The 56,406-nt window shown below is 61.3% G+C and carries 50 protein-coding genes and 2 pseudogenes (1 of these 52 only partly in view); 31 read left to right on the forward strand and 21 right to left on the reverse strand.

What is annotated here, in order from left to right:
- The first annotated feature begins 91 nt into the window (after positions 1-91).
- Both IEW17_RS12665 and IEW17_RS12670 read left to right on the forward strand, forming a co-directional pair.
- Positions 92-610: a DUF6630 family protein gene (locus IEW17_RS12665; protein ID WP_188562416.1), complete on the forward strand. Its 519-nt coding sequence runs from the start codon at positions 92-94 to the stop codon at positions 608-610.
- A gap of 90 nt (positions 611-700) precedes the next feature.
- Positions 701-2,491 (forward strand): hypothetical protein, encoded by a 1,791-nt coding sequence (locus tag IEW17_RS12670; RefSeq protein WP_188562417.1) that lies wholly within the window; start codon positions 701-703, stop codon positions 2,489-2,491.
- Positions 2,492-2,525: 34 nt separating this feature from the next.
- Here the strand turns inward: IEW17_RS12670 and IEW17_RS12675 are convergent, their stop codons facing one another.
- The gene (locus IEW17_RS12675; RefSeq protein WP_188562418.1) at positions 2,526-3,347 is read right to left on the reverse strand and encodes a TrmH family RNA methyltransferase; all 822 of its coding nucleotides are present in this window, start codon (positions 3,345-3,347) and stop codon (positions 2,526-2,528) included.
- Positions 3,348-3,429: 82 nt separating this feature from the next.
- Here IEW17_RS12675 and IEW17_RS12680 point away from each other — a divergent pair, with 82 nt between their 5' ends.
- The 6 genes from IEW17_RS12680 (at position 3,430) to IEW17_RS12705 (ending at position 8,959) form a co-directional block, all read left to right on the forward strand.
- The gene (locus tag IEW17_RS12680) at positions 3,430-4,920 is read left to right on the forward strand and encodes a sensor histidine kinase (RefSeq protein WP_188562419.1); all 1,491 of its coding nucleotides are present in this window, start codon (positions 3,430-3,432) and stop codon (positions 4,918-4,920) included.
- Positions 4,921-5,025: 105 nt separating this feature from the next.
- Positions 5,026-5,433: a response regulator gene (locus IEW17_RS12685; RefSeq protein WP_188562420.1), complete on the forward strand. Its 408-nt coding sequence runs from the start codon at positions 5,026-5,028 to the stop codon at positions 5,431-5,433.
- A 211-nt stretch (positions 5,434-5,644) separates the two neighbouring features.
- Entirely contained in the window at positions 5,645-6,625 is a 981-nt protein-coding gene (locus IEW17_RS12690; RefSeq protein WP_188562421.1) for a hypothetical protein, read from the forward strand.
- Positions 6,626-6,773: 148 nt separating this feature from the next.
- Positions 6,774-7,520 carry an endonuclease III domain-containing protein gene (locus IEW17_RS12695; RefSeq protein ID WP_188562422.1) on the forward strand — a complete coding sequence of 249 codons (747 nt, stop codon included), beginning with the start codon at positions 6,774-6,776 and terminating at the stop codon, positions 7,518-7,520.
- Between the two features lie 16 nt (positions 7,521-7,536).
- Entirely contained in the window at positions 7,537-7,809 is a 273-nt protein-coding gene (locus IEW17_RS12700) for a DUF167 domain-containing protein (RefSeq protein ID WP_188562423.1), read from the forward strand.
- 100 nt (positions 7,810-7,909) lie between these two features.
- Positions 7,910-8,959, forward strand: coding sequence for an alkane 1-monooxygenase (locus IEW17_RS12705; RefSeq protein WP_188562424.1), 1,050 nt, complete (start codon positions 7,910-7,912; stop codon positions 8,957-8,959).
- A 15-nt stretch (positions 8,960-8,974) separates the two neighbouring features.
- On the opposite strand, the gene IEW17_RS12710 is transcribed toward IEW17_RS12705, so the two are convergent.
- From IEW17_RS12710 to IEW17_RS12720, 3 genes are all read right to left on the reverse strand, one after another.
- A complete protein-coding gene (locus IEW17_RS12710) occupies positions 8,975-10,822 on the reverse strand; it encodes a polysaccharide deacetylase family protein (RefSeq protein WP_188562425.1) in 1,848 nt (615 codons plus the stop codon).
- Positions 10,823-10,957: 135 nt separating this feature from the next.
- A complete protein-coding gene (locus IEW17_RS12715) occupies positions 10,958-12,160 on the reverse strand; it encodes a threonine synthase (RefSeq protein ID WP_188562426.1) in 1,203 nt (400 codons plus the stop codon).
- A 63-nt stretch (positions 12,161-12,223) separates the two neighbouring features.
- Positions 12,224-13,129, reverse strand: coding sequence for a LysR family transcriptional regulator (locus tag IEW17_RS12720; protein WP_188562427.1), 906 nt, complete (start codon positions 13,127-13,129; stop codon positions 12,224-12,226).
- On the opposite strand from IEW17_RS12720, the gene IEW17_RS20945 reads away from it, so the two are divergent.
- On the forward strand, positions 13,128-13,274 hold the full coding sequence (locus IEW17_RS20945) for a hypothetical protein (RefSeq protein ID WP_229748983.1): 147 nt from the start codon (positions 13,128-13,130) through the stop codon (positions 13,272-13,274). The genes IEW17_RS12720 and IEW17_RS20945 overlap by 2 nt on opposite strands.
- A 40-nt stretch (positions 13,275-13,314) precedes the next feature.
- Here IEW17_RS20945 and IEW17_RS12725 read toward each other — a convergent pair whose 3' ends face one another.
- Positions 13,315-14,448: a sensor histidine kinase gene (locus IEW17_RS12725; RefSeq protein WP_188562428.1), complete on the reverse strand. Its 1,134-nt coding sequence runs from the start codon at positions 14,446-14,448 to the stop codon at positions 13,315-13,317.
- Positions 14,449-14,822: 374 nt separating this feature from the next.
- Between IEW17_RS12725 and IEW17_RS12730 the strand changes: the two genes are divergently transcribed.
- On the forward strand, positions 14,823-20,501 hold the full coding sequence (locus tag IEW17_RS12730; RefSeq protein ID WP_188562429.1) for an alpha-2-macroglobulin family protein: 5,679 nt from the start codon (positions 14,823-14,825) through the stop codon (positions 20,499-20,501).
- Positions 20,502-20,578: 77 nt separating this feature from the next.
- Here IEW17_RS12730 and IEW17_RS12735 read toward each other — a convergent pair whose 3' ends face one another.
- Positions 20,579-23,314, reverse strand: coding sequence for a S8/S53 family peptidase (locus IEW17_RS12735; protein WP_188562430.1), 2,736 nt, complete (start codon positions 23,312-23,314; stop codon positions 20,579-20,581).
- Between the two features lie 526 nt (positions 23,315-23,840).
- Here IEW17_RS12735 and pbpC point away from each other — a divergent pair.
- Both pbpC and IEW17_RS12745 read left to right on the forward strand, forming a co-directional pair.
- Complete coding sequence (gene pbpC, locus IEW17_RS12740) at positions 23,841-26,153, forward strand: penicillin-binding protein 1C (RefSeq protein ID WP_229748984.1); 2,313 nt, start codon at positions 23,841-23,843, stop codon at positions 26,151-26,153.
- Positions 26,154-26,221: 68 nt separating this feature from the next.
- Positions 26,222-26,614: a DUF4259 domain-containing protein gene (locus IEW17_RS12745; RefSeq protein ID WP_188562432.1), complete on the forward strand. Its 393-nt coding sequence runs from the start codon at positions 26,222-26,224 to the stop codon at positions 26,612-26,614.
- A gap of 16 nt (positions 26,615-26,630) precedes the next feature.
- On the opposite strand, the gene IEW17_RS12750 is transcribed toward IEW17_RS12745, so the two are convergent.
- From IEW17_RS12750 to IEW17_RS12765, 4 genes are all read right to left on the reverse strand, one after another.
- Entirely contained in the window at positions 26,631-27,512 is an 882-nt protein-coding gene (locus tag IEW17_RS12750; RefSeq protein WP_188562433.1) for an SMP-30/gluconolactonase/LRE family protein, read from the reverse strand.
- Positions 27,513-28,505, reverse strand: coding sequence for a 2-dehydro-3-deoxygalactonokinase (locus IEW17_RS12755; RefSeq protein WP_188562434.1), 993 nt, complete (start codon positions 28,503-28,505; stop codon positions 27,513-27,515).
- A 188-nt stretch (positions 28,506-28,693) separates the two neighbouring features.
- Positions 28,694-29,842 (reverse strand): galactonate dehydratase, encoded by a 1,149-nt coding sequence (dgoD, locus tag IEW17_RS12760; RefSeq protein ID WP_188562435.1) that lies wholly within the window; start codon positions 29,840-29,842, stop codon positions 28,694-28,696.
- A gap of 160 nt (positions 29,843-30,002) precedes the next feature.
- Positions 30,003-30,629, reverse strand: coding sequence for a bifunctional 4-hydroxy-2-oxoglutarate aldolase/2-dehydro-3-deoxy-phosphogluconate aldolase (locus IEW17_RS12765; RefSeq protein ID WP_188562436.1), 627 nt, complete (start codon positions 30,627-30,629; stop codon positions 30,003-30,005).
- A gap of 104 nt (positions 30,630-30,733) precedes the next feature.
- Between IEW17_RS12765 and IEW17_RS12770 the strand changes: the two genes are divergently transcribed.
- The 4 genes and pseudogenes from IEW17_RS12770 to IEW17_RS12785 all read left to right on the forward strand — a co-directional run bounded on the left by IEW17_RS12770 (position 30,734) and on the right by IEW17_RS12785 (position 33,624).
- Complete coding sequence (locus IEW17_RS12770; protein WP_188562437.1) at positions 30,734-31,339, forward strand: 2,3-bisphosphoglycerate-dependent phosphoglycerate mutase; 606 nt, start codon at positions 30,734-30,736, stop codon at positions 31,337-31,339.
- A 107-nt stretch (positions 31,340-31,446) separates the two neighbouring features.
- The gene (locus IEW17_RS12775) at positions 31,447-32,766 is read left to right on the forward strand and encodes a family 1 glycosylhydrolase (RefSeq protein ID WP_188562438.1); all 1,320 of its coding nucleotides are present in this window, start codon (positions 31,447-31,449) and stop codon (positions 32,764-32,766) included.
- Positions 32,676-33,079 (forward strand): annotated as a pseudogene (locus tag IEW17_RS12780) (DUF4197 domain-containing protein). The gene IEW17_RS12775 and the pseudogene IEW17_RS12780 overlap by 91 nt, the downstream one beginning before the upstream one ends.
- A 71-nt stretch (positions 33,080-33,150) precedes the next feature.
- Positions 33,151-33,624 (forward strand): MaoC family dehydratase, encoded by a 474-nt coding sequence (locus IEW17_RS12785; protein ID WP_188562439.1) that lies wholly within the window; start codon positions 33,151-33,153, stop codon positions 33,622-33,624.
- 118 nt (positions 33,625-33,742) lie between these two features.
- Here the strand turns inward: IEW17_RS12785 and IEW17_RS12790 are convergent, their stop codons facing one another.
- Entirely contained in the window at positions 33,743-34,138 is a 396-nt protein-coding gene (locus IEW17_RS12790) for a DUF779 domain-containing protein (RefSeq protein ID WP_188562440.1), read from the reverse strand.
- Positions 34,139-34,325: 187 nt separating this feature from the next.
- Complete coding sequence (locus IEW17_RS12795; RefSeq protein WP_188562441.1) at positions 34,326-35,858, reverse strand: aldehyde dehydrogenase family protein; 1,533 nt, start codon at positions 35,856-35,858, stop codon at positions 34,326-34,328.
- A gap of 146 nt (positions 35,859-36,004) precedes the next feature.
- Here IEW17_RS12795 and IEW17_RS12800 point away from each other — a divergent pair, with 146 nt between their 5' ends.
- Positions 36,005-36,934 carry a helix-turn-helix transcriptional regulator gene (locus tag IEW17_RS12800; protein ID WP_188562442.1) on the forward strand — a complete coding sequence of 310 codons (930 nt, stop codon included), beginning with the start codon at positions 36,005-36,007 and terminating at the stop codon, positions 36,932-36,934.
- A 76-nt stretch (positions 36,935-37,010) separates the two neighbouring features.
- On the opposite strand, the gene IEW17_RS12805 is transcribed toward IEW17_RS12800, so the two are convergent.
- Both IEW17_RS12805 and IEW17_RS12810 read right to left on the reverse strand, forming a co-directional pair.
- Positions 37,011-37,937: a bestrophin family protein gene (locus tag IEW17_RS12805; RefSeq protein ID WP_188562473.1), complete on the reverse strand. Its 927-nt coding sequence runs from the start codon at positions 37,935-37,937 to the stop codon at positions 37,011-37,013.
- A gap of 44 nt (positions 37,938-37,981) precedes the next feature.
- Positions 37,982-38,506, reverse strand: a complete 525-nt coding sequence (locus tag IEW17_RS12810) for a GreA/GreB family elongation factor (protein WP_188562443.1) — start codon at positions 38,504-38,506, stop codon at positions 37,982-37,984.
- Between the two features lie 118 nt (positions 38,507-38,624).
- Between IEW17_RS12810 and IEW17_RS12815 the strand changes: the two genes are divergently transcribed.
- Entirely contained in the window at positions 38,625-39,827 is a 1,203-nt protein-coding gene (locus tag IEW17_RS12815) for an MFS transporter (protein WP_188562444.1), read from the forward strand.
- Positions 39,828-39,883: 56 nt separating this feature from the next.
- Here the strand turns inward: IEW17_RS12815 and rfbD are convergent, their stop codons facing one another.
- The 4 genes from rfbD to IEW17_RS12835 all read right to left on the reverse strand — a co-directional run bounded on the left by rfbD (position 39,884) and on the right by IEW17_RS12835 (position 43,368).
- Positions 39,884-40,738, reverse strand: a complete 855-nt coding sequence (gene rfbD / locus IEW17_RS12820) for a dTDP-4-dehydrorhamnose reductase (RefSeq protein ID WP_188562445.1) — start codon at positions 40,736-40,738, stop codon at positions 39,884-39,886.
- Positions 40,739-40,765: 27 nt separating this feature from the next.
- Positions 40,766-41,680, reverse strand: a complete 915-nt coding sequence (locus tag IEW17_RS12825; RefSeq protein ID WP_188562446.1) for a TIGR03915 family putative DNA repair protein — start codon at positions 41,678-41,680, stop codon at positions 40,766-40,768.
- Between the two features lie 144 nt (positions 41,681-41,824).
- Positions 41,825-42,004 (reverse strand): hypothetical protein, encoded by a 180-nt coding sequence (locus IEW17_RS12830; RefSeq protein ID WP_188562447.1) that lies wholly within the window; start codon positions 42,002-42,004, stop codon positions 41,825-41,827.
- 95 nt (positions 42,005-42,099) lie between these two features.
- Entirely contained in the window at positions 42,100-43,368 is a 1,269-nt protein-coding gene (locus IEW17_RS12835) for a putative DNA modification/repair radical SAM protein (protein ID WP_188562448.1), read from the reverse strand.
- Positions 43,369-43,567: 199 nt separating this feature from the next.
- Here IEW17_RS12835 and IEW17_RS12840 point away from each other — a divergent pair, with 199 nt between their 5' ends.
- A complete protein-coding gene (locus IEW17_RS12840) occupies positions 43,568-45,502 on the forward strand; it encodes a BamA/TamA family outer membrane protein (RefSeq protein ID WP_188562449.1) in 1,935 nt (644 codons plus the stop codon).
- Positions 45,503-45,598: 96 nt separating this feature from the next.
- Here the strand turns inward: IEW17_RS12840 and IEW17_RS12845 are convergent, their stop codons facing one another.
- Entirely contained in the window at positions 45,599-46,054 is a 456-nt protein-coding gene (locus IEW17_RS12845; RefSeq protein WP_188562450.1) for an energy transducer TonB, read from the reverse strand.
- 394 nt (positions 46,055-46,448) lie between these two features.
- On the opposite strand from IEW17_RS12845, the gene IEW17_RS12850 reads away from it, so the two are divergent.
- From IEW17_RS12850 to IEW17_RS12875, 7 genes and pseudogenes are all read left to right on the forward strand, one after another.
- Positions 46,449-46,790 (forward strand): ArsR/SmtB family transcription factor, encoded by a 342-nt coding sequence (locus IEW17_RS12850; protein ID WP_188562451.1) that lies wholly within the window; start codon positions 46,449-46,451, stop codon positions 46,788-46,790.
- A gap of 32 nt (positions 46,791-46,822) precedes the next feature.
- Positions 46,823-47,281, forward strand: a complete 459-nt coding sequence (locus IEW17_RS12855) for a DUF6428 family protein (protein ID WP_188562452.1) — start codon at positions 46,823-46,825, stop codon at positions 47,279-47,281.
- Between the two features lie 58 nt (positions 47,282-47,339).
- Positions 47,340-47,891 (forward strand): GNAT family N-acetyltransferase, encoded by a 552-nt coding sequence (locus IEW17_RS12860; RefSeq protein ID WP_188562453.1) that lies wholly within the window; start codon positions 47,340-47,342, stop codon positions 47,889-47,891.
- Complete coding sequence (gene arsB / locus IEW17_RS12865) at positions 47,888-48,988, forward strand: ACR3 family arsenite efflux transporter (RefSeq protein WP_188562454.1); 1,101 nt, start codon at positions 47,888-47,890, stop codon at positions 48,986-48,988. Before IEW17_RS12860 ends, arsB begins: the two co-directional genes overlap by 4 nt.
- Before the next feature lie 10 nt (positions 48,989-48,998).
- A pseudogene (locus IEW17_RS21485) lies at positions 48,999-49,328 on the forward strand (MerC family mercury resistance protein); the annotation flags it as partial.
- A gap of 27 nt (positions 49,329-49,355) precedes the next feature.
- On the forward strand, positions 49,356-49,568 hold the full coding sequence (locus IEW17_RS12870; protein WP_188562474.1) for a GDCCVxC domain-containing (seleno)protein: 213 nt from the start codon (positions 49,356-49,358) through the stop codon (positions 49,566-49,568).
- A 28-nt stretch (positions 49,569-49,596) separates the two neighbouring features.
- On the forward strand, positions 49,597-50,028 hold the full coding sequence (locus tag IEW17_RS12875) for an arsenate reductase ArsC (RefSeq protein WP_188562455.1): 432 nt from the start codon (positions 49,597-49,599) through the stop codon (positions 50,026-50,028).
- A gap of 517 nt (positions 50,029-50,545) precedes the next feature.
- On the opposite strand, the gene IEW17_RS12880 is transcribed toward IEW17_RS12875, so the two are convergent.
- Positions 50,546-51,082 (reverse strand): hypothetical protein, encoded by a 537-nt coding sequence (locus tag IEW17_RS12880; RefSeq protein WP_188562456.1) that lies wholly within the window; start codon positions 51,080-51,082, stop codon positions 50,546-50,548.
- Positions 51,083-51,187: 105 nt separating this feature from the next.
- Between IEW17_RS12880 and IEW17_RS12885 the strand changes: the two genes are divergently transcribed.
- From IEW17_RS12885 to IEW17_RS12905, 5 genes are all read left to right on the forward strand, one after another.
- Complete coding sequence (locus IEW17_RS12885) at positions 51,188-52,024, forward strand: CvfB family protein (RefSeq protein WP_188562457.1); 837 nt, start codon at positions 51,188-51,190, stop codon at positions 52,022-52,024.
- 223 nt (positions 52,025-52,247) lie between these two features.
- Positions 52,248-52,910: an NAD-dependent epimerase/dehydratase family protein gene (locus IEW17_RS12890; RefSeq protein ID WP_188562458.1), complete on the forward strand. Its 663-nt coding sequence runs from the start codon at positions 52,248-52,250 to the stop codon at positions 52,908-52,910.
- 358 nt (positions 52,911-53,268) lie between these two features.
- A complete protein-coding gene (locus IEW17_RS12895) occupies positions 53,269-54,606 on the forward strand; it encodes a T9SS type A sorting domain-containing protein (protein ID WP_188562459.1) in 1,338 nt (445 codons plus the stop codon).
- A 226-nt stretch (positions 54,607-54,832) separates the two neighbouring features.
- Positions 54,833-55,432, forward strand: coding sequence for a hypothetical protein (locus tag IEW17_RS12900; RefSeq protein WP_188562460.1), 600 nt, complete (start codon positions 54,833-54,835; stop codon positions 55,430-55,432).
- Between the two features lie 85 nt (positions 55,433-55,517).
- On the forward strand, positions 55,518-55,697 hold the full coding sequence (locus IEW17_RS12905) for a hypothetical protein (RefSeq protein ID WP_188562461.1): 180 nt from the start codon (positions 55,518-55,520) through the stop codon (positions 55,695-55,697).
- Here the strand turns inward: IEW17_RS12905 and IEW17_RS12910 are convergent.
- On the reverse strand, positions 55,684-56,406 hold the 3' portion of the coding sequence (locus IEW17_RS12910; protein WP_188562462.1) for a KUP/HAK/KT family potassium transporter. The gene runs 108 nt beyond the window's last position; the window shows 723 of its 831 coding nt (coding positions 109-831); the start codon falls outside the window, past its right edge — the gene reads right to left on this strand; it ends in the stop codon at positions 55,684-55,686. The two genes, IEW17_RS12905 and IEW17_RS12910, sit on opposite strands and share 14 nt — an antisense overlap.

Raw genomic sequence — 56,406 nt, forward strand, 5'->3', positions numbered from 1 at the left:
TCCGACTTTTTTGGGAGTCTTTTTGCTGCCCACTCTGCCCGCCGCCAAAAACCCTAAACAGGCTCGGTGTCTGAGATTTACTTTTATTCCGATGAATCAAGATACTCTGAGCAGCTTCGTGCAGCTATTTACCCTAACTGATGCTGATGCCACCCAGCGCGTGAGCGAGCGGCTTACGCTGGCCCTGCGCGACCCAATCGCTTATCAGGAGCAAGACCTTTATGCTGATGAGCTGGAACAGCGTGATATCGTGACAGAACTGCCCGCGCAGGAATTGCGCGATATTGCCCTCATCGACGCACTATCGAGCGAAGGTTTAGCCTGGGAAAGCAGCATGCGGGAGCCATCCGAAATGCTGGTGGAAGGTCTTAACGAGGTATTGACTATTCAGAAGCGCACAGGGGTAAATGAGTCGGCATTCATCGGCCGCCGCAATACGGGGCCCGAAGTCCTCGATTATTTACAGGATGCGCTGGAAGCCCAAGGCCTGGCTTTGGTACTCTTCACGCTGGATAGCGACTCTTACCCGCTGAGCGTGGTGGCCGATGCACAAGCCGAGCAGGCCCGCCAACTGGCGAAGGAGCTGGGCTTCGGGGTGACGGTGTACTGAGGAACCACCACGCAATGCTGTTGGTAACGACCACTGGTGACTTTCACTCTTTGCGCGTTATCGTTTACCGAGCTCATTTGGGTCCATTCCATGCGCTATCTGCTGCTGCTTTTCACCGCTACCGTTCTGCTGGCAGCACTTTACCTGGCAGGGCTCTATGCGTTTACGCCGTACGCGACCATGCGGGCCGAGTTGGAGGCCGCTAATCAGCAGGGTTGGGCAGCCATTGCTCCGCTCGCCTTGCCCCGATTGGCGCATACGGCGACACGCTACGCGGTATTGCGGGGCACTATCGGTTTGGCGCTGGTCGGGGCGATAGGGGGCCTGGTGGCGCTGGGCAGACAGCGTATCCGACGGGAGGCTCGGTACCTCGGACGGGACATTAGGCTGGTGGCCTTAGCGTTGAATTGTTTTTGGCACCGCCTGGGCCGGGGTGAGCAATGGACTGCCGGGATAGTCCTGCTGCTCATACTGGGGGTACGCTGCTGGTTTCAGACGCACAGCGCGTTCAACCCCGATGAGGCCGTGAGCTGCGACTATTTCGTGTGGCCGGGTGCACGCGTGACGGCCAGTTTTTACACGCTGCCAAACAATCACATTCTGTATAACCTGATTGGCGGCACCCTACTACGGCTGGCCCCAGCCAATGCCAATCCGGAATTGCTGCTGCGGCTGCCTTCGCTGCTGCTCGGCTTCGTGGGCATGGGGATAGCCTATGCGATGCTGGCACGCCTCATCTCGTTTCGGGTCGCTACTTTTTCACTGGGCTTTATGGAGCTGGCTCCGGAGACGATAGTGTACAGCATTGGCGCCCGCGGCTACGGTCTGCAGATGGCCTGCGTATACGCCCTGTTTCTGGCGGTGCTGGTGCTGCGGCGGGGTCCGGCCCTGCACCGGCTGGCCTGGACGGTGGCAGTAGCCGCGAGCGTAGCGGGATTTTACCTCATTCCCACCTTCATTTACCCCTTTCTTGGGCTGGGTTTCGGCCTGCTGGCGGGGGTGGTCGGCCAGCCCCACGGGAAGCGGCGGGCGGCGCATGGGCTGGTGGGCGGCGGCGCAATCCTGCTCGTGACCGGACTTTTATACCTGCCCGTCGGCTTGCTTTCGGGCTGGTCGGCCCTGCTCGCGAACCCCTACGTGGAGCGGCTGACGGCCACTCACTTCTGGACGTATTTCGGGCCGTATTACCTCTGGGGCACGGTGGGAGTGCTACTCGGCAGCCAACTGGTGATGGTACCAGCCTTGTTATTGCTCATCAGCGGCGGCTTGTGGCTGATTCGCCGCTGGGCCCCGGCCGCCTGGTGGCCCGTAGCCGCCCTGGCCTGGACGACGACCCTAACCCCGTTGCCCCTGATGATACTCCAACAGGTGTTTGCCCCACCGCGCACGCTGCACTACGTCGTCTTTTTTGTGCTGCTGCTGGCCATACTGCTTTTTGAAGCAGCAGTGCGCCATGTGCGCCTCACCGGGCGGCTGGCCTGGCTAGGGCTGGGACTGTTACTGACAGCCTACGCCGGCTACCGCGTGCCCCGCCAAGCCGATACGCTGGTGGTTGACCGGGCGTTCCGAAATCAAGCCCTGCACGTTGACCACTGGTTGCGGGCGCAGCGCCCCCGCCGGATACTTACCGGGTTAAACGGCTACAATCTGTACCTCCGGCATCTGGCCATTGTTCGTCGGCAACCGCTACTGCCGGTGCGGCTAGTGGGTGAAAACCCGGCCACCTTCCCTTCCGACTACTTCATGCTGATGCGTGGCCGCACCCTCCCGGCCTGGGTGCGCCCCTCTGCCGTCCTGGCTTACGAATACGACCAACTACTTATCTACAGCCCGGCTACTTTCGCTGACAAACAAGGCCTAAAGACGGCACCTGGGCAGTAGATGAGCAGGGGTAAAAGCACGGACTTGAAACCCTCTATTGCCTTTGGCGCACGGCTTCGAAGGTGAGCACGGCCGTGGCCACGCTCACGTTGAGCGAGTCGATGCGGCCCATCATGGGGATGATGACGGTTTCGTCGCAGGCTTCGCGCATTTGGGGACTCAGGCCATCGGCCTCGGTGCCCATTACCAGGGCGGTGGGGCCGCGGAAGTCATATTCGGTGTAGGGCCGAGCTTCGGGGGCAAGAGCGGCGGCGTAGGTACGAATACCTTTTTCCTTCAGAAAATCCAGGATATCGGCCACCGGCGCGGCTACCGTGGGCACCGTGAATACGCAGCCGATGCTGGCCCGAATAACATTGGGGTTGAACAAATCAGTGCGCGGGTCGCCGATGAGCACGGCATCGACGGGGGCGGCGTCGGCGGTGCGGAGGATGGCCCCGAGGTTGCCGGGCTTCTCCACGGCTTCGAGCACGATGATGAGCGGGTTCAGTGGCAGGCGCAGGTCAGCCAGGGTGCGGGCGGGGGTACGCAGCACGGCCAGCAGGCCATCGGAGCCTTCGCGGTAAGCCGCTTTTTCGAAGACGGGGCGGGTGACCTCGAACCACTCCGGCGCATTGGGGCGGCCGGCAAAGAGGGCAGTTAAATCGGCCAGACCCGTTTCGCCGGCCAGCTCGGGGCAGGTGTAGAGAGTGGCCACGGCCACGCCGGCTTCCACGGCGATGGTGAGCTCGCGCAGGCCCTCGACCAAGGTGAGGCCTAGGGCACGGCGCTCGGCGGACTTTTGCTGGAGGCGCAGCAGCTGCTTGATGCGCGGATTTTGGGGGCTACTGAGACGGTCGGAGGGGGCAAATAGCATGGCTGCGAAGATACGGGCGGCAGGCTGGGCCCCAACCCTGGCCCGGCCGCGGGCGTAGGGCGGGCCATTACCTTCGCAACCAATGACCTTAAAAACCGACACTAAAATTATTCTGGGCTTCGCGCTGGCTGTGGGCATCCTGCTGCTCACCGCGGCAGCCTCGTTCTGGAGCATTCGCGGCCTGAGCGTGCAAACCGCCAAAGTGGAGCACACCTACCAGGTGCTGCAGGAAGTAGAATCGGTGACGGCCGTGCTAAAGGATGCCCAGGCCGGCACCCGCGGCTACCTGCTCACGGGCGACACCGTGTACCTGCGGCCCTACAGCATGGCCACGAACCAACTGCCCGCTAGCTTGGCCCGCCTCCAGGCCCTGACCAGCGACAACTCCAGCCAACAGGCCCGGCTCGACTCGTTGCGCATGCTGGTGGAGCAGGAGTTTCGCATTCTGCGCCCCCTCACGGAAATCCAGAAGTCCATGAGCCAGTCGGCCATGCAAACCCTGCTCGATACTGACCGCCAAACGCTGCGGCAGGTACGCATCCTCTACAACCGCACCAAGGAAAGCGAAATGGCCCTGCTGGCCCAGCGCAGTGCCCTGCAGGACGTATTTGAGAAGGCTACGCCCATCGTGGTGCTGGTATCGGCCGTGCTGGCCGTGCTGATTACGGTGTGGCTGGTTATGAAAATCATGCAGGAGCTGGCCGACAACCGCCGCCTGCAAAACGAGCTGGCCGATATCAACGCCGAGGTTAGCCGACGCATTACCCAAATTCGGGACCTAGCCGAGCAGGTGGTGCAGGGCGACTACACCGTGAAAATCGCAGACGCGGCCCAGGATAACCTGGGAGGCCTGGCCATCTCGCTCAACCGCATGACCCAGACCCTAGACGCCAGCTTCAGCGCCCTCGAAAAGCGCAACAAAGAGCTTGACCAGTTTGCCTACGTGGCCTCGCACGACCTCAAAGCGCCCCTGCGCGGCGTGACCACCATTGTGAAATGGATTGAGGACGAGCTGGCGGCCGAGCTATCGCCCCAGATGCACACCTACCTCGACCAGATGAAAGGCCGCCTGAGCCGCCTCGAAGACCTCATCAACGGCTTGCTGGCCTATGCCCGGGTGGGCCGCACCGCCCAATCGTCTGAAAACGTAAATATTAATCAGTTGGTGGAGGAGATAGCCGACCTAGTGGTGCCGCCCGATTTTACGCTACGCGTGGGCCCAGGCATGCCCACCTTCGTTACCGACCGGCTGGGCTTGCAGCAGGTGTTCACCAACCTGCTCAGCAATGCTGTGAAGTACCACCACCGGGGCGCGGGCCAGTTGGAGATAACCTGCCAGGAAGTAGGCCAGCACTACGAGTTTCGGGTGCAGGACGACGGCCCCGGCATTGCCCCGGAATACCACCAGAAAATTTTTCTGCTGTTCCAAACCCTGCGTGACCGGAACACGGCCGAAAGCACCGGCATTGGCCTGAGCATCGTGCAAAAAATCATTAACGAGCACCATGGCACAATTCGTGTTGACTCGGCCCAGGGCCAAGGCGCGGGCTTTATATTTACTTGGCCAAAATAAATCCATCCGTTGGCAACCAATCTGACGGATGGCAGCTCTTTCCCCGGACAGTTTTTCACCTACGTGGCGGGCCCTCACCGGCCCCGCTCCTATTCCACTTATTCTATGCGTTCTGTTTTACTGGTCGAAGACGATATTTTTGATACGATGACGACGGAGAAATCCTTTGCCAAATTCAGTATCCCCCATCAGCTGCACACGGCCTTCAACGGCGAAGAAGCCCTCGACTTGCTGCTGGGCCGCAACGGCGCCGATGCCCTGCGCCCCCTGCCCGAGGTTATCCTGCTCGACCTGAACATGCCCCGCATGAACGGCATTGAATTCCTGACCGAGCTGCGCGCCAGTGCGGAGTTTGCGGATATTCCGGTGTTTATCACCACCACGTCTAGCATGGATGTGGACCGGCTGGCTACCGATAGCCTGGGCGTGAGCGGCTACATTCTCAAGCCGCTGGATTTCGAAACCGGCGACCTTTCCGACAGCCTGAGCCTGCTCGAAAAGCTGTTGCGCTAACAAGGGCCGCCACCGGCAGGCCACTGGCCAGGGTTCCGGGGTCGGTTCACGCAAAGCTCACCCGGTGATGACGGAATTTACACCCGCTGATTTTCGTTTTTCCGTTGTGCTTCCTCCGGCCCGCCTGAATAGGTCGACCCAACAACGGGTTGGTGCATTTGCCGGAGCTTGGGTACCTTGCTCCGCACAGGTCTTTCCTACCATCGCTATCATGAAACATACCGTCCTTTTACCAACGATTTTTGCCGTGCTGCTCGGCGGACAAGCCGCGTGGGCGCAGGACGATGGCCCCCGCCAACTCGGCGCGCCGCCTACCCTGCCGCCCCCGCCGCGCCCCCGCGCCGCCCCCGCGCCGCGCCAGCTGGATACCGTGCCTGTAGCCCCGCGCGACAGCACCCGCCGCGCCGCCGTGACTGCGCCGCAGCCAGGCCCCATGACTTCCCCAGCCCCGGTTTACGCGCCTACCCCAGCCGGCCAGTTGCCCGGCAATAATTCGCGCCCCACCCGCTTTCAGGTGGGCCTGAAAAACGGGTTGCTCTACAACGCGTCCGATGTGGAGATGAAAACGCCGCTCTTTGGCCGCTCCTACCTGCTGCTTGATGGGCAGCGCAAGTTTGAGATGGCCGAGGTCGGGTTTTACGAGGACGAATCGGGCCACTACGTGCGCACCACGCTACCCGGGTCCAGCCGCGAGAGCACCCTGCGGCGCGACAAAACCGGGCGCATCAGCCTGTATTCCATCACCAGTTCGCAATACAACTCTACGCCGGGCGGCATGGGCATGGGCATGGGCGGGTTTGGCTACGGCGGCATGGGCGGATTTGGCGGCATGGGCGGCTATCCATACGGGGGCTACCGCACCATTAAAACCGAATATTTTTCCAAAAATAACGGCCCCATTCAAAATCTCAGTACCCAGAACCTGATGCTGGCTACCAGCGACAATGCCGGTGCCCAACAGCTGCTGTTGGAGTCGCGGCGCTACCAGCAGGCCACCGTGGCCAGCTACGTGGTGGGTGGCGGCCTGATGGTGGCGGGCCTGCTGCAATCGTTGCGCCCCAATGAAAACGGCGCCAGAATATCGCCGCTGATGTACGCAGCTATTCCGGTGCTCATCGTGCCCATTGTGCTGCAAGGCAAACAGGCCAATAATCAGCGCCAAGCCATTTCGCTGTACAACGCGGCCCGGTAGACCCGGCGTTTCTTTCCGATTAATTGCGCGTCCACTGGCTGTCATCCTGCATCATTGCGGAATGGCAGCCAGTGTTTTTTTGCTGCTACTGACGACCAATGCACTTGCTGGCGGCAACCTCGGGTCCGGATTTGCGCGTAGGCAGCGGATGAAACCTGCCAGCCCCGTACCCACTGCTTCGGATATCGATTTCGCCACCCGGCAGGCCAAAGCATTATTGGTACACGAGCGGCTATGTACCGAGTACGGTGCCCCATTTCCTTTTTTCAGCACCAAAGACCCGTTGAGCGAGCTGGTGAGTGCCCTGCTTTCGCACCGCACCAAAAACGCCGACTCGCACCGCGCCTACCAGGAGCTGCGTGCCACGCTGCCCACCTGGGAGGCCGTGCGCGATGCGCCCACCGAGGCGGTGCAGCACGCCATCCGGGCCTGCACCTGGCCCGAGCAGAAAGCCCCGCGCATTCAGGCCGTGCTGCGCGAAATAAGTGAGCGTTGCGGCACCGATGCGCCCTGCGCCCTCGATTTCCTGGCCGAAATGCCCGTGCCTGAGGCCCGCGCCTGGCTGGAAAGCATCAGCGGTGTGGGACCCAAAACCAGCGCGGCTACGCTCCTGTTCAGCACGCTGCGCATCCCGGCCATGCCCGTGGACAGCCACCACCACCGCGTGGCCCAGCGCCTGGCCCTTATAGGCCCGAAGGTGGGTGAAGGACCGGCGCACAAGCTGCTGGAAGCTTTGCTGCCGCCCGGTTGGGACGCTCAGCAGGTGTACGACCACCACGAGGCTTTCATGTTTCATGGCCAGAAGTGCTGCTATTTCAGCTCGCCGGCCTGTGGCCGCTGCATAGTGCTCCACCAGTGTCCCTTCGGCCAGGCGCGGCTGGAGCGTAGCGCCTGACGTATTTTGCCCCGGCATGGCCATTCTACACCTCAAAGCCAAACCCGGCAGCCGTGCCAATCAGCTGCTCGTGAGTCCCGACGGTACCGTGACCGTGCGCCTGCACGCCCCCGCTCAGGACGGCAAAGCCAACGCCGCACTCCGCGCCTACCTGGCCGAAGTATTTGGCACCAGCAAAAGCCGCGTGGAGCTGCTAAGCGGCCAAACGGCCCCGTTCAAAAAACTCGCCCTGCTGGATATCAACGACGATGAGCTTGCGGCGGTGCTGGCCCGGCATCGGCTGGCCTGAGCCCGCATCGGGCCAGCCGATGGACCATAGCATTATTTTGCTATATTTATCGTAGTAAAACGCCACTACAACGTGGCTCCGCCCTTAGTACGTACTGGTTATGCTCCCCTCTTTCCGCGATTTGCGCTACCTGCTGGCTTATTCGCTACCGCTCACGGCGGCGGTGGGGTTGTGGTTGGGCGGACCCTGGACCTGGCTCACACTGCTCTACGCCTTCGGGCTGGTACCGCTTTTAGAATGGCTGCGCCCCCTCGCACCAACCGTGCCGGGCGTGGCCGCCGCCACCGAAACCAAGCGCCACGCCTTCTTCGATGGCTTGCTCTACGCCAACGTACCACTACAATACGGGCTCCTGATTTTCTTTCTTTTCTCGCTGAAAAACCGCGATTTCTCACCCGCCGAAACCATTGGGGCAGTGTTGAGCGTGGGCATCTGCTGCGGGGCGCTGGGCATTAATGTGGCGCACGAGCTGGGCCACCGCACCCGCGGCTGGGAGCAGCGCCTGGCCCAGGCGCTGCTGATAAGCACTTGGTATTCGCACTTTTTCATCGAGCACAATCGGGGCCACCACCGGCACGTAGCTACGCCCCTCGACCCCGTCACGGCCCGCTTGCACGAAAGCTTCTGGCACTTTCTGCCCCGCGCCGTACTGGGCGAGTACCGCTCGGCCTGGCGGCTGGAAGCCGAACGCCTGCGCCGCCAGGGCCAGTCGTGGGCTATGCCCGGCAACCAGATGCTGCAGTTTCAGGTGGTGCAGGGGCTGCTGGCGGGTGCGGTGGGAGCCGTATTTGGGGTGGCGGGCCTGCTGGCCTGGCTGGGCGCGGCAATGGTGGGTTACGTCCTGTTTCAATTGGTGAACTACGTGGAGCACTACGGCCTGCTGCGCCGCCAAACCAGCCCCGGCCACTACGAGCGGGTGCAGCCCCACCACTCCTGGAACTCGGAACACCCGCTGGGCCGCATTCTGCTCTACGAGCTCACGCGTCACTCCGACCACCATTACCAGACCGCCCGCCCCTACCATACCCTGCGCCACCAGCCCGCCAGCCCCCAAATGCCCACCGGCTACCCCGGCATGATGCTGCTGGCCACGGTGCCTCCCCTCTGGTTCCGGGTGATGAATGCGCGAGTGCCAGCGGCGGTCAATTAGCAGTTATCAACTGGCTCATTTCCCACGCTTCCAGCGGTAGTATTTCCGGTACCAAGTTGAGGTTTTCTTGAATAGGCTGCTCGCCGACTCATTCGGAAACATGTTCACTCGGAATACCTGCATGCGGTCGTCTTCCAGGTGCATGCCGCCGCTGTCGGTGGCCACGCCGAACGTGAAACCGGCGTTGCGCACAGCGGTTTTCACCGCGTTGTTGAGGTCGCCATACGGGTAGGCGAAGCTGACCAGCTCGGTTTGCAGGGCAGTTTCCAGCTCGGCTTTGCTGCGCTGAATTTCGGCGGCGGCTTCGGGCAGCGGCAGCGTGGTGAGCCTGGGATGACTCATGGTGTGCGCGCCGATTTCCCAGCCTGCGGCTACGAATGCGTGCTTTTGGGCCAGGTCCATGATGTCGGACCGCGGCTCGGCGGGGTCGAAATCAGCGTCCCATTTGTTGTAGCAAATACCCGCATCGCCGAGCAAATACAGCACGCCCCGGTAGCCGAACTGCTGCATCAGCGGCAGCAGATTGGTGTAATTGTCGGTGTAGCCGTCGTCGAAGGTGAGGATAATCGGGCGGCGCGGAAAATCAGCTAGTGGCAGTTTACCGCTGGCAAAATTCAGGTAATCGGCGAACGTAATGGGCGTCAATTTCTGCTTTTGAAAATACGCGAGGTGTCTGGCGAAATTTTCTTTCGTGACGTAAATCTGATGTTTGGTGGCCAGCGTCGCATCCGGGATTTTATGGTACATCAGCACCGGGATGAAGTTTGGCGAGGCTTTACGCATGCGCGCGGCCTGGTAGGTTTCCAGCACCCGCGCTGCCACCGTCTGCAGCGCGTAGTGAGCCCGCACCTGCTGCCGCAGGGCCGCCGTGACGGGCTGGGGAGCCTGTAGAAAAGCCCGGGCATCGGCCAGCAAAGTCGTAAAATCAACTTCCGACGGAGCCAGCACAGCCGAAATATCCCCGAAATTAGAAGCGGCGGCGGCTGCAAAAGTTGCTTCCGAAACCAGCCCGGCGTAGTTGGCTTCGCCCAGCGCCAGCACCGGCCGGCCGGCGCCCAGCGCTTCGATAGCCACGCGCCCCGCGCCGATGACCAAGCTGGTACGCACCAGCCAGGCGGGCACGTCAGTGGTAAAGCCCACGACTTCGACACGCGCGCCAAAGTCAGCTTGCAGCTGTGCCAAGGCCGTTTTGCCCGCAGCGGGCAAAGCTTCCAGCTCCCCGCCGACGAGTGCCAGCCGCAGCGGCGGAAACTCCTTCAGCAACACCGGAAACACGTGCTGCAGCAGCGCGGCTGCCCGTTCGCCTTTGCCCCCATTAAACCGCCCGATGAAGGAGATGCGCAGGTGTGAAGCTTCGCTCAGGTCCTGCTTGCTGGCGGCCGCATCCGGCAGAAAATTCACGCCGTTGGGAATCACCTCGATTCTGGCGGCGACCATTTTCACTTCGCCCACGAGGTGCTCGTGCAGGTTGGCACAAATGGTAATGACTTTTTCGCCGTAAACATCAAACAACGCAGTTGAGGTGTGCAGGTGCTGGCGGCCGTGTACGGTGCTGACCAAGGCCACGGGCAGGCCGCGCAACGCAAAGTAGCTCACCCAACTGGCCGCCCGCGAATGAGCGTGCACCACATCAATGTTCTCGCGCTGAACTACCTGGCGAATGAGCCGGCCATTGCGCAGCCGCTGCCGGTAGCTGCGGTCGCTGATGGGCGCTTTTATCTGGGTGGCCCTGGTGGGCAGCTGGTCGGAGTCGGACAGCAGCCAGACACTGTGGCCCTGGGCACGGTGCGCCTCAGCCAAGTGCACGGCATAGGCCACGGAGCCCGCAAAGAATTCAGCCGATAAAACGTGGAGAATGCGCATGCGGCAAAGGTATTGCCGGGCATGGGGTCGTCTGTCATCCTGAGCGCAGCGAAGGACCTTATCGCATCAGAATGTAATCATTTAGATGCGATAAGGTACTTCGCTGCGCTCAGGATGACACATGAAACACCGCTTCTACTTCCAGGCGCGGCCGGCCACGTTGTCCATGTACTTCTGCCCGTTGCCGGTATTCAGGAGCAGAATCTTCTCATCGGCGTGCAGCCAACCGGTGGCCAGGAGCTGGCGGGCGGCCGTCCACACGGCGCCGCCTTCGGGGGCCACGAACAGGCCTTCCTGATGGCCGAGGTCGCGCATGCCGTCCAGCATGCCTTCTTCGCTCACGCTCACCACCGTGCCGTTGGACTCGCGTAGCACGCGCAGCATCAGGGCCTCGCCCAGCGGGTGGGGCACGGCCAAGCCGTTGGCCAGGGTGGCGCGGCCCTGGTAGGCGTGGCAGTTGGGCTGGTGGCCGAGGTAGGTTTCGAGGAGGGGGCAGCAATTTTCGGCCTGCACGGCCACCATGCGCGGCAATTTCACATTGGGCGCGAGCCAGCCCAGGGCTTTCATTTCCTGAAAGGCTTTCCAGATGCCGATGAGGCCCGTGCCGCCGCCGGCGGGGTACAGCAGCACATCAGGCAGCTGCCAGTTCAGCTGTTCGGCAATTTCGTAGCCCATGGTTTTCTTGCCTTCGAGGCGGTAGGGCTCCTTGAGGGTCGAAATGTCGAGCAGGGCCCCGTCGGCGTTGCGCTGGCGAACGCGGGCCCCGCAGTCGCTGATAAGGCCGTCGACGAGCTCGACTTCGGCCCCGTACCATTGGCATTCTTCCTGAAAAGCCTGCGGCGTGTGCCGAGGCATCACCACCACGGCTTTGAGGCCGGCGCGGGCACAGTAGGCGGCCATGGCCACGCCCGCATTGCCAGCCGTGGGAATGATGCAGCCATCGACGCCCAGCTCTTTGGCTTTGGAAACGGCCATGCTAAGACCGCGCGCTTTAAACGAACCGGTGGGATTTTGGCCTTCGTCCTTCAGCAGAAGGGAGGACAGTTCATGGCGCGCGGCCAGGCGCGGCAAGCGCAGCAGCGGGGTCAGGCCTTCGCCCAGGGTTACCTTGTTTTCGTCGTGCAGCAGCGGCAGCAGCGCGCCGTAGCGCCACATCGACGTATCGGCCTGGTCGATAACCGCGCGGCTGAGCGGCTCGCGCAGGTCGTAATCGGCTACCAGCGGCAGGCTGCAGCAGGCCGAAACGCGCTGCAAGTCGTAGGCGGAGTATTCGGTGCCGCAGGACGAGCAATGCAGGGCGGCCAGTCGGGAAAGGGAATCGGAGGCGACTAGTTTCATGGGGCAAAGTACGGAATGTACCGACCCAAGGCATGCCCATTTGGGATGGGTATTTGGAATAGACTATGCCTTTGCGGAATAATAGCGGCGTGTAAATTGCAGGAAATCCTTGTAGGGCGCGTTATTCTCGGTGCCCTTGCGCTGGATAAAGTTAAATTCGCGCTGGAGCGGAAAGTTGTTGATTTTCACTTCGACCAACTCGCCTGAAGCCAGCTCTTTTACCACCGCCTGCCGAGGCAAAAAGGCCAGGCAAGTATCAACCCGCACGAAGTTTTTCAGGGCCTCGGTGCCGCCCAGCCGCACCCGCACGGGCAGGGCGGCCAGCTTGATGCGGTGCTGCGCCAACGCTTCTTCGAGCACGGCCAGGGTGCCGGAGCCGTCTTCGCGCAGGGCCAGCGGCGTGGTGAGCAGGTCGTGGACTTCGAGGGTACGGTGCTCAAGTGGGTTATGGGCGGCGCACACGGCCACCACATCATCGGTGAGCAGGGGCGTGTAGGTCACGTTGCTCACTTTGTGGATGCCTTCGATGATGCCCAGCTCGATTTCGTGGTCGAGCAGGGCGCGTAGGATGTTGTCGGAGTTGCGGTTTTTGAGGCTGAGCTGGCGGTTGGGGTGCAGGCGCAGATAGGCCGATACCACCGGTGGCAGCACGTAGAGCGAAATAGTGGTGCTGGCCCCAATCACGAGGTGCATGATGGGCGTGAACTCCGGGCTCAACTCGCTCATCTCCTGGTGCAACTCCTGCTGCAGCTGCTTGGCCTGCAATATCTTATGATAAAGCTTCAGGCCCGCCGGCGTGAGCTGAATGCTGCTCCCGAGGCGCTCAAATAACCCGGTCTTGTAACGTTCTTCCAAGGCTTTCACCTGCTTGCTCACCGCCGACTGGCTGATGAACAGCGCCTGGCTGGCCTTGGTGAAACTCAGGCGCTGAGCCACTTCCAGAAAGACTTCGTGCGGATGAGAAAGCATGCGTAAAGATGCACCCGGCAAGCCCATGGTACCGCTACGGCCCCGCGACGCGGCCTTTGGCAACCGCTGCTTTCCCGGCGGGGGCAAAGCCGGGACTGCGCCCAGACCGACGTCCGGGCGCTTCGACCGGCGCGGGGCCGAATAGCTGCTGGTGCAGCACCTTTTGCGCTTTCACCCAACTCGGTTTACTGCCCTTCGACCTCGACTAACTCCACCGGGACGCGGCTGCTCACGGCTTCGGAACGCGGAATTTCTACCGTGAAAGTGCTGCCTTCGTCCTCGACGCTGTTAACGGAAATAGTGCCGTGATGCCACTCCACAATGGTTTTACACAGCGCCAGGCCCAAGCCAGTGGTGGCTTCGCCGCGCAGCCCCGGCCGCCGGGCCTTGGTGAAACGCTCGAACAGATGCGGCTGCATGGCCAGCGGAATGCCCACGCCATCGTCGACGACGTGAATGCGCACGCAGCCCGGACCCGGCTCGATGTGCACGGCTACTTTGCCTTCGTCGGGCGTAAATTTGAAGGCATTACTGACCAGGTTGATAAGGACTTGGGTGAATTTATTGACGTCGAGGTTGGCGTATATCGGCTCGGCGGGCAGCGAGTAGGTGAAGCGATTACCCAGTAGCCGCTGCCCGGTCTGGAGCTGGTCGAGCGGCACGCGCAGGATGGCCCCGACATCGACCCGGTTCACCTTGAGGTCGGTATTGGCCGAAGTGAGAAATTCGAGGTTAATCAGCTCCCGAATCATCTTCACGCTATCGCGGCTCGTCGTTTCGAGCACAGTCAGCAACTCGGGAATGCGGCTTTCGGCCGGGGCCACCACCTCTTCGTGCAGGAACTCGGCGATTTGCTGCACCATGATGAAGGAGCTGCTGAGGTCGTGCGAGAGAATTTCCAGCGTGGCGTTTTTGCGGCTGTTGAACAGGTCGGCGTTTCCCTGGTACCGCTTCATCACGCTGATATCGCGCAGGGTGCCGCCCAGCAAAACGCGGCCTTCGGCGTCCTGCTGGTAATAGGGAGAAAAGCAGAACCATTGGTTGGGCTGGCCGGGGTGTTGCAGGCGCACTTCCACTTCGTTGGTCATCAGGCCCTGCACCCACTTCTCCCAATAGTGCGCGAGGTACACCAAGTCGTCGGGATGAAGCCGCTGAAGCAGGGCGGGCAAGTCCTCATTCACCTGGCTCCGGGTACCGTACAGCACCCGCTCGTAGGCGGCGTTCACGAACACGACGCGGCGGACCGTGGGGTCATACACGAACTGGACGTGGGGGTCGGCTTTCGCCTGGTTCAAGAAGAAATCGGCAAAATCAGCCATTGAAGATTTTTGACTTACAGATTGTTGACTTACAGAACGGTGCGGACAATTATAACCGTTGGTTTACGTCATACGGCTGCAGCGGAATTGTGGGCATTTGGCTCGGGGTCCTATCTCTCAACTGAGGGCCAAGACCAGATGTACTCATAACGAAGTGGAATGCGAGAATCGGTGGGTGATGTAAAGACGCGACCCTTGGCGTCTCGACACCGGTCTCGCGTGCCACTTCGTGACGAGTCTAATCAAACCAATACCGCCTCGGCGCGGCTCACGCAAGTAGGGGTGCGGCCCTGCTTGCGTGGGCAAAAAGGCGAGCGCGGTCCTATGGGCGGTATTTATTATTACCTTCCTGACGCATTTCCCCTCCCCTTCCCATGCTGGTTCGTTTCCGCTTCCTGCCACTGCTCTTTCTGTTGCTGGCCGCTTCATCGTGCTCCAAAAAAACCGCCCGGGAGCAAGCTGCTGAAACGGCTGCCACTACCGATGGCGACGAAATCGACCCCTACTCCAATCTGGTCTTCACCTTCGATGAAAAGGTGGTGGATGAGGGCCAGCAAAACCGCTGGGACACCACGCGCTACGTAACCTTTTCGCCGGCTATTCGGGGCAAGTTCAAGTGGACGGGCGACCGGGAACTGACGTTCTCACCGCTCGAACCGTTCCGGCCCAGCACGGTTTTTTCAGCCAATCTGCAGCCCGAAACCTTACCCAGCGGCAAGCAGAAGCTGGCGCTGAACCGCGCCAAATTCCACACGCCGTACCTGGACATGAGCGCGCCGCAGGTGTTCTACGGCAGCTCGAAGCGGGCGGCGGGCACGGCCGAACTGCGGGCCAACCTGGTGTTCAACTACCCCGTGCGGCCTGCCGATGTGAAAGCCCGCCTGCGCGTGACCCAGGATGGCAAGCCCGTAGCCGTGGAAATCAACTCCGCCGAACCGGACCAAATGGTCGCCTTCACCTTCATGCAGGACGTGCGGCCGGGCTCCCCGATACAAATTGATATTGCCCCCGGCCTGCGCCCGACCACCGGCACCAGGGCCACCGAAAAACCCCTCACCGCCCAGGCCCAGGTGCCCGACCAAAGCATTCTGGAAGTGCGCGAGCTCACCGGCTCCCTGCTCAACGGCCAGCCCGTGGTGACGGTGCTGCTCAACCAGCCCATCAGTGCCGCCGGTGCCCAGGCCACCGTGAAAGTGACGCCCGCCGTGGCCTATTCGGTAGAAGCGCTGGAGAGCGGCTTCACCCTGCGCGGCGGGTTCGAAGTGGGCAAAACCTATCAAATCAGCCTGCTGGCGGGTACGAATGGGCTGTTGGGCGGTCGGCTAAATGAGGCGTTCAGCCAAGCCGTTTCCTTCGGTGATGAGCGGCCGAGCCTGAGCTTCACCAGCAGCGACAAGGCCCTGTACCTGGATGCGCTGGGGAACCGGAAGCTGGGTTTGCGAATCAACGAAGTAGCCAGGGTGAAGGTGACTATTGCGAAGGTCTACGCCAACAACATTCAGCAACTGCTGCGCGGCGAAAAGCAGTACGGTTACCCCGAATACGACGAGGACGAACCCCGCGAATCGAACACCGACGAGAATGGCGACTACATTGACCGCAGCTTTCAGTATTACGACACGGAGAGTATTGGCAACGTTATTTCGGAGCGCACGATTTCTGTCGATGCGCTGCCCAAAGAGGCCGGGCTGCGCCTACTCAATCTCAGCCTGAAAGACCTAGAATTTCAGGGACCGATGAAGGGAATGTACGTGGTGCGCGTGCAGGACACCGAGCGCCAGTGGCTGCAAGTGAGCAAGCTGGTGGCCGTCACGGATTTGGGGCTGATTGTGAAGCAGGGCGCGACGGGCGGCACGGTGGTGTTTGCCAATTCCATTCGCACGGCGCAGCCGCTGAGCGGGGTCACGGTGAACCTGGTGAGCTCTACCAACCAGGTGATTGGCACGACCATAACGGATAAGGCGGGCGTGGCCCAGTTCGACTCGGCGGCGAGCATGAAGCGCTTCAAGCTGGGCATGATTACGGCGGTGAAGGATGCCGATTTCTCCTTCTTGGATTTGACCAAAAGCCGGGTCGAAACCTCGCGCTTCGCGGTGGGCGGGCTGACGTCGAACGCCGCGCACTATCAGGCGTTTTTATACGGCGACCGCAACCTGTACCGGCCCGGCGACACGGTGCGGACCAACACCGTAATCCGCACCGAGGACTGGAAAAGCCCGCCGTCCGGCCTGCCCATGAAAATCCGCCTGCTACTGCCCAGTGGCAAGGAATACAGCAGCCTGCAGCAGAAACTGAGTGCGGCGGGCAGCTTCGAAAGCCGCTTTATTCTGCCGGCCACCGTCATGACGGGCCTTTACACGATGGAGGTGCTGACCGGCAACGACGTGCTGCTGACCTCCCGCCAAATCAGCGTCGAAGAATTCATCCCTGACCGCCTGAAGGTGACTGTGACGGCCGCCCCCACGGTACTCCGGCCCGGCCAGGACGTGACGGCCAGCATCACGGCTGTGAACCTCTTCGGCCCGCCCGCGGCCGACCGCAAGTTTGAGGTCGAATTCTCGCTTAAGCAGAAAGCCTTCGCTCCCAAGGGCTACGACGGCTACAGCTTCACCATCAACAGCGGCGAGCGGCGGCGCAGCACCAACGAGGACGGCGAAGCCAGCAGCGAAAGCGCCCTCACCGCCCGTTTCGAGAAAACCGTGCGCGAAGGCACCACCGACGCCGCCGGCCACGGCACCGCCGCCTACACCGTGCCCGGCTACCACGACCTCGGCACGCTGGAAGGCGTAGCCTTCGCCACAGTGTTTGACGAAACCGGCCGGCCCGTGAACCGCCTCGCCACCTTCGACGTGCAAACCCAGTCCACGATGTTCGGCATCGCCAACCTGCCCGACCTCATCAGCACCAAACAGCCCCTCACGGTGAAGCTGGTGGCCCTCTCCCCAAACGGCCAGCCGGCCCTCGCGCCGGCCGAAGTAAAAGTGGTGCGCCTGCTCTGGGAAACCGTACTGGAGCGCCAGGGCGGCCGCTACGTTTACAATTCACAGCAGCGCGAGCAAACCATTCTCAGCCAGACCCGCTCCGTGCGGGCTGCCACCAGCTTCAGCTTCACCCCCATCTACTCGGGCGAATACGAGGTGCGCGTGAGCCGGCCGGGGGCCAGCAGCTACGTCACGCAACGGTTTTACGCCTACGGCTACGGCGATACCCAGGCCAATTCCTTCGAGGTGAACAACGAGGGCGAGGTGACCATTGAGGCTGACAAACCCAAGTACGCGCCCGGCGAGACGGCCAATCTGCTGCTCAAGTCGCCCTTCACCGGCCGCATTCTGGTGACGGTGGAGCGGGCCAACGTGCTCGACCATTTCTACGTGACCACCGACGGCAAGGCGGCCGAGGTCAAAATCCCCATCAAAGCCGGTCACGTCCCCAACGTGTACGTGACCGCCACCGCCGTGCGCGCCCACACCGCCCAGGACCGCCTGCCCCTCACCGTGGCCCGCGGCTTTCTGCCCCTGACCGTGGAAAAGGCCGATTCGCGCCTCGCCGTGGCCATTGCCGCGCCCGCCACCAGCCGCTCCCAGACCTGGCAAACCGTGGAAATCACCACCGCCCCCCGCGCCCAGCTCACCCTGGCCGTGGTGGACGAGGGCATTCTCCAGCTCAAAAACTACCAGACGCCCGACCCGCACGCCTACTTCTACCAGAAACGAGCATTGGAGGTATCGGCCTTCGACGTGTACCCCTTCCTGCTGCCCGAGCTGGGCACCAGCAGCAGCGGCGGCGACGCGGCCGACCTGCGCCGCCGCACCAACCCCGTACCCAACCGCCGCGTGAAACTGGTATCGAAATGGAGCGGCGTCCTCACCGCCGATGGCGACGGCAAAGTGCGCTACCGGGTGCGCGTGCCGCAGTTCAGCGGGGCGCTCCGCATCATGGCCGTGGCCTACAAAGACGATGCCTTCGGCTCGGCCGAGTTCACGATGAAGGTGGCCGACCCGGTGGTGATTTCCACGGCGTTGCCGCGATTTATGAGCCCTGGCGACACGATTGACGTGCCGGTGACGCTGACGAATACAACGAATAAAACTCTTAGAGTTAGGGTACTCTTCAAATCCAAAGGAATAGAAAGGAAACCAGTGTCTGTTTCGAAATTCAACGTCACATTCCCATACGGCAAGACAGGCAAGATATTCAAAACAGTTGCTGTGAAATCTCCTAATTATGCAGAGGACATTGATTTTAAAGAGGTAACACTTCCCCCAAATAAGGAGCACAGCGTAGTAATTACCAACGTTTATGCAAAGTCAATTGGTGATGCGATAATAAGAGTTGACGCTATATTAATTGACGCCAGTATCCTACTTGAGAACAGCAGCATCAATCCTGCGAACTCAGGAAGAAAATTGGCGGTAGAAAAACGTATCGAACCAAATAGGCTTTTCACCGAAACTACCGAACTCCCAATTCGCCCCGCTTCCTCGCTCGAAAAGCGCACGGGCAGCGGCGTGTTAGCCGGCGGGGCCACGCTCCCACTCAACCTGACCACCGATTTCCTGCCCGCCTCGCGCAGCAGTCGGCTGGTCGTGAGCCGCTCGCCGCTCACGGAGTTCAGCAAGGATTTGCGCTACCTGCTGCAATACCCCTACGGCTGCCTGGAGCAAACCGTGTCGGCCGCCTTCCCGCAGCTTTATTATGCCGATTTGGCGGCCACTTTGCAGCAGAAATCCGGGGCCGGCCCGAAGGCCCAGCGCTACAACCCGAACTACCACGTGCAGGAAGCCATCCGCAAGATTGAGGCGATGCAGCTCTATAACGGCAGCCTGAGCTACTGGCCGGGCGGCGACTACGACAACTGGTGGGCCACCGCCTACGCTGCCCATTTCCTGCAGGAAGCCCAGCAGGCTGGCTTCGCGGTGAATAAATCGGTCCTCGACAAGACGCTGAAGTACCTGGCCTTCCGCCTCAAAAAGCGCGAGACCGAGCCCTACCAGTACTTCGACGTGAACAACCTAGCCCGCCAGCGCGTCATCGCCAAAAAGGAAATCGCCTACTCGCTCTACGTCCTCGCCCTGGCCGGCCGCCAGGATGCCGTGGCCCTGAACTACTACCGCGCCAACCTGCCGCAGCTGGCCCAGGACTCACGCTTCCTCCTCGCCTGCACCCAGAGTTTGCTCGGCAACCAGCGCGCCTTCCGCGAGCTGCTGCCCGCCAAATTCGGGGGCGAAACCGCCGCCAAGCGCGCCCTCGACGGCTCGTTCTACTCCCCCATCCGCGACGAAGGCCTCGTGCTCAACGCCCTCGTCAGCACCGACCCCAACAACCCGCAAATCCCCATCATCGCCCGCCAGCTCAGCCGCCAGATGAAATCCGCTGGCTGGCTCAGCACGCAGGAGCGCGCCTTCGGCCTGCTGGCCCTCGGCAAAATAGCCCGCCAAAACGCCAAAAGCACCGCCACGGCCACGCTCATGCTCGACGGCAAACCGGCCGGAAATTTCGATGGCAAAGACCTGACGCTGCGCAACTTAGCCAACCGCAACGTGAGCATCCGCAGCGCCGGCAAGGGCAGCCTCTACTACTTCTGGGAAACCGAGGGCATCTCGGCCAGCGGCCAGGTGAAGGAGGAAGACGCCTACCTGAAAGTGCGCCGCCAGTTCCTGACCCGCGACGGCGTGGCGCTGGGCACGCCCACCTTCCGCCAGAACGATTTGGTGGTGGTGAAGATTACGCTGGAAGCCGCCGACGCGGCCGGCGAAATCAAGAACGTGGCCATCACCGACCTGCTGCCGGCGGGGCTGGAAATCGAGAACCCGCGCATCGGCGCGTTGCGCGAATTAAGCTGGGCCAAAGATGCCGCCACGCCCGATTACCTGGACGTGCGCGACGACCGGATTAACCTCTTCACCACGGCCACGGGCAAGCCAAAGGCATTCTACTACCTCTGCCGCGCCGTGTCGAAGGGCACCTTCAAACTCGGCCCGGTGAATGCGGATGCGATGTACAACGCTGACTACCATTCCTACAACGGGGCCGGCGTGGTGCGCGTGCGGTAATCGGCACGCGCAAAACCTGCAAAAAAAGGGCCTGCTCGGTTGAGCAGGCCCTTTTCAGTCAACATAAACCCTATTGTCTATTGCAGCACCACACGCTTGGTAGATACCAACTCGCCAGTTTTCACCTTGAGTAAGTAGGTGCCACTGGCCAGCTTGCCAGCGTCGAATTTTACCTGATGCTGGCCGGCACTCTCCGTGCCCGCCACCAGGGTTTGCACCTTGCGGCCGAGGGTGTTGTACACCTCCACGCTCACGGGGCCTTCCTGGTTCAGGTAGTAGCTCAAGGTAGTGCTGCCGCTGAAAGGGTTGGGGTAGGCAACGGTTTCGGCGGTGGCCAGCACATCTGCGGGGCTGGTAGCAGCCGTGGCGGTGCGGGCCGCGGAGGGCTGCGTCAGGGCGTTGTACTGGTCAAAAGTGCGGGTAACGATGACCGCAAAATCGGCGCGGGTAACGCTCTGCGCGGGCTTGAACGTGGCGTGCAGCACAGGCTGCAGGTCGTAGGGACCCTGCGTGAGGCTGAAGAAAACGTTGATGAGGTTCAGGTCGAGGGCCACGCTTACGTAGCCTTCCAGGCCGGCGGGAATGGTGGCAGCGTCGTCGACCGGAATGGTTTGTTCGTTTACTTTCACAGTCACGGCCTTGCCGTTGCGGGCCAGGGCCTGCTGCTGAAAACCGAGGCTTTGCACCAGCGAGTAGGCCAAGGCAGCGCGGTTCACGCCGCCGTTGGGTTCGAAGGTGCCACCAGCGGCGGGCAGCATCACGCCATTGAACTGGTGGAACCGGTCGCGTTGCGCGGCTCCGCGGGCGGCCACCGACTCGGTGAGCAGGATGTCGGTCAAGCTCGACACATCGGAGAAGGTGCGGGCGCCTGTAGTGGGCAGAAATTGGCGGATTCCCTGGCCCATGAGCAGGTAATTGGCCAGCTGCAGGCGGGTGAGGTTGGCATCGGGCACGAAGCCTTTGCTCAGGCCATCGACGAGGCGCTCGGTGACAGCCAGTTTGATAGCGGCTTCGGCGGGGTGGCCCACGATGTCGGCCAGATTGGTGGTGCCGGCCGGCGACTGCAGGGTGATTTTGCCGTTCACCGTTTCAGGCAGGGCCACGCCGCGTACACCTTCTACGCGCACCGTCCAAGTGCCCACCACAGGCGAGGTCACGGCCACGCTACGGTCGGTGCTCAGAGTGAACGTAAGAGGCGTGCCCGAATTGTAGCGCTTACCGGCGGGGTCAAGTAGCACAAGGTTGGTGAGGTTGCCGGTTTCGCCGAGCAGGCCGGGCGAGGAAATTTTCACCTGCAGGCTGTTAGTCCCCGCGCCCACCGCGAAAGTGCGCTGGTTGTTGGCCGTCAGAGCCGGGTCGAAGTTGATGGTAAACGGGATGTCAGTCGCCAGCGAGTTCACGCTGCTGTTGAAGGTGCGGGCCGCGTTCACGGACGTGCCAAATTGCGAAGAGCGAAAAGCCTGGTCCACGGCGGCAAAGGCGTTCACGTAACCTGCGCCCACTTCCCACGATTCTAAGCCGGGCATATTGGTGGCGGTCTTCATCAGCAGCTCCTTCACCTGAGCTGGGTTCAGGCTCGGCTTGGCTTCCAAAATCAGGGCCACCACACCAGCCACGTGCGGACAGGCCATGGAAGTACCGCTGCTGTGCGTGTAGAAAGGCACTTCGCCGGGCGTGAGCACCGCCGCGTCCTGCTGGGCACCCAACGAGGATACCGGTGCCACGGCGCGGGTCGACACCACATCTACGCCGGGGGCAACGATAACGGGCTCGTTCTTAAAGGTCCAGGTTTCGCCATCCACCACAAACGTGCCCTGCTCACCCTTCACGCCGCGCGAGGAGAAACCGGCCAAGCGGCCGTTGCGGTCGCCGGCGCCCACCGAAATGGTCCAGGGCGCAATGGCGTACGGGTTGTGCGTATCGGCCCCGGGGCCGGAGTTGCCAGCGGCAAACACAATCACCATACCACGGTCGTAGCATCTTTTGGTGGCTACGTTAATCGGGCTGTTCACATTGAACTTGCCCGTGCTGCCAAACGAGTTGCTGATGACCCGGATGTTGTACTGAAACTGGTGCGTCAGGGCGTAATCGAAGCCGCCGATGGCATCGAGCACCAGCAGTGCGCCGCCCGAGCCGTAGCCCAGCAGCGAAGCACCGGGCGCTACGCCCTCGTACTTCCCGGCCGACCGTGCCCCGTTGCCGCCCACCGTGCCGGCGCAGTGCGTGCCGTGGCCCGAGTTGGTGTCCGTATTCGGCACGCCTTCGATGTACGACACCGGCAGCATGGAATTCTTCGAGTTCAGGTTGGTCGAGCCCAGCGTGTTCTGCACCAGGTGCGTGCCCAGCTTAATGTCGTCGTGGGTGCCGTCCACGCCGCTGTCGTTGATGAGCACGCCAATGCCACGGCCGGAAACCGGGGTGCCGCCGTTGCGGGCGGTCGTTTGCGCGTCGAGGCGCAGGCGCTTCACGCCCGTCAGGTTCGTATCGTCGTAGTTGTTATAATCAAGCTGTTTGTTGATGTAGAGTGAGCGTACGGCCGGGTTCTGGGCCAAAGCGTCGACCTGAGCCGCCGTGGCGATTACTCCGGCAATGGGCAACGCTTGCATCGTGATGCCGGTGGTGATGCCCAGCTGCTGAAGCAAACTCAGCGCTGAAGCTTGCGGGGCACCACTGCCGTTGAAAGTTACAATTACTTGTGCGGTCGGGTTGACAGCCAGGGCCGCCTGCAGGTCCGGGTCCACGGTTGCCTGCCCGTAGGCAGTGCCGGCCTTGAGGCCAACGAGAACGAGCGTTGCGAATAATTTGCTTTTCATGCAGTGAGTGAAAAAAATGGTAAAAGGTGAAAAAATGGTAGCAGAATAAATAAGCTGAACATTACAATTGACAAACCAACTGTTAATAAGAATTTTATTTGCGAATCAGCAGGTCTTATTGACAACAATGGTTGACTACGGGGAAAAGCACAAATTTTTTAAGCCTAAGGCATGTAAACATTCCTTTTTCTCATCAAAACTACCTATTTATTGAAATTAATATTACTTATTTCTAACACCATTAGAAATAAGTAATCATTTCAGCATTTTTTTTACGTTAATCATATTTTAACTATCCGCATTTCAAGAGAAGTCGTAACTGTTGTGCTTAAATGCCCGAATATTGTTCCCCTCGGCAAATCTCTCCCCAAGCTGCGGAGAGATGCGGGAGTGCACGCACCCCGAAAGGCGCAGTCGACTTGTGACCGAGGTGAGGGGCACGCGCACACCTGGCCCATCGTCCGGAAATACCGATGTCCGGTTTCCGTTATATTTGACCATGACTAGGCAAACTGGATGGCGGCTTGTGGGCACTCTGCTCGCAGGGCTCTTAATAGCAGCGGGCCTCGACCTCGCTTGTCCCCTGCCGCCCGCGCCGCGCTACTCCCCCATTGTGCTGGCGGCCGATGGCAGCGTGCTCCACGCCTACCTGAACCCCACGCAGAAGTGGCGGATGAAAACCGAGCTGGCGGAAATTACCCCGGCTTTGCAGCAGGCCATTATCAACAAAGAAGACCGGTATTTTCGGTATCACTTCGGCGTCAATCCGCTGGCCATAATGCAGGCGGCGGGCCGGAACGTGTTTGGTCGGGGCCGCACCACCGGGGCCAGCACCATCACCATGCAAGTGGCCCGGTTGCTGGAGCCCAAGGAGCGCACGGTTGGCAACAAGCTGCTGGAAATGCTGCGCGCCACGCAATTGGAAGCCCATTATAGCAAAGCCGAAATATTGCAGCTGTACCTGAACCTGGTGCCTTACGGCGGCAACATCGAGGGCGTGAAATCGGCCGCGCTGCTGTATTTCCAGCAACCGCCCGACTACCTGTCCCTGGCCCAAACCGTGACGCTGGCCATTATCCCCAACCAGCCACGGGTGTTGGTGCTGGGCAAGAACAACGACCGAATTCTGGCCGAACGGAACCGCTGGCTGCGGCAGTTTCAGCGGCAGCACTTATTTCCTGACCAGGATATTGCCGATGCGATAAATGAGCCGCTCGATGCGCAGCGCCACGCCGCCCCTGCCCTGGCCCCGCACTTGGCGCGCCGGCTCGTGACGCGTTTTCCCGGCCAACCCATCGTTCATTCCACGCTGCGGCGCGGCCCCCAGGCCAAGGCCGGGGACCTGACCCGCAACTACGTGCGCCGCCTGCGCGAGCTGGGCATTTCGCAGGCCGCCGTGCTGGTGGTGAACAACCGCACCCGCGCCGTGGAGGCCTACGTGGGCTCGGCCGATTTCCAAAACGCGGCCAGCCAGGGCCAGGTCGATGGCGTGCGGGCCGTGCGCTCGCCGGGCAGCACGCTCAAGCCGTTTCTCTACGCGCTGGCCCTGGACCGTGGCATCGTGACGCCGAAGCTGAAGCTGCCCGATGTGCCCACCAATTTCGGCGGTTTCCGGCCCGAGAATTTTGATAAAAGCTGCGCTGGCGAAGTGACCGTGGAGCGGGCCCTGACTTACTCGCTCAACATCCCGGCCGTGCGCGTGCTGGCCGAGGTGGGCGTGGGCAACTTCACCGATAAGCTGCGCGCGGCCGGCTTCCGGAGTGTGGCCAAAGCCGCGCCCCGGCTGGGCCTGAGCACTATTCTAGGCGGCTGCGGCACGACCCTGGAGGAACTGACGGGGCTGTACGTGGCGCTGGCCGATGGCGGACGGTATGCGCCTTTGTCGTTAATTAAAAATGCGTCTAGCAGTCAGACAGCCCGCCCCCTGAAAAACGGCGTTTTTAATTCCCTCTGCTCCCCCGCCGCCGCCTTTCTTATCACCGATATTCTAGCGCAGCGCACCCGGCCCGACCTGCCTTTCGGCTACCAAAGCAGCCGGCACCTACCCAAAATCGCCTGGAAAACCGGCACCAGCTACGGCCGGCGCGATGCCTGGAGCATCGGCTACAACCAGGACTACACCATTGGGGTGTGGGTGGGCAACTTCAGCGGCCAGGGCAGCCCGGCCCTGACCGGGGCCGACATCGCCTCGCCGCTGCTGTTCGACCTGTTCAATACCCTCGCCTACAATTCGCCCAACAACTGGACTACGCCGCCCGCCACGCTCGATTTCCGGCTGGTGTGCACCGAAACCGGCCTCGTGCCCGGCGAGCATTGCCCCAATCAGCTGATTGATTACTACGTGCCCGGCATCTCCACGGCCCGGCGCTGCGAGCACCAGAAAGAAGCTCTGGTTTCGGCTGATAACACAATGGCCTACTGCCGGGCCTGCGTGCCGGCGGCTGGTTTCAAAAGGCAGCTATTTCTGAATCCGCTGCCCGAAGTGCTGGCTTTCCGCGAAACGCAGGGGCTGCCGGCCACGCGCCTGCCGCCGCACAACCCCGCCTGCCGGCTGGTGCGCGGCCGCGACGATGGTGCGGGCCCGGCCCTGGCCATCACCTCCCCGCTCGACCATGCCGAATACGTGCTCAACCGGGGCGAAAAGCAGCAGATGCTGCTCAGCTGCGCGGCGGGTAGCGAGGTGCGCCAGGTGTTCTGGTACGTGAACGACCAGTTTCTGCGCGCCGCCTCGGCCACCGAACGGGTGTTTTTTCGGCCACCCAGCGGAGCAGTAAAAATCTCCTGCGCCGACGACCACGGGCGCAACGTGGATATTCAGCTGCAGGTGGCGCAGATGTGAGCGGCCAGCGTTTTTCAGGCTACCTTCGCCATTCACCTTTCTACTAATATCTCTTAACCTACCGTATCATGGGCGCTTGGGGTCACCGCAATTTCGACAACGACACCGCTGCTGATTACGTGGCCACCTTCCAAGAAAACCCCGTCGAAAGCACCCTTTTTGAAAGTTTGGAGGCTGCTTTTGAAGATGAGTATGTGGATGCTGACGTAGCCAGTGAAGCATTGGCAGCAGCCGAAATTGTGGCAGCGGCCCAGCAAAAAGCAACTTCTGATTTTCCGCAGGACCTACTCCCCAGTATCGCAAGCCTGCATTTTACCAACCCCGAATCGGCCAAAAAGCTAGCACGCCGGGCAGTTAAGGCTATTCTCAAGGAATCGGAGTTGCAGGAGCTTTGGGAAGAAGGAGACGACTACAAAAGCTGGCGTGCGGTGCAACGCGAATTATTGGAGCGACTAACTTGAGCTATCTGCTCAACTCTTAGCCGCCGAAGAAGAAGGCCGGCACGCCCGCCACGCCCGGCTCCACGGCGAATAGATTGCCGCTGAGCGGGTATTCTTGCAGCTGCTGCGGCATGAGGCCACTCCGCGCGGTGGTTATGAACAGGGTTTTCAGCCCCGGCCCACCAAAAGCGCACGACGACGTGAAGGGCGCGGCCACCGACACTACCTGGAGGAGCGCGCCCGTGGCGGGGTCGTAGCGGTGCACGCGGCCGGCACCCCACAGGGCCACCCAGAGCTTGCCTTCGGCGTCGATGGTCATGCCGTCGGGGCCGCCGCTGCCCTGGGGAATGCGGATGACAACACGCGGGTTGGCAATGTTGCCGGTGGCATCGTCGTAATCGAAGGCCTGCACGACCAGCGTAGGCGTGTCGATGTAGTACATCGTGGTTTTATCGAGCGACCAGGCCAAGCCGTTGGAATTGGTGATGCGCCGCAGCATGACGTGGGTGCGGCCATCGGGGTCGTGGCGGTAGAGCATGCCGATATGGGCCCGCCGCCGCAGGTCGAAGGTGCCTACCCAAAACCGGCCGGCCGGGTCACACTTGCCATCGTTGAAACGCAGGTATTCGTCCGTGACGGGGTCGACGCAGCGGGTGAGTCGGCCGGTATTCAGGTCGATTTCGTGGATGCCGGTTTGCAGGGCCACCAGCGCGTGACCGTTGCGCATGGGCACCACCGCGCCGATGCGCTCACCGGTAGGATAGTGCCGGTCCTGACCCGTGGCCGGGTCGAAAACGTGTAGCGCTCGTCCTTCAATATCGACCCAGCAAAGCCGCGCGGTTTCCGGGTTCCAGAGGGCACTCTCGCCCAGCGCGGCCTGCGCGGCCAGGATGGATTTGGCGTGGAGGGCGGGTGCCATTTATATCTTTCCTAAGGTGATGAGCTGCTGTTGGAGTACGGCTACCTGGCCAACTAGGGTCACTTCTTCGGCGGTTTTTGTGCGCACCGGGCAGTTGCCCGCGATACCCAGCTTTTGCAGCGCGGCTCCGTACAGGGCCAGCAGCGCGGGCTCGCCGGCCAGGGTGATGCTGGCGGGGCGGCGGGCTAGCAGGTCGTGGCACTCGCTGCCGATGAGCAGGCCGCTTAGGAAGAAGTAATTCTCCCGCTTGCTGGCTTTTTTGAATAAATCATTGGTGCGGACCAGGAAGGCATTGTGCAGCAGGTTGGCCTGCTGGCTGTGCTCCACCCCTTTTTCGAACCACTGGCGGTTCTGGCCCTCATCCAGCTTGCCGCCTTCTTCCACCGAAGCGGCCAGAATTCCTTTGGTCGAAAGCAAGGAAAAAATCTCCCCGGTCATGTAGGTTTTCATGGCGATGGCCCGGCCGTGCTGCACCAGCACGTGCTTGGCGTGCGTGCCGGGATGCAGGAATAGCTGAGGTTCCGCCGTGTTCTCAAACTGGCAACCCACGAGCTGCACCTCTTCGCCGCGCATCACGTCATCGGCGCTTTTCACGCCCGAAATCAGCAGTATGGAATGCTTGAAATCGGGTTCGGCGGGAATGGTTCTGGTGAGCAAATCTGACCCATCGGTAGCAAAAGGCAGCGGCAGATACGGCAGCTCCAGCATGCCGATGGTGGACGAGGCCATGCCCGAAATCACGACCGGCACCCCATCCAATGACATTTTTACCGTGGTTTCCAGCTTGGTCAGCTGCTTCTGGAGGATGCTCCGGTAGAAGGCTACCCGCTGCGCGGGCGGCTGCCCGGCCTGCTGCCAGCGCTCCGCCGTGGCCGCGTTGCCTTCCTTGGAATGCGTTTCGGCCAGAATCTTCAGCGACTCCCGCTCCACTAGGCGCAGGCGGAAGGCGGAGGTGCCCCAGTCGCAGCTGAGGAAGGTGGTGGTTGGGTCCATGAGAAAATATTATAAACGTCATGTCGAGCACGAACGTCATGTCGAGCACGAACGTCATGTCGAGCATTCTGCGCATCAAGCAGAGACCGAGACATCTCGCGTGCTTCGTTGTGGCGGTTCTGATTACTGCTGCACGCGAGATGTCTCGGCTGCGCTCGACATGACGTTTTTTTTAATACAGTTAAGGCCTACCACTCGGCCACGCTGCCGTCCTCATTTCGCCAGATGGGGTTGTGCCAGTTGTGGCCAATGGCGGCGCGGCTCCGCAGATATTCCTCGTTTATCTCAATGCCCAGGCCCGGCCCGGCGGGGATGTCGCAGTACCCATTCTCGTACTTGAAGACTGATTTATCAACCAGGTAATCGAGCAAATCATTCTCTTTATTATAGTGAATGCCCAGGCTTTGCTCCTGGATAAAGGCATTGTGGCAGCTGGCATCTACCTGCAGGCAGGCGGCCAGCGCAATGGGTCCCAGCGGGCAGTGCGGCGCGGCCGCCACGTCGAACGCCTCGGCCATGCTCATGATTTTCTTGCACTCGGTGATGCCGCCGGCATGCGAGAGGTCGGGCTGGATGATATCGACGTAGCCATCGATGAGTAATTGCTTAAAGTCCCAGCGGGAAAACATGCGCTCGCCGGTGGCAATGGGGATGGACGTGTGCCGGGCAATCTCGCGCAGGGCCTCGTTGTTCTGCGGCAGCACGGGCTCCTCGATGAACATAATCCGATAGGCTTCCAGCTCTTTGGCCAACACCTTGGCCATGGGTTTGTGCACCCGCCCGTGGAAATCAATGCCAATGTCCAGGCCGGGGCCGCCAGCCGCGCGCACGGCCGCCACGCGGGCCAGCACCGCGTCAATCTTCACGTAGGAATCGACGTAGGCCATTTCGTCGGTGGCGTTCATTTTGATGGCGGTGAAGCCTTTGGCCGCCATATCGGCGGCCGCCGCGCCCACGTGCTCGGGCCGGTCGCCGCCAATCCAGGAGTAGACCCGCATTTTGTCGCGCACCGGCCCGCCCAGCAGCTGGTAAACCGGCGCATCGTGGTACTTGCCCTTGATATCCCACAGCGCTTGGTCGATGCCGGCGATGGCCGACATCAGAATCGGGCCGCCGCGGTAGAAGCCGCCCCGGTACATCACCTGCCAATGGTCTTCGATGTGGAGCGGGTTTTTGCCGATGAGGTTTTCCATGAGCTCGGTCACGGCGGCGGCCACGGTGGCGGCCTTGCCCTCAATCACCGGCTCGCCCCAGCCGATGAAGCCGCTGTCGGTTTCAATTTTGAGAAACAGCCAGCGCGGCGGCACCTGAAAGAGTTCGAAGCGGATGATTTTCATGGGTGGGTAGGCAAATGAATTTAACTAAACGAACGTCATGCTGAGCGTAGTCGAAGCATCTCTACCGCTTTGTTGGGCCGATTGGGTTGCTCCCGAGGTAGAGATGCTTCGACTTCGCTCAGCATGACGAGCAAAGGTGGCTGTTCAGTGCCCCTACGCCCTACCCCACCACCTTCCGAAACTGCCGCGCCTTCTCCGAAAGCTGCGCCAGATACGCCTCCGTCACGGCTTGCTTGGTGTCAACCAGCGAGCTGCCCAGCCCAAAAGCCACGGCCCCGACATCGATAAAGCCCTGAATATTATCCAGCGAAACGCCGCCGGTGGGCATGAGCGGAATGAACGGCAGCGGCCCGGCCACGTCCCGGAAATAGCTCGGGCCGACGCCCGAAGCCGGGAATACCTTGATAATGTCGCCGCCGTACTCGTAGGCTTTCAGAATCTCGGTGGCCGTGTACGCGCCCGGGATGCTCACGGCCCCGTAGCGCTTGGTCATGCGGATGGTGTGCTTGTTGAGCGTGGGCGAGATGATGAACCTGGCCCCGGCCAGCAGCGCGGCGCGGGCCGATTCGGGGTCGAGCACGGTGCCGGCCCCGACCAGGAAATCGTCGGGCATGGTCCCGGCAATTTCTTCGATGGAGGCCAGCGCCCCGGGCGAGTTCAGCGTGACTTCCATGGCGCGCACGCCGCCGGCGTGCAGGGCCTGGGCAATGCGGAGCAGGTCTTTGGGATTGGCCCCGCGCACGATGGCGATAACCTTGTGGGTGAGCAGGTGCGAGAGCGTCTTCATAGAGAATTCAGGGGGCGGCGCGCATCATTACGGCTTCCCGACAACGTAGAACCGAGAACCCGGGTTAGTCAGCCTGGCCCGTTTTTTAGCCGCCGCTTGGCATCATGGCATTATTAGTACTGGTCCGGCACGGCGAATCGACGGCCAATCTGGCCAATATCTTCACGGGCTGGCTCGACGTGGCCCTGAGCCCCGCCGGCGAAGCCGAAGCCCACACGGTGGCCGAGAAGCTGCGCGGCTTTCGTTTCGACGCGGCTTACAGCTCGACCCAGATTCGGGCCGAGCGCACCCTCGACATTATTGTGGCGCGGCCGGCGTGGGCCACCATCCCCGTACACCACGCCGAGGCGTTGCGCGAGCGCATGTACGGTGACCTGCAGGGACTCAACAAAACCGAGGTGGCCCTGAAATACGGACAGGCCCAGGTAGATGAGTGGCGGCGCAGCTACACCGTGGCCCCGCCCGGCGGCGAAAGCCTGCAGCAGACCCAAGCCCGGGCCGTGAAATTCTACGAAGCCGAAATTGCCCCGCAGCTGCGCGCCGGCCACAGTATTCTGGTGGTTGCCCACGGCAATACGCTGCGCGGCCTGCGCATGTATTTGGAGCACCTTACCCCAGACCAAGTGATGCATCTCGAAATCCTGACCGCCGGCATCTGCGTGTACCGGTTCGATGAGCAGCTGCGCATTCTGGAGATTCAGAACTTATAGCCGCGCCACGGCGGCGAATGGAGCAGGCCGCTGGCAGGCCTGCCCCGTAGTTATCTTGTTTTCCTCACCAATTGCGGCCGTTACTGCGGGCGCACCACCTCACTCCCATGAGTCCTCAGTTTCTTTTCGCCACCGGCATCGAAAACAGCAACCCCACCATCCAAAACGGCACCCTGCGCGTGGATGAGCTGGAGAAATGCAACCACTACCAGCTTTGGGAGAAGGATTTTGACTTGGTAGACGAGCTGGGCATCCGGTTTCTGCGCTACGGACCGCCCATTCACACCACTTTTCTGGGGCCGGATAAGTACGACTGGGCCTTTGCCGACCTCACGTTTCAGGACTTGCTGCGGCGCAACATTGCCCCCATCGTCGACCTGTGCCACTTCGGCGTGCCCGACTGGATTGGCAACTTTCAGAACCCCGATTTTCCGGTGCTGTTTGCGCAGTACGCCCGGGCATTTGCGCAGCGCTTTCCGTGGGTGCAGCTCTACACGCCGGTGAACGAGATGTTCATCTGCGCGCAGTTTTCGGGGCTTTACGGGTGGTGGAACGAACAGCTGAGCAGCGACCGGGGCTTCGTGACGGCGCTCAAGCACATTGTAAAAGCCAACGTGCTGGCCATGAAAGCCATTCTGGAAATCCGGCCCGATGCCATCTTTATTCAGAGCGAGTCATCGGAGTACTTCCATGCCGAAAACCCGGCCGCGATTAAGCCGGCCGAAATTATGAACTCGCGCCGGTTTCTGTCGCTGGACTTGAACTACGGCCGGCGCGTCGACTCCGAGGTATATGAGTACCTGACCGATAACGGCATGAGCCGCGAGGAATACCATTTTTTTCTGGGCAACAACCTGAAGCGGCACTGCATTATGGGCAACGACTATTACCAGAGCAATGAGCACCGCGTAGCCCCCGATGGCAGCACTCAGGCCTCAGGTGAAATATTTGGCTATCACACCATTACGCACCAGTACTACGAGCGCTACCGCCTGCCCGTGATGCACACCGAAACCAACCTTTGGCAGGGCCCCGGCGGCGGCGAAGCCGTGCATTGGCTCTGGAAAGAATGGGCCAATGTGCTGCGCGTGCGCAACGACGGCGTGCCCATCGTGGGCTTCACCTGGTACTCCCTCACCGACCAGGTGGACTGGGACACCGCCCTACGCGAACCCAACAACCGCGTGAATCCGCTGGGCCTCTACGACCTCGACCGCAACATCCGGCCCGTGGGCCTGGCCTACAAGCAGCTCATCGCCGACTGGAGCCAGGTGCTGCCCGCCCACAGCATCTGCCTGCAAATGCCCATCGTAATGCCCCAAGACAGCCAGCAGGAATGGGCCCAGAAGCAGAAACAAGACGTGAAAACCGCCAGCGCCGACCCGGCCACCGCCGAGGCCAACACGGTTTCGACGGATGCTTCCTGAAATTTAGCACGGACGCCGCCACGCAGTACCTCAAGCGCACCACCAATGCCCAGCTCACCACCGCTTTTGCGCCCATCATGCAGCAAAGCCTGGACAAAGTGGGGGCCACGCGCTACTACGCCCAACTGGCCACCACTTACAACCACATGCCGCTGGGGAAGTCCGTGCAGGCCGACTGACCCGGTACGCCACCGGCAAGGCCGTGGACGGCTCATTCACGCTCATCGCCCGGGAAGAAGCCAACATCCGCCAGAACCCGGTGGCGCGCTCCACTGAGTTGCTGCGCCGCGTGTTTGACGGGCGCACCAGCTAGTCACCAGTTCCAATGGCGCGGGAACGGCGTATGTTTGCGACCCTTTTTAATTCGCATCTTATCCGCCGTTCATGAGTAAAGTAATTATACATAACCTCGCCGAGCTGGAGGCCTGCGTGGGCCGGGAACTCGGTGTATCCGAGCTTCACACCATCACGCAGGAGCAAATCAACCAGTTTGCCGCTGCCACCCACGACCACCAGTGGATTCATACCGACCCGGCCCGGGCCCAGGTGGAGTCGCCGTTTCAGGCCACCATTGCCCACGGCTACCTCACGGTGGCGCTACTGCCCTACCTCTGGCAGCAAATAGTGGCGATTAAGAACCTGAAAATGCAGGTCAACTACGAAATCGAAAGCCTGCGCTTCAACCAGGCCGTGACCGTGAACAGCCAGGTACGCCTGCGCGCCAGCCTGCTTTCAGTAGCCAACCTGCGCGGCATCGCCAAAACCCGGGTGGGCGTAACGCTGGAAATTGATAGCGTAAAAAAGCCCGCGTACACGGGCGTAATTACCTTCCTATATCATTTCAACGAGCCGGCTTAGTTATCGCACAGAGTTAAAAGCAAGAGGGAAAAGGAGTTTCATGGAGTAAAGTCCTCTCTGTAAAACTCCTTTTTCCTCTTGCTTTTAACTCTGTGCGAAATTGGCTTCAGGCAGTACGCTACACCTGCTGCTCCAGGTACTCCTCTCCTTGCTGCACCGGCACCATGTCCTTCGATTCCTCCTCGGTGAACAACCGCGAGCGTATCAAAAACCGCACGCCGAGCGGAATTTCCAGCGAAAAGCTGGCCCCCCGACCCTTGGTCACATCTACCGTGAGCTGGGTGTGCTGCCAATATTCGAACTGGCTGGTGCTCATAAAGAAGTCGCAGCCGTGAATCTGACCCAGCCACACGTCGTTGCCGCCAATGCGGAATTCGCCCTTGGCGAAGCACATGGGCGAGGAGCCGTCGCAGCAGCCGCCGCTTTGGTGGAACATGAGCGGACCGTTTTCATCGCGCAGCAAATCAATGGTGGCTTCGGCAGCTTGGGTGACTAAGACGCGGGGCGTGGGCATGGCGGGTGTGGAAAGTATACAGTTGATTACATGGGCATTAACCAACAGAACGTCATACTGAGCTTGTCGAAGCATCTCTACCGCATGAGTAACCCAATTAAGGTTACTTCCCCGGTAGAGATGCTTCGGCAAGCTCAGCATGACGTTCTGGTTGGGGCTTAACTAAACTACTCTGCAATCCTCAATCCTAGAAGAAGCCCAGTTTCTGCTGGCTGTAGCTGATGAGCATGTTTTTGGTCTGGCGGTAGTGACTCAGCATCATCTTGTGGTTTTCACGGCCGAAACCGGAGGCTTTATAGCCGCCGAAAGGTGCGCCGGCCGGGTAGTCGTGGTAGCAGTTCACCCACACGCGGCCGGCCTGAATGGCGCGGGGCATCTGGTACAGCTCGTGGGCATCGCGGCTCCAGAGGCCGGCTCCGAGGCCGTAGAGCGTGTCGTTGGCAATTTCGATGGCCTCGTCGTTGTCCTTGAACGTAGTGACGGACAGCACCGGGCCAAAAATTTCCTCCTGAAAAATCCGCATTTTGTTGTGGCCCCGGAAGATGGTGGGCTGGATATAGTAGCCGTCGTGCAGCTCATCGTGCGCGTGGTCGCGGTGGGCTTCGCCGCCGGTCAGCACCTCCGCGCCTTCGGCCTTGCCGATTTCGAGGTAGCTCAGGATTTTCTCGTACTGGTCGTTGCTGGCCTGCGCGCCCATCATGGTGCTGGGGTCCATGGGGTGGCCGAGCTTGATAGCCTTCACGCGCTCGATGAGGCGGGACATAAAGGCATCGTAAATATCCTCGTGGATGAGCAGGCGCGAAGGGCAGGTGCAGATTTCGCCCTGGTTGAGGGCGAACATGGCCGCGCCTTCCAGGCACTTGTCGAGGAAGTCATCGTCGTGGTCCATCACACTCTTGCAGAACACGTTCGGCGATTTGCCACCCAGCTCCATGGTCACGGGAATGATATTTTCGGCGGCGTATTGCAGGATGAGGCGGCCGGTGGTGGTTTCGCCGGTGAAAGCGACTTTGTTCACGCGCTTGTTGCTGGCCAGGGGCTTGCCGGCTTCCAGGCCGAAGCCGTTCACGACGTTGAGCACGCCGGGCGGAATCACGTCCTGCAGCAGCTCCATCAGCACCATAATGCTGGCGGGGGTTTGCTCGGCGGGCTTCACCACCACGCAGCAGCCGGCGGCCAGGGCGGGCGCGATTTTCCAGGTGGCCATCAGCAGCGGGAAGTTCCAGGGGATAATCTGGCCCACCACGCCCAACGGCTCCTGAATCACGAGCGAGAGCGTGGTTTCATTCAGCTCGGTGGCCGAGCCTTCTTCGGCCCGAATCACGCCCGCGAAGTAGCGGAAGTGGTCGATGGCCAGCGGCAAATCGGCCGCCATGGTTTCGCGGATGGGCTTGCCGTTTTCCACGGTTTCGGCGGCCGCCAGGTGGGCCAGGTTGGCCTCCATGATATCGGCTATTTTCAGCAGCACGTTGCTGCGCGTGGCAGCCGAGGCCTTACCCCATGTTTTGAAGGCTTCGTGGGCGGCGTCGAGGGCCAGCTCAATGTCCTCCTTGGTGCTGCGGGCTACCTTACAAAAGGCCTTGCCATCGATGGGGGAGGGATTGTCGAAATACTGGCCTTTGACCGGGGCCACCCACTTTCCGCCAATGAAATTATCGTAGTGAGACTTGAACTTGGGGCGTGCCACCAAGGTGGTGGTTTCTTCTAAGGTTTCAGCCATGATGTTGGAAAAAGAAAAGTTGAGTGGGTTAGACAGAACGTAAAGTTCTTCCTTTAACCTTTCGGCAGGTTGTGGTATTGTCTTAACATGTGCGGGAATAATCGCAACTTGCCAGTCCCAACCCTACACCCGTAATTGTTCTCACCATGCTTCCCCGCGTTCACCTGCCCGCCACCGTTGCCCCACTCGCCTTCGAACGCCTGCACGCGCTGGTCGAAAACCGGACGGTGTATGCCATGGATGGCTTTGAGCTGAACATCTTCGAAACCCACCGCGCCGCCCACCGGGTGCCGCTACGCCTCGACGGCCTAGCCCTAACCACCATGCTGCGCGGCAAAAAGGTGATGCACCTGCCCAACCGCCCGGCCTTCGATTACCTGCCCGGCGAGTCGGTGGTGGTGGACAAAGGCGAGCTGATGGAAATCGACTTCCCCGATGCCTGCCCGTGTCAACCAACGCAGTGCCTGGCCGTGGCCATCGCACCCGATACTATCCGCCACACCATCGACCTGCTCAACGAGCGCTACCCCAAGGCCGAAGCTCACCAGCCCTGGAAGCTGCAAGGCCCCGAACACGCCCACCTCACCAACACCCCCGAACTAACCGACACGCTGGGCCGCCTGGTAGCCGTAGCGCGCACTACCGATGTGAATAAGGACGTGCTGGCCGGTTTCACGCTGCAGGAATTGCTGGTGCGGCTGATGCAGACCCAGGCCCGGCAGCTCATCTTCCACGACTACGCCCGGCACCTCACCACCCACCGCTTTGCCGCCGTGGTGGGCTACATCAAAGACCACCTGACCGAGAGCCTGACCATTGACAAGCTCAGCGCCCTGGCCTGCATGAGCAAGGCGACGTTTTTCCGGGTGTTTAAGCGCGAGTTTGGCCTCACGCCGGTCGAATTCATCATCCGGGAGCGGCTGGGCGAGGCCAAGCGCCTGCTGCGCCACCCGCTGGCCAGCGTGGCCGACGTGTGTCTGCGGGCCGGGTTCAATAACCTGTCCTACTTCCAGGCGCTGTTCAAGAAGTACGAGGGCGTGACACCGGGAGCGTATAGGAAGCAGATGGTGGCGTAAGTAGCGTGGATTCTGCGAGTCCGCGTTTGCGTTGTCCCGGTACCGTTCGTACGCGGACCCGCAGAGTCCGCGCTACTTAAAACACTACGCTGTATGGCACATCAGCCAGGCCTTTCACGTCCTCGTGCAGCTCTACGCCCAGGATTTCGTACACGTTGGCCCGGATGCGGTTGGAGATTAGCGTGAGCGGCAAATCATTGCTGTCTTTGCCGAACGGGTCTTCGATTTCATCGCCAATCATTTCCACGCCCAGCAGCGCGTAGGCCCCGAACATGGTGACAGGAACGGTGAGGTACTGGTAGGTATCGAGCAGATTGAACGGCATTATCAGGATAAAAACCGAGATAAAGCCCTTGATAAAGTAGCTGTAGGAGAACGGAATGGGCGTTGATTTAATCCGCTCGCAGGCCCCGGCCACGTCGAGCAGGGTTTCGTGATGCCGCTGAATGGTGATGAGGTGCGCAGGCAGGATAATTTCCTCTCGCAGCAGCCGCTCGTAGAATTCCTGGAGCAGCGCCGACAAGCGGGAGGGCACGTGGCTGGCCCCACGCAACCGCTCGATGAAGCCCGCTTCGACTTCTTCTAATTTCTCAAACCGGACGCCTTTGCGCAGGTGGCCATCCAGGGCAATGGGGAAGTTGGCGAGCAGCTTGGCGAGGTAGTTTCGGTTGGCGTAATCGGTGGCGGGCAGGCGGGCGTGGAGCAGCACGGCCAGGTTGCGGCAGTCGTTCACGAGCTGGCCCCAGAGGCGGCGGCCTTCGTAAAACCGGTCGTAAGCGGTATTGGTCCGGAACACCAGCAGCAGGCTAAGCATGATGCCCATAAAGGAGAAGAACTCCTTATCAACCTGAATATTCATCCGGTCGAACCGGATAACGAAGGCCGTGACAGCGGTGGCGTAGAGGCCCACCAGCAGCACCCGCTTCAGCAGCAGGCGAATGACGCCCGAGGAGCGCAGGTGGCGCAGGGCTTCCCACCAGTCGGTCGATTTGTAGATAATCATGCAGTAGCGGTGGCCGGGCCGTTTGGTCGGCGCGGCGGCCAAAATTACGCGCTGACGTATTCGATACGCACCACTTCTACCGTTTCTGGCTTGGGTCCGAGCTGCAGCGTGGCCGTTTTGCCCAGCTTGAGGCCCTGCACCGCCCGCGCAATGGGCGCCACAAACGCGACCCGGCCCAGCACCACATCGGCCTCATCAACGCCCACGATGGTGAACGTGCGCTCGAAACCGACCTTCCCGCCGCTCACCGTGCGCAACGTGACGGTAGCTCCGAAGCGGACTTCACCGGTCGGCTGACCGGCGGGGTCCACCAGCCGGGCGCTGCCCAGGCGCTCGGTGAGCTGGGCCAGCCGGCCGTTGTGGAGCGAGAGCTGGCGGGTGCGGTCAGTATCATTGTCGTGGTTGGCCTCGGCCTGGGCACGCGCCATTTCCAGGGCGGCCAGCTCGGCCCGGAGCTGGGCCAGCCCGGCGGGGGTAACGTAGTTGGGCGTGCCCGCTGGCAGGGCTGCCCGGGGCGGAATAATAGGCGGCGTCTGGACGTCGTCCTCTTTAACAAATCCTCGGCTCATGCCTGAGCAAACGCAGGTGCGCCGAGCAGGTTGCGGTGCCGCCGCGCAACCATCGGGGCCAAACAATGGTTACCCTGCCCTCTGTTACTACTCTATTTCGATTCGTTCGCGCTGATTAATGTCTGAACTGCTTACCGAGTCTGCTCTGCCGGCAGTTGCTCCTCCCCTACCAGCTCATCGCCTCTCCGGCGGGCTGGTGTGGCTCATGGCCCTCACCTGCGGGCTGGTGGTGGCCAATATCTACTACAACCAACCGCTGCTGGCCGCCATTGGCCGCACCTTTCGCCTCTCCGATAGCAGCGCGAGCCTGGTGGCCACGGCCACCCAGGTAGGGTACACGCTGGGCATGCTGTTTGTGGTGCCATTAGGCGATAAGCTCGAGCGCAAGCGCATGATGCTGATTATGCTGCTGGGCGCGGCGGCGTGCATGGGCCTGGCGGCCGTAGCACCCAGCTTTGCGGTGCTGGCGGGAGCCAGCGTGCTTATCGGCATCTTTTCGGCGGTGCCGCAACTGCTGGTGCCCATGGCCGCGCACCTGGCGCCCGAAGAAAGCCGCGGCCGGATTGTGGGCCGCGTCATGAGCGGCTTGCTCATCGGCATTCTGCTCTCGCGCGCGCTGAGCGGCTACGTGGGCCTGCACCTGGGCTGGCGCGCCATGTTTGAGATTGGGGCCGGGCTCATGCTGCTGCTCGGCGCGCTCCTGGCCTGGAAGCTCCCCACCGACCAGCCCACCTTCACCGGCTCCTACGCCTCCCTGATGAAGTCCTTGCTCACCCTCACCCGCGAGCAGGCCCCCCTGCGGCGGGCCGCCCTGATTGGCGCGAGCCTCTTTGCCGCCTTCAGCGTGTTCTGGACCACACTCACATTTTACCTCGAAAGCCCGGCCTTTGGCTACGGCAGCGACGTAGTGGGCTTTTTTGGGCTCATTGGCGCTTTTGGGGCCCTGGCCGCGCCGCTGGCGGGCAAGATGGCCGACACCCGCGGACCGGCCTACACCATCACCTCGGGCATCGTGCTGACCCTGGTGGCTTATGCGGTGCTGGGGCTGGCCGGTGCGTACGTGGCCGGGCTAGTGGTGGGGGTAATTCTGCTGGACGTGGGCGTGCAGGCCACGCACATTTCCAACCAGTCGATGGTATTTTCGCTGGTTCCCGCAGCCCGCAGCCGCCTCAATACCGTGTACATGACGGCGTATTTCATCGGTGGCTCGTTGGGTTCGATTGCCGGTGGCCTGGCTTGGACGCACGGCGGCTGGCCGGCCGTGTGCCTGCTGGGCGGGGCCCTGACCGCCGTGGCACTGGTAGCCAGCCGCCAAAAATAAGCGGCCCTCTTGCTTTGACGGCAACCTTGCCCCTGCCGGGCACGGCAATGAACCGACTACTTCAACCGGCCCAAGCAAGTTTGCAGACTCTCGCGCCAGTGCGGAATGGCCACGCCCAATTGGGTTTTCGCCTTGGTCTTATCCATCACCGAATACAGCGGCCGGGTGGCTTTGGTCGGATACTCAGCCGTGCGAATGGGTACGGTTTTGACTACGGTACCACTCAATTCGAAAATGGCGGTGGCGAAGTCGTACCACGAAGTCAGGCCCTCATTGCTGTAGTGGTAGAGGCCGAATTCCTGGCTTTGGGTTTCGATGAGGTGCAGGATGCAGCCCGCCAGGTCAACGCCGTAAGTGGGCGTGCCCGCCTGGTCCCAGATAACGCGCAACTCGTCGCGCTCTCGACCCAGCTTCAGCATGGTTTTCACGAAATTTCCCGCGAATTCGGAGTACAGCCAGCTGGTGCGCAGGATGAAATACCGGTTGGTGAGCGGCGCAATCACCTGCTCGCCTTCCAGCTTGGTGAGGCCGTACAAGCTGATGGGAACCGTTTCATCGGTCTCCAGCAGCGGCTGGTTGCCGGTACCGGCAAACACGAAATCAGTCGAAATCTGGATGAGGACGGTACCGTGTTCACTACAGAGCCGGGCCAGGTTTTCCACGCCGTCGCGGTTGATTTTGCGGGCGATTTCCACCTCATCCTCGGCCTTGTCCACGGCCGTGTAGGCGGCACAGTTGATGACGTAGGCCGGGCGGTAATCGGCAAATAATGCCGCCAGGCCGGCCGGGTCCAGGATATTCGCCTGCGCCTCGGCTAAAAACACCAAACCGGGCGTGTTGCGCGCTTCTGCCACGTAGGCCAGGCACTGCCCCAACTGCCCGGAGGCCCCAAAAACCAATACATTTCCCATAAACGGCGCGGCTTGCTAGCTCTTCTCTTATTCGAGGCGCAAGTTAGCGTCCGTCGGCGGGCGCTTGTTGTTGATGGGCACAAAACGCTGCTCGCGCGGCTGCTTTTCGCTCAGATATTTCCAGTAGCGCAGCGGAATGTGACGGCGGTGCAGCTTCATGTTCTTGCGCTCGGGAATGTTGACGTGGTCGAAATACGCCTGCCAGAGCACCTTGAACAGTGGCTCCCGCTCATCGAGCACGGTGGCGGCCAGGTCGGTGGCTTTCATGCCGGGCCGGTCTACCTCAAACTGCACCACGTCGGTGCGCGTGAGGTCATAGTACAGCCCGTAGTGGCGGCGGCGGTCATAAATCAGCCAGCGCTGGTCGGCGTAGCGCTTGGTAAAGTGCGCCGCGATGAGCGGCAGCACGTCAAAATCGGGCTCGATGGTGGCGTGAAACAGCTCGTCGCTCGTTTTCTCGAAGCGCACGAAGGCCTCCATCCGGTGCTTTTCGCGGAACATCTGCTGGGCCAGGCGCTGCACGCGGCGCACGTCGGCGTTGGCGTAGTTCTCGGCAATGTCCTGGACCGAGCGCAGGGCCAAGTCTACGTAGCGGAAAATGAGCAATTCCCGGTCGGCATCCTCGCTCAAAAACACGTGGTAGAGACGGACGCGGGCCTCCGGGTCCATCGTTTTCAGCAGCCCTTCCCACACGCGGGTGGCCAGCGCCTCATCGGTTTCGCGGTGCGCGGGTTGGGCAAATAGGCCAGTTTGGGCCGTGGCCTCGGGCTGAATACTGTTGGGCGCGGCCCGCCAGTCGTACACCGTGAACAGCACCGTGAGCAGGCCCTCAAACGTACCGTCGTAGGTGTAGTCGCGGGGCGGGGCCGTGAGCGCCGGCGCCCCGGGCCGGCGCGAGGCGGCGGTTACAAGCGCAGTAGAAGGACGGCGAACTGGTTTCAAAGGCAAATTAATAGAACGTCATGCTGAGCGAAGCCGAAGCATCTCTGCCACGCAACTAATCAATGCTCTCGCAACAAAGCGGTAGAGATGCTCCGGCAAGCGGACGCCAGATGAAGCATGACGGGCTGTTGTCTTCAACATTCCTTACGCGGCCTGCTGGTGCTGCTCGTCCTGCCGGGCGGCGGCGCGGGTGCGGGCATCGTCGTGCAACTGGCGCACCAGCGGCATGAGCTCGCTGATGCGGCAGCAGCACGAGAGGCGGTTTACTTTATCAGAAGAGGGCGTGGTGCGAAACGGCACGTTTTGACGGTGGATGACTTTCATGACGGAGAAAAAGATATCGTTCTGGACGCCGCCCAAGCTGCTTTTCTGCAGCGGGGGGAGGCCGTTCGAAAAAGAGGCGTTGTGGTTCATGACTACTACTGAGGTTGCGCAAATAAATCGAGTTGCTGCGTGACCAAGGCGGAGCGCACCGAGCCGGCCCCAAACAGAATCTGGCGGCGCACCTGCTGCTCGCTCAGCTCGCCGATAACGGGCTGGTGCTCGCCCTGGCAGGTGAGGAAGTACTTGGCGCGCTTGAGCACCACGCCCAGCTGGCGCAGGGTTTCCATGTTGAGCGTGGCGAAGCGGCGGGCCGCGATGATGCGCTTGGCCGAGCGCGCGCCCACGCCGGGAATGCGCAGTATCATCTCGTACTCGGCCGTGTTCACGTCCACCGGGAAAATGTGGCGGTTGCGCAGGGCCCAGGCCAGCTTGGGGTCAATTTCGAGGTCGAGGTGCGGGTGTGCCGGGTCCAGGATTTCATCGGCCTGAAAGCCGTAGAAGCGCATCAGCCAGTCGGTCTGGTACAGGCGGTGCTCCCGGATAACGGGCGGCTGGGTCACCTGCGGCAGGCGGGCGTCGTCGGTCACGGGGATATAGCCGGAATAGTACACCCGCTTCAGGCCGTAGCCCTTATATAGGCTGTCAGTCAGCTTAATAATCTGCAAATCCGTCTCGGCGCTGGCCCCCACGATGAGCTGCGTGCTTTGGCCGGCGGTGGCGAAGGCGGGCACTTTCCTGAACAGCGCCTTCTCTTCCTTGTTCTGAATAATGCCGTCCCGAATCTGGCCCATCGGGGTCAGGATTTCGGCGTAATTCTTTTCCGGGGCCAGCGTGGTCAGGGCCAATTCCGAGGGCAGCTCGATATTCACGCTGAGGCGGTCGGCGTAGAGGCCGGCTTCGGCAATGAGCTCAGGCGAGGCGCCGGGAATGGTTTTGACGTGGATGTAGCCGTTGAACTTGTGCTCGGTGCGCAGCTTTTTCACAATGCGCACGAGGCGTTCCATGGTGTAGTCGGGGCTGGAGAAAATACCGGAGCTCAGGAACAGGCCCTCGATGTAGTTGCGGCGGTAGAAGTTGATGGTCAGGTCCACCACTTCGTCCACGGTGAAGGCGGCGCGCTTCACGTCGTTCGAGCGGCGCGACACGCAGTAGGCGCAGTCGAAAATGCAGTGGTTGGTGAGCAGAATCTTGAGCAGGCTCACGCAACGGCCGTCCTCGGTGTAGCTGTGGCAGATGCCCATGCCCTCGGCATTGCCGAGGCCTTTGTTCTCGTTTTTGCGCTTGCCGCCGCTGCTGCTGCACGATACATCGTACTTCGCGGCATCGGCTAATATACTTAGTTTCTCCTGGATGCGCTCGTTCATACGGAAGGGCTTGCTTTCGGGCTTAAAAGTACTAAACGTTGGCTAAATAGCCACTAGCTTTCAAGCTAATTTTATTGGAAATAGTTTCTCTTTTATAAAAAATAGCTGCTGTTCGGCTGGCCCATTTGGTTAGCAAATAGTTGGAGATACTGCGAACGGCTGAGGCTTGTTTTCGTACTTTGTGGCGTTGCGTGCCATTATGAGGTTTTCTGGTTTCTTTCTGTTTGTCGTGATGGGGCTCGGGCTGCTGGCCCGGCCGGCGCGGGCGCAGACGTTTGACCCGCGCTCGGCCATCCCGCCCGACTCGCTGCACGCCACCAGGAGAATCCTACCCTTCCGGCCCGACTCACTCCGCCGGCGCTTCGACGAGGAACGGATGCTGGACCGGCTGAAGGCCTACTCGCGCCGCAAAACCATCGCCGGGCGTGCCATGTCGGCCCTGTTCAACTTCACGAAGCGCCAGGAGGAGCGCGCCGGCCTCGACGCCGTGCTGCTGGACCGGCAGTTCGACAGCCACAGCTTTAAAATTGTGCGGCGCGTGACCATCCGCACCCTCGACGCCTTCGGCTACAGCATCACCGACTCGACCCGCCTGCCGCGTACCATCCTCGAAAAATCGGGCAATACGCTGCATATCAAAACGGCCCGCTCGCGGGTGCGGCAGGTGCTGCTGTTTCGGCCCGGCCAGCTCCTCGAACCGCAGGCTCTGGCCGAATCGGAACGCCTGCTGCGCCAGACGCCCGAGATTCTGGACGCCCGCGTGCTGGTGAACGAGGCCACCACCACCCGCGACAGCGTCGACATTGAAGTGCTGACCAAGGACGTGTTCAGCATTACGGCGGGCGTGGAGCTGGGCTCGGCCACGGCGGGCCTCGTCACCGCCGGCGACGACAACTTCCTGGGCCTGGGCCACCAACTCGAAAACGCCTACCGCTACGGCCGCGGGCTGAGCACCGAAAACAGTGAACAACCGCAGCAATGGTCCTACGAAGGCAGCTACACGGCTCCGTTTCGGCATTTTGTGTACGCCCAGGCACGCTACCGCAACGAGTACAACTACCGCTCAGGCAATGTGTCGCTGCGCCGCGATTTCTACTCGCCCAGCACCCGCTACGCCGGGGCATTCAACTACAATAACTTCAATCAGGACGTGGCCCTGCGTGCCCCGCCCGCCGGGCAGCCTTACGTTTACTTCCCGTTGCGCTACACCGTGCAGGATGCCTGGGTGGGCCGCTCGCTGCGCCTGCGCTCCTACGACTTGGGCTACGAGAACCCGGCCCGCGTGATTGTGGCTACGCGCCTTATCAACACCATTTATGGTGTAACTCCCACCCCGGAGTACCGCAACAGCACGCTGCTGCTGGGCACGGTGGGCTACTCGGTGCGCCGCTACTACAAGGACCGGTACCTGTTCGGCTTTGGCCGGACCGAGGACATTCCGGCGGGCACGCTGCTCAGCTTCACGGCGGGCTACGACTACAACAGCACCGTGCCGCGCCGCTACCTCGACGTGCGCGTGGCGGCCGCCACTTTCAGCGCCCGCAGCGGCTACCTCTACGCGGCCATCGACCTGGGCTCGTTTCAGCGGCTCAACCAAAGCCGGGGCTGGGAGCAGGGCCTGCTCTCCACCGAGTTTACGTCCTTCACCAAGCTCTACCACGTTGGCAACTGGCAGTACCGACACTTTCTGAGTAGCAAGGGCACCATTGGCTTCAACCGGCGGCCGGGCGAGTTGCTCCAGGGCATCACCAATGAGCGGGGGCTGCGGGGCTTCTCGCCGGGCCAGCCGGTGCTGGCCACCAGCCGCTTCGTGGTCAACTACGAAACCACGCTCTTCACACCGCTCTCGCTGCTGGGCTTCCGGCTGGCGGGCGTGGCCTTTGCCGATGCGGCCTGGGTGAGCGAAAAGCCCCGCGGCGGCTCGCCCTTCGGCGACGCGCCCTATACCGGCTTTGGATTGGGCCTGCGCTTTCGCAACGAATACACCGCCCTGCGCACCTTCCAGCTACTCATTGGCTACTACCCGCGCGGCATTACCGCGCCCAACGGCGTGCGCATGTTCGAAACTGCCCGCGAGACCGTCACCTTCACCGATTTCGGGCTTGGCGCCCCCGGCACGGGGCAGTATCAGTAAGAGTAAGGCCTGTTGATTGGGTCAGCAAAAGATTAACGAATAATAGAGAACGTCAGGCCTCGGCTGCGCCCGGCCTGACGTTCTCTATTATTCTGGCTAGCGCTCTGAGTTGAAGGCAATGGGCACGGTGCAGGCCACGCGCACCGGCTGGCCATTCACCCGGCCGGGCTCCCAGTTCGGCATCAGCCACACCAGGCGCAGGGCTTCATCGTTGAGACCGTTGCCGGGGCCGCTCATCACGTGGGCATCCTGCACTTTGCCCGTGGCGCTGAGCGTGAAGCTGACATATACCCGCCCCGATACGCGGCGCATCAGCGCCTGCTGCGGGTAGCGGATATTCTTGCTCAAATAGGCCGAAAAGGCCTTATCTCCCCCTGTGAACTGGGGCCGTACCTCCGGGTTGATGTACACCGAATCAGGAGAAACCGGGGCCGCTGAGGACTGCGGCACACTCAGCACCGAAGCCGTGGCGCCCGACTGGGCGTGGCCACGGCCAACTGCCAGCAAGCTCACCAAAACGGCGAATAAAGAAAAGCGTAACGACTGCATCATAATAATGGAGACTAATCACGTGGAAAATAAAGGAAGCAATGCACTAAAAAGCGTAATGCTCAGTAACGAAATAAAGGTACAAGCGGATTTTGATAAATTGTCTTTTCGATAGAATCATAACACGCCTCTTAGTCAACGCACATTAGTACCTCGCAAGCTGAGGCAGGCTTAAAAATGGAAGAATACACGCATACAAACAGCCGACCACTCAATCCGTAACTATTCAAACTGCAAATATTAGTACTCTAAGTAGTAAGCCATTAAATTATTCTCAATTTAATAATTTAATAATTTCAAGATATTACATTACGGCATAGGGTAGCATCGCTGTGAAATCAAATTAGCTGACTACATTTGTCATCGTAAATCGACGATAAGCAAAATATTTAGTGTGATGGCATCTAATAAGCGCGAACAGTTCACGGCAGCCCAGCAGCAAACGGCGGCCATTGCCAAGGCGCTAGGGCATCCGGCGCGGGTAGCCATTATGCAGCTGTTGGCCCAGCGGGAAGCCTGCGTGTGCGGCGAGCTGGTGCTGGCCCTACCCCTGTCGCAAAGCACCGTGTCGCAGCACCTCAAGGAGCTGAAAGCTGCTGGACTCGTGCAGGGCGAGGTAGACGGGGCGCGGGTGTGCTACTGCATCGATGTCGCGGGCTGGGCGCTGGCCCGCCAGCTGCTCGGGGACCTGCTGGCTGAGCTGCCGACCGCAACGGCAGGCCCCACTAACTGTTGCTAAATTTTTCACTCCTTCAAAAAATACGCAAAGCCATGAAAGTATCCGAAATGAAGCAGGCACTTGCCAAACTGACTGCCATCAGCTTCACCTTGCCGGACGGCACCGTGTTACCGGCGCATTTCCACGTGACGGAAGTTGGCTTGGTAACCAAGCATTTTATCGATTGCGGGGGCGTGGAGCGCCGGGAAACCGTGGCTAATTTCCAGCTCTGGGAAGCCGGCGACTACGACCACCGGCTCGCGCCGCAAAAATTCCTGGATATCCTCCAGCTGTCGGAGAAAATTCTGGGCGGCATGGACCTGGAGATTGAGGTGGAGTACCAGCAAGCCACCATCAGCAAGTTCGGCCTGGCATTCGATGGCACCGATTTCAACCTAACGGCCAAACAGACGGCCTGCCTGGCGCAGGATGCCTGCGGCATTCCGCCCCAAGCTATTGCGCTGCCCCAGTTGCAGGTCATTGCCTGCGCACCGGGTGGCGGGTGCTGCTAAGCCGTTGGCTTACGGACCTGTACAATAGAATACTCCAACTGCTGCTACTCATCACGCCATGACGCTACATCCCTTAACCGCCGCGCACTGGCCCCAGGTGCGGGCCATTTACGAGCAGGGCATCGCCACGGGCAACGCGACGTTTCAAACCCAGGCCCCGGGCTGGGACGAGTGGGACCCGGGCCACCTGCCCCACAGCCGCTGGGTGGCCCTGGATGCCAGCTACGGGGGCAGCGGGCAGGTGCTGGGCTGGGCCGCGCTCTCGCCCGTGTCGGGCCGGTGCGTATACGGCGGAGTGGCCGAGGTGAGCGTGTACGTGGCCGGGGCTGCCCGGGGCCGCGGCGTGGGCCGGCAGCTGCTGGCCGCGCTGGTGAGCGCGTCGGAGCAGCATGGCATCTGGACGCTGCAGGCCGGCATTTTTCCCGAAAACACCACCAGCATCAGCATTCACGCCGGGGCGGGGTTTCGGGAAGTGGGCCGCCGCGAACGGATTGGGCAGCTGCATGGCATGTGGCGCGACACGGTGCTGCTGGAGCGTCGCAGCGCCATAGTCGGGGCGGGCACGGGGGTTCCTGCTTCGGTTTCAGCTGCTTTTTCTGCCGCCTCATGACCCGCTCTGCTCATACGGCCGCGCCCGCCCCGGCCACGCTGGCCCGCAAAAAACTCTCGGGCCTGGACCGGGGCCTGACCCTCTGGATTGTGCTGGCCATGGCGCTGGGCGTGGGGCTGGGCTACTTCGTGCCCGGCATCAACGAAGCCGTGAACTACTTCTCGGTGGGCACCGTGAACGTGCCGCTGGCCATCGGCCTGATTCTGATGATGTACCCGCCGCTGGCCAAGGTGAAGTACGAGCAGCTGCCGCGGGTTTTCCGCAACACGCGCATCATCGGGCTGTCGCTGTTCCTGAACTGGGTGGTGGGGCCGCTGCTGATGTTTTTTCTGGCCATTTGGCTGCTGCCCGACAAGCCCGAGTACATGATGGGCCTGATTCTGATTGGCATTGCCCGCTGCATTGCCATGGTGCTGGTGTGGAACGACCTGGCCGACGGCAGCCGGGAGTACGCGGCCGGGCTGGTGGCGCTCAATTCCATCTTCCAGGTGCTGTTCTACAGCGTGCTGGCCTGGCTGTTCATCACCGTGCTGCCGCCCTATTTCGGGCTCAAGGGCTACGCGGTGCACATCGGCATCGGGGCCATTGCCCAGAGCGTGCTGGTGTACCTGGGCCTGCCCTTCGCGGCGGGGTTTCTGTCGCGGCTGGTACTGCGGCGGCTCCGGGGCAACGACTGGTACGAGCAGGTGTTCATCCCGGCCATCAGCCCGGTAACGCTAGTGGCCCTGCTGCTCACCATCGTGGTGATGTTCAGCCTAAAAGGGGCTACCATTGTGCAGGTGCCCCTCGACGTGCTGCGCATTGCCCTGCCGCTGGCCCTGTACTTCGGCATCATGTTCGTGCTCAGCTTCGCGGCCGGCAAGTGGCTGGGGGCCGACTACGCCGAGAATGCCTCCATTGCCTTCACCGCCACCGGCAACAACTTCGAGCTGGCCATTGCCGTGGCCATCGGCGTGTTTGGCTTGAATTCGGGCCAGGCTTTCGCCGGGGTTATCGGGCCGTTGATTGAGGTGCCGGCCCTGATTGCGCTGGTCAACGTAGCTTTTTGGTTTCGCCGCCGCTGGTACGGCGGCCGGAGCGTGGCCGCCCCGGTTTAATTTTAAGAACATGCAAACTCCTTCGCTAAGCACCCTGGGCACCGTAGGGCTATGGGTAACGGCCCTGGCTTCGCCCTGCTGCTTTCCGCTGCTGGCCGTGGGCGCTTCCGCCCTGGGCCTGGGCAGCTTTGAGCTGTTTGGGGGCTGGACGATGTACGTGTTTCAGGCCCTGGTGCTGCTGAGCGTGGCGGGCACAGCGGCAGCGGTGCGGCAGCACGGGCATTGGGGGCCGCTGGCCGTGGCCGCCGGGGGCGCGGCCCTGATTATGAGTGCCTACTACCTTGATTTTTCCCTGCCCCGCGTGTATGCCGGCATGGTGGGCCTGCTAGGGGCCGCCGCCTGGACTCACCGGCTCACCAAGTCGACCATGAACCAACCCCTCGTACTGCAATCGCGGCTGACGTGCCCGACCTGCGGGCACCAGCAAACCGAAACCATGGCCACCGATGCCTGCCAGTATTTCTACGAGTGCCCCGCGTGCCGCACGGTGCTGAAACCCAAACCGGGCGACTGCTGCGTGTTCTGCTCCTACGGCACGGTGGCCTGCCCGCCGATTCAGCAAGGCCAGGCGTGCTGCTAGCCGCCGGCCCTCACCCATCCTACCAACCATGACGAACCCTCCGAACATTCTGGTGCTCTGCACCGGCAACTCCTGCCGCAGCCAGCTGCTGCACGGCTACCTCACGCAGCTGCTCGGCCCCCGCGCCGGGGTGTACAGCGCCGGCATCGAAACCCACGGCCTGAACCCCCGCGCTGTGCGCGTGATGGCCGAAGACGGCATAGACATCAGCCACCACACCAGCAACCACGTCGACGAGTACGCCGCCGTGCCCTTCGCCTTCGTTATCACGGTGTGCGACCACGCCAACGAGGTATGCCCGGTGTTCCCATCTTCGGCCCAAAAGCTGCACCACAATTTCCCCGACCCGGCCAAGGCCACTGGCACCGAGGAGGAAATAATGGCCCAGTTCCGGGCCGTGCGCGACCAGGTGAAGGCCTACGCCGAGGCCTTCGTGCGCGGGCCATTTGCGGCGGCCTAGCCGCGCTTTGGTACTGGTTGCGCAGTGCGGCCCGCGGGTCCGGCGTTCGTGGGGCTTCTACCAACCCGTTTTCTTCATGACTAACCTCGTGACCCAAGCCATTGCGGCCAAAACCATTGCCGACGCCCTCAAGAGCATCCGCGATGCCCGCGCCGCGCTGGCCCTCCTACCTCATTTCGCTCACGCCCGCTGAGTGCGCCGCCCTGCCCAAGATGGGCAACAAGTCGCCGGCCAGGGCAGGTGCAAAGCCAAGCCCGTCACCGGCTAACTCTCAGAACCGAACCAGTTGCCCTTTTTCGGCAAGTAGTTCGGGTCGGACCCCAACCGGTTCAGCAAAAAGGGCAGTCGGTTCCTCTTTTCCGGAAACCGACTGCCCTTTTTCGGCAACTCCCTTCGCTTTGCAGGCAACTGGTTGGGGTCGGAGGGCAACTGGTTATGCTTTTTGGGCAACTGGTCGGGGTCGGAGGGGAAGCAGTTGCTATTCGCGTAAATATTTCTACTGAACCAGACATCTTAATCAGGCAGAATTACGCCAATAGGCTTGAACCCGCACCTGCTCCCCTTTGACGGAAAGCAACGGCAGCCAAGGTCCGAGCCATAGCGGGTTACAGCTTGCCGGGGTGTCATTTTCGGGGGTCAGCACCACTTCTTTCCCAAGCGCCTGGGAGAGCCGCGTCAGGTAATTCATCAGCTGCTGATGGACTGCGTAAGAAGTGATTTTTTGCGGGTCGATGTCATTCTCCACCTCATCATCGCGGAAGAAATGGCAATTGACGCCTAGTTCGCCAACGAAGAAAGTTGCCCAGAGCATATTGGCCTGGCCGTCGCCATCCCAAAAGGCTTCTGCCACTGCAAAATCAATCTGGCTTTGACTGGTATCATTGCCATCAAAGAATTCCACTTGGCAATTAGCATTGACAAAATCAGCCCAGATTTTCCAGTCTGCCCTACTGGCATCCAGCACGTAGATGTCGCGCCACGAGCCGTCTCCGTAATACACGTACTGTTGCAATTCCTCCCAGCTCACGGCTGCAATGGACACTAAGTCATTCATTATCGAACAGAATAGGGATGAGTGGCACAAAGCTGCTACTGTTTCTTGTAGCAGCCGCCACGCGAACCGACCTTTGCAGCTTTCCCAACTTAAAAACCGCACACTATGGCCACCCTCCTCCTCGGCGATTACAACGACCTCGAAGTAGCCCGCGAAGTAGATTTCGGCCTCTACCTCACCTCCGACGACGGCGACCTGCTGCTGCCCGAAAAGTACGTGCCGGTGGGCACCCGCGTGGGCGACGTGCTCCGCGTGTTCGTGTACCGCGACTCCGAAGACCGCCTCATTGCCACCACCCTGCGGCCGCTGGCGCTGGTCAATTCCTACGCCGCCATGACCGTGAAGGACCACGGCCCGGCCGGCGCGTTCCTGGAATGGGGTCTCGAAAAAGACCTGCTCCTGCCCTTCCGCAACCAGCGGCGCGACCTGCGCACCGGCGAGCGGGTGTTCGTGTACGTGTACCTCGACGAGGAAAGCGACCGGCTGGTGGCCTCCACCAAGTGGAAGCAATTCCTGGGCAATGAGCCCTTCGTGGGCGAGCCCGGCGACGCGGTGAGCCTGCTGGTAGCCGACGAAACTGAGCTGGGCTACCCCGTCATCGTGAACGGCACGCACCAGGGGCTGCTGTTTCACAACGAAGTGTTCCGGCCCCTGCGCCTGGGCGAGGCCCTGCCCGGCTTCCTGCGCCAGGTGCGCGCCGATGGCAAGCTCGACGTGCGCCTGCAAAAGGAAGGCTACGGCGAAGTCGAATCGGCCACGGATACGCTGATGAAAGCCATTCAGGCCGCTCCCGGTGGCCGCCTGCCGCTCGGCGACAAGAGCCTGGCCGAAGACGTGTACCGCCGCGTGGGCATGAGCAAGAAAGTATTCAAAAAAGCCCTGGGCGCGCTGTTTCGGCAGGGCCTGGTGCTGCTGGAACCCGAGGCGACGGTGCTGAAGTAGTACCTGGCATTGCGAGAAGGCACGACATTCGACGCATCAAGCGGCGTCAATCCGTTCTGTAGCAGCGCGACACCCGCTGATGAACCAGACTCCTTTTCTGGCGTAAGCACTCAGAACCACAAGAACTGAGTCACATTATCAGGTTAGTCGCGGAGAACAGGACGGATTGCCGCGCTGCCGCTTAATTCGCGGAATGCTCGCAATGACAATTCCGTCCCTCTCTATGCGCAAAACCGCTTTACTCGCCGGGGCCACGGGCCTCATCGGTTCGAAACTATTGCCGCTGCTGCTGGCGTCGGAGCGGTATTCGAAGGTGATTGTGGTGGGGCGGCGGGTGCTGCCCCTCACGCACCCCAAGCTCACGCAGGTAGTCACGAACCTGGATAAGCTCCACGACGTGCGCCTCCAACTCATTGCCGACGACGTGTTTTGCTGCCTGGGCACCACCATGAGTCAGGCGGGCTCCAAAGAAGCATTTTATAAAGTCGATTTCCTGTACGTGGTGACGCTGGCGGCCCTGACGGCGGGCAATTTTGCCACGCAGCTCCTGGTAGTGTCCAGCATGGGGGCCGATGCCGACAGCCGCGTTTACTACAGCCGCGTGAAGGGCGAAATGGAAGCGGCCGTGCGGCAGGTGCCGTTTCGGGCCATTCATATTTTCCGGCCCTCGCTGCTGCTCGGCGAGCGGGCGCAGCCCCGCCTGGGCGAGCGGGTGGGGGCCGTGGCGCTCCGGCTACTGCAGCCGCTGCTGCGGGGGCCGCTGCTCAAGTATCGGCCGGTGAGTGCGGCAGCGGTGGCGGCCGCCATGCTGCGCGCCGCCGAGGAGGATGGTGGCGGCGTGCGCGTACACCTCTCCGATGAGCTGACGCAAATGCCCAAGGTGTAGCCCTCGCCAATTGCGCCCCCAAGCTCGGCAGTAAACTTCTTGGTACAGGAGTAACCCCACCGTAGTTTAAGCAGCAAAAAGCCTCTCCAGCTATTGGCGAGGCTTTTTGTTAGATTACCCCAACCAACGCTCTGCAGTCGCTACCAGTCGTTGTTGAGCCGTGCCATGCGTAGGCCTGATGGCCGGCGGCGCGTTCGGCCTGCTTTTTTGAAAGCACACCGAACGCGTTTGATGCGAATCGCGGTGCCGTCGTCGTGATGTAGATTTTTTACTGCGGCCAGACAACCATTTTTGCCCCAGCTGAATCATTGCCGTACTTTCGTTACTTACCTCTTCCACATTTTTTCCTTTCCTTCCAATGCGTACACTTCGATACTTTCTCTTATTGACGGCCAGCGTGCTGCTAAGCGCCGAGGCCTGGGCCCAAAAGCCGGTCAACCATCTGGAGACGGCCCTGGCCAAGCTGCGCCCGGCCGCCGTGCGGGCCGCTGGGCGCGGCACGCAGCAAACCGTGAGCCGCCCAGGCCGCGCTGTGCAAGCCAATTGGGACACCAACACCCAGGCTTGGAGCACGGCGGCCGTTGTGGAAACCTACGTCTACGACAGCCGGGCCAACCTCGTGCAGGAGGTCTTTGCCGACTCGGCCACGACCCGACTCACCAGCCGCAGCCTGTATACTTACAACGCCCAGAACCGTAATACCGAGGAGCTCTACCAGCAGTGGCAGAACGGGGCCTGGGTGAATACCGGCCGCTTCGTAACCACCTACGATGCCCAGGACAACCCCACCCAGGAGCTGGACCAAGAGTGGCAAAATGGGGCCTGGGTCACCGCGCACGGCTACCAGTACCTGAACACATACAGCAACAATGTGCTGACCGAGCAAATAGAGTTGCGCTGGAACAACGGCGTGTTCGGGAACAGCCAACGGCTGCTGTTCACGGTGGCCAGCGGGCAGTGGACCGACGTGGTGCAGCAGCTGTGGAAGCTAGGGGCCTGGGAAAACGAAGCCCGGTTCGTCGGCATCGTTTGGCACAACTGGCCGGCCCAGCAGCCCGCTTCCCTCCGGGAGCAGGAATGGCAAGGCGTTTGGGAGGACGTGCTGCGCTACACCTTCACCTACGCGCCCAACGGCACCGTGGTGGAGTTGGAGGAAGAAGCCGTTGGTCCGGGCACCTGGGCCCTCAGTGCCCGCTCCACCGATACTTTCGACAGCTTCGGCAACGAGCTGGGGTTCCGGTCTGAGTCACGGCAGGGCACGGCCTGGGTGCTGGAGTTTGAGGACCGCAACCTGCTGACCTACACCGCCGCCAACGACGTGCGCCGCCGCGTCAGCCAGCGCTTCGGCAGCAACGGCGGCAGCACGGGCTTCGAAAACCAGGAGCGGGTGCACTACTCCAACTTCCTGAGCATTACGCTCGGCACGGCACCCGCGGCCCTCGCGGCCCAAACCCAGCTCTATCCCAACCCCACCACCGGTACCGCCACGCTCGTACTGGCTGGGCTGAAACAGCCCGGCGGGGTACGGGTCGACGTGTTCAACACCCTGGGCCAGTTGCTGCTCCAGCGCACCGCTCGGCCCGGCGCGGGCCTCGTGAGCGAAACCCTCGACCTGCACGGCCTGCCCGCCGGGGTGTACTCGGTGCGCCTGCACACTCCAGAAGGCACCATTGTGAAGCGCTTGGTGAAGGAATAGCCCACAGCAGCCACTCCCGACGAAACGAAAAGCCGCTCCAGTTACTGGGGCGGCTTTTTTGGGATTTATTCTGATGGGGCATTCGGTTCGGGCAAGGCCGACGCTTTGACGCCATTGGCTGGCGCGGGTTTAGCAAAGCGCCGGAGTAACCGCCCCGGCAACGCCTACTTCGCGCCCCATCGGTTACTTTTGTCCAACTTTTGTCAACTACACAACTTGTTTTCGCATGAATTATTTACGTCTCACGGCCTTCCTGCTGCTCCTGTTGCCCGGCCTGGCTGCCAGTGCCCAATCAAAGAAAAAAAGCGGCGGCAGTAGCAGCGGCAGTGGTTCGGGCTACAGCACGGGCATTGGCCTGCGCGGCGGGGGCTACTCCTCAGGCCTTACCATCAAGCACTTTCTGAGCGGCAAAAACGGGGTGGCCATTGAGGGTCTGCTCACCACGGAGTACAAAGCCCGCGGTGCCCGCCTCACTATTCTCGGCGAGAAGCACATTGGCGTTCCTGATGCCAAGGGCCTGCAGTTTTACTACGGCGCGGGCTTCCACGCCGGGGCCTACCAGGGCCGCTACTACTTCGCCGACGACCGGTTTTACTACAAGGGCCGCGACGGCGACAAGTACTTCGTGAAGAACAACCGGAACGGCTATTTCTACGACGAAGCCACCTACATTGCCTTCGGTGCCGACCTCATCCTGGGCCTCGAATACAAGCTGCCCGACCTGCCCTTCGTGGTAGGCGTCGACTACAAGCCCTTCTTCGAGGTGTATAACGGCTACAATGGCTTCTACAACGACGCCGCCGTAAGCCTGCGCTACACCTTCTAGCCGCGCCCCACGCCCGGCTCTCAAGGCCCCGTCAGCTACTGACGGGGCCTTTCGTTTTTTAATTAAATAGCTGAATGGGCTGGGCTTGTCCCCGCCCATCTTTCTCACCGCATCAACGATTTCAGTTCAACGACGGGCGGGGACAAGCCCCGCACCCTACCACATCCAGCGCGCCGTGGGCGGCATCAAGTACGTCGGCTTCCGCGACCCCGACGGCAATACCTGGACGTTGCCGAAAATCACGCCCTGCCCTAGTCGCGGGTGAGTTCCAGCTCGGGGCGCTCGGGGCGTTGCAGGGGCACGTTTTCCACGTTGTAGGTGCTGTTATCGAGGCCGTAGCTTTCCTGGCTCGACACGCCCAACCACTGCAGCCAGCTGTGCAGGCGCAGGGCCACGCGCTTCCAACCGTGCAGCAGGTATTCGTAGGGCAAGGTTTTATTGATAAGCACGAACTGGAAGTCGCCCGCGATGTCCTGGTCGCGCAGCGAGGTGTAGCGCGAGGTGATGTCAATTTCCTGATTCTGCACCAAGTCCGTCACTACCTGCCGGAACATGTAGTTAATGGCGTGGTCGATGCGAAAACCCAGGCGGAAATCAATACGCACCAGCTCCTGCGGCACCACGTGCTCCAAGTGGTAGGTGCCCACAATGAGCCAGCGCAATACCGGGTTGGTGCGTTGCTGGCGCAGGTAGTAGGCCAGCAGCAGCTTGGTCATGAGCATGGTGATGGTGACGGCCAGGCCGAAGGCCGCTTCCATCTTGTCCAACTCGCGGAAGTACAGCATTACCCCGATGCAGCCTGCGCACAGCAGCCAGTTGAGCGAGGGCACGTAGCTCTGCCCGCGCAATTCGGTGGGGCACGAAATACGCACCTTGGGCCAGAAATTCAGCCGCAGCACCGCCGAGATGGTGCCCAGCACCACTTCCTCGGTCACGGGCCGGTAGGCAAATACGCCCCGCACGGTGTAGAGCGG

Origin of the sequence: Hymenobacter frigidus, assembly GCF_014640435.1 — a bacterium.
Taxonomy (GTDB): Bacteria; Bacteroidota; Bacteroidia; order Cytophagales; family Hymenobacteraceae; genus Hymenobacter; species Hymenobacter frigidus.

What these genes read in the sequence shown, in the direction of transcription:
- IEW17_RS12665 (WP_188562416.1), top strand. Translation starts at nt 92, where the DNA reads ATGAATCAAGATACTCTGAGCAGCTTCGTGCAGCTATTTACCCTAACT.
- IEW17_RS12670 (WP_188562417.1), top strand. Translation starts at nt 701, where the DNA reads ATGCGCTATCTGCTGCTGCTTTTCACCGCTACCGTTCTGCTGGCAGCA.
- IEW17_RS12675 (WP_188562418.1), bottom strand. Translation starts at nt 3,347, where the DNA reads ATGCTATTTGCCCCCTCCGACCGTCTCAGTAGCCCCCAAAATCCGCGC.
- IEW17_RS12680 (WP_188562419.1), top strand. Translation starts at nt 3,430, where the DNA reads ATGACCTTAAAAACCGACACTAAAATTATTCTGGGCTTCGCGCTGGCT.
- IEW17_RS12685 (WP_188562420.1), top strand. Translation starts at nt 5,026, where the DNA reads ATGCGTTCTGTTTTACTGGTCGAAGACGATATTTTTGATACGATGACG.
- IEW17_RS12690 (WP_188562421.1), top strand. Translation starts at nt 5,645, where the DNA reads ATGAAACATACCGTCCTTTTACCAACGATTTTTGCCGTGCTGCTCGGC.
- IEW17_RS12695 (WP_188562422.1), top strand. Translation starts at nt 6,774, where the DNA reads ATGAAACCTGCCAGCCCCGTACCCACTGCTTCGGATATCGATTTCGCC.
- IEW17_RS12700 (WP_188562423.1), top strand. Translation starts at nt 7,537, where the DNA reads ATGGCCATTCTACACCTCAAAGCCAAACCCGGCAGCCGTGCCAATCAG.
- IEW17_RS12705 (WP_188562424.1), top strand. Translation starts at nt 7,910, where the DNA reads ATGCTCCCCTCTTTCCGCGATTTGCGCTACCTGCTGGCTTATTCGCTA.
- IEW17_RS12710 (WP_188562425.1), bottom strand. Translation starts at nt 10,822, where the DNA reads ATGCGCATTCTCCACGTTTTATCGGCTGAATTCTTTGCGGGCTCCGTG.
- IEW17_RS12715 (WP_188562426.1), bottom strand. Translation starts at nt 12,160, where the DNA reads ATGAAACTAGTCGCCTCCGATTCCCTTTCCCGACTGGCCGCCCTGCAT.
- IEW17_RS20945 (WP_229748983.1), top strand. Translation starts at nt 13,128, where the DNA reads ATGCGTAAAGATGCACCCGGCAAGCCCATGGTACCGCTACGGCCCCGC.
- IEW17_RS12720 (WP_188562427.1), bottom strand. Translation starts at nt 13,129, where the DNA reads ATGCTTTCTCATCCGCACGAAGTCTTTCTGGAAGTGGCTCAGCGCCTG.
- IEW17_RS12725 (WP_188562428.1), bottom strand. Translation starts at nt 14,448, where the DNA reads ATGGCTGATTTTGCCGATTTCTTCTTGAACCAGGCGAAAGCCGACCCC.
- IEW17_RS12730 (WP_188562429.1), top strand. Translation starts at nt 14,823, where the DNA reads ATGCTGGTTCGTTTCCGCTTCCTGCCACTGCTCTTTCTGTTGCTGGCC.
- IEW17_RS12735 (WP_188562430.1), bottom strand. Translation starts at nt 23,314, where the DNA reads ATGAAAAGCAAATTATTCGCAACGCTCGTTCTCGTTGGCCTCAAGGCC.
- IEW17_RS12745 (WP_188562432.1), top strand. Translation starts at nt 26,222, where the DNA reads ATGGGCGCTTGGGGTCACCGCAATTTCGACAACGACACCGCTGCTGAT.
- IEW17_RS12750 (WP_188562433.1), bottom strand. Translation starts at nt 27,512, where the DNA reads ATGGCACCCGCCCTCCACGCCAAATCCATCCTGGCCGCGCAGGCCGCG.
- IEW17_RS12755 (WP_188562434.1), bottom strand. Translation starts at nt 28,505, where the DNA reads ATGGACCCAACCACCACCTTCCTCAGCTGCGACTGGGGCACCTCCGCC.
- dgoD (WP_188562435.1), bottom strand. Translation starts at nt 29,842, where the DNA reads ATGAAAATCATCCGCTTCGAACTCTTTCAGGTGCCGCCGCGCTGGCTG.
- IEW17_RS12765 (WP_188562436.1), bottom strand. Translation starts at nt 30,629, where the DNA reads ATGAAGACGCTCTCGCACCTGCTCACCCACAAGGTTATCGCCATCGTG.
- IEW17_RS12770 (WP_188562437.1), top strand. Translation starts at nt 30,734, where the DNA reads ATGGCATTATTAGTACTGGTCCGGCACGGCGAATCGACGGCCAATCTG.
- IEW17_RS12775 (WP_188562438.1), top strand. Translation starts at nt 31,447, where the DNA reads ATGAGTCCTCAGTTTCTTTTCGCCACCGGCATCGAAAACAGCAACCCC.
- IEW17_RS12785 (WP_188562439.1), top strand. Translation starts at nt 33,151, where the DNA reads ATGAGTAAAGTAATTATACATAACCTCGCCGAGCTGGAGGCCTGCGTG.
- IEW17_RS12790 (WP_188562440.1), bottom strand. Translation starts at nt 34,138, where the DNA reads ATGCCCACGCCCCGCGTCTTAGTCACCCAAGCTGCCGAAGCCACCATT.
- IEW17_RS12795 (WP_188562441.1), bottom strand. Translation starts at nt 35,858, where the DNA reads ATGGCTGAAACCTTAGAAGAAACCACCACCTTGGTGGCACGCCCCAAG.
- IEW17_RS12800 (WP_188562442.1), top strand. Translation starts at nt 36,005, where the DNA reads ATGCTTCCCCGCGTTCACCTGCCCGCCACCGTTGCCCCACTCGCCTTC.
- IEW17_RS12805 (WP_188562473.1), bottom strand. Translation starts at nt 37,937, where the DNA reads ATGATTATCTACAAATCGACCGACTGGTGGGAAGCCCTGCGCCACCTG.
- IEW17_RS12810 (WP_188562443.1), bottom strand. Translation starts at nt 38,506, where the DNA reads ATGAGCCGAGGATTTGTTAAAGAGGACGACGTCCAGACGCCGCCTATT.
- IEW17_RS12815 (WP_188562444.1), top strand. Translation starts at nt 38,625, where the DNA reads ATGTCTGAACTGCTTACCGAGTCTGCTCTGCCGGCAGTTGCTCCTCCC.
- rfbD (WP_188562445.1), bottom strand. Translation starts at nt 40,738, where the DNA reads ATGGGAAATGTATTGGTTTTTGGGGCCTCCGGGCAGTTGGGGCAGTGC.
- IEW17_RS12830 (WP_188562447.1), bottom strand. Translation starts at nt 42,004, where the DNA reads ATGAAAGTCATCCACCGTCAAAACGTGCCGTTTCGCACCACGCCCTCT.
- IEW17_RS12835 (WP_188562448.1), bottom strand. Translation starts at nt 43,368, where the DNA reads ATGAACGAGCGCATCCAGGAGAAACTAAGTATATTAGCCGATGCCGCG.
- IEW17_RS12840 (WP_188562449.1), top strand. Translation starts at nt 43,568, where the DNA reads ATGAGGTTTTCTGGTTTCTTTCTGTTTGTCGTGATGGGGCTCGGGCTG.
- IEW17_RS12845 (WP_188562450.1), bottom strand. Translation starts at nt 46,054, where the DNA reads ATGATGCAGTCGTTACGCTTTTCTTTATTCGCCGTTTTGGTGAGCTTG.
- IEW17_RS12850 (WP_188562451.1), top strand. Translation starts at nt 46,449, where the DNA reads ATGGCATCTAATAAGCGCGAACAGTTCACGGCAGCCCAGCAGCAAACG.
- IEW17_RS12855 (WP_188562452.1), top strand. Translation starts at nt 46,823, where the DNA reads ATGAAAGTATCCGAAATGAAGCAGGCACTTGCCAAACTGACTGCCATC.
- IEW17_RS12860 (WP_188562453.1), top strand. Translation starts at nt 47,340, where the DNA reads ATGACGCTACATCCCTTAACCGCCGCGCACTGGCCCCAGGTGCGGGCC.
- arsB (WP_188562454.1), top strand. Translation starts at nt 47,888, where the DNA reads ATGACCCGCTCTGCTCATACGGCCGCGCCCGCCCCGGCCACGCTGGCC.
- IEW17_RS12870 (WP_188562474.1), top strand. Translation starts at nt 49,356, where the DNA reads ATGAACCAACCCCTCGTACTGCAATCGCGGCTGACGTGCCCGACCTGC.
- IEW17_RS12875 (WP_188562455.1), top strand. Translation starts at nt 49,597, where the DNA reads ATGACGAACCCTCCGAACATTCTGGTGCTCTGCACCGGCAACTCCTGC.
- IEW17_RS12880 (WP_188562456.1), bottom strand. Translation starts at nt 51,082, where the DNA reads ATGAATGACTTAGTGTCCATTGCAGCCGTGAGCTGGGAGGAATTGCAA.
- IEW17_RS12885 (WP_188562457.1), top strand. Translation starts at nt 51,188, where the DNA reads ATGGCCACCCTCCTCCTCGGCGATTACAACGACCTCGAAGTAGCCCGC.
- IEW17_RS12890 (WP_188562458.1), top strand. Translation starts at nt 52,248, where the DNA reads ATGCGCAAAACCGCTTTACTCGCCGGGGCCACGGGCCTCATCGGTTCG.
- IEW17_RS12895 (WP_188562459.1), top strand. Translation starts at nt 53,269, where the DNA reads ATGCGTACACTTCGATACTTTCTCTTATTGACGGCCAGCGTGCTGCTA.
- IEW17_RS12900 (WP_188562460.1), top strand. Translation starts at nt 54,833, where the DNA reads ATGAATTATTTACGTCTCACGGCCTTCCTGCTGCTCCTGTTGCCCGGC.